Source organism: Thalassospira sp. HF15 (assembly GCF_011806525.1).
Taxonomy (GTDB): Bacteria; Pseudomonadota; Alphaproteobacteria; order Rhodospirillales; family Thalassospiraceae; genus Thalassospira.
Genome location: NZ_JAAVKI010000002.1, coordinates 288357 through 346027, shown reverse-complemented (window position 1 = coordinate 346027; position 57671 = coordinate 288357). Strand labels below are relative to the sequence as shown.

Here is a 57671-nt window from a genome sequence, read left to right as displayed (position 1 = left end):
GCAAGGGCAATGAAGTCGTGGTGGCCGGTGATGGTCAGGTCTCGTTGGGGCCGACCGTGATCAAGGGCAATGCACGCAAGGTACGCCGGATCGGCCAGAAGGGCGAGATCATGGTGGGCTTTGCCGGGGCAACCGCGGATGCCTTCACCCTTCTGGAACGGCTTGAAGCCAAGCTTGACCGTCATCCGGGCCAGACCATGCGCGCCTGCGTCGAACTGGCCAAGGACTGGCGGACGGACCGTTACCTGCGCAAGCTTGAAGCCATGATGGCAGTGGCGGATAAGGATGTGTCGCTGGTTCTGACCGGCCAGGGCGATGTTCTTGAACCCGACGATGGCATTATTGCCATTGGATCGGGGGGTAACTATGCGCTTGCTGCGGCGCGCGCCCTGCTTGATCAGGATCTTTCCGCCGAGGAAATCGCCCGCAAGGCCATGGAAATTGCCGGTGAGATTTGTGTCTATACCAACGGCAATGTTCTTTTGGAAAAGATTGATATCGAGGATGCCAAATAAGCAAGGCGCCAGAACTGGGCCTTGCCGCTGCATTCGTCGCAAAAAGATACGGAATAAATCATGACCCAACATTACAGCCCGCGCGAAATTGTTTCCGAACTGGACCGTCACATCATCGGTCAGAAGGATGCCAAGCGCGCGGTCGCCATTGCGCTGCGCAACCGTTGGCGCCGTCAGCAGCTTGACGAAACCATGCGCAATGAAGTGCTTCCGAAAAACATTCTGATGATCGGCCCGACCGGCGTCGGTAAAACCGAAATCGCGCGCCGCCTTGCCAAACTGGCCGAGGCACCCTTCATCAAGATCGAAGCGACCAAATTCACCGAAGTTGGTTATGTCGGGCGCGATGTCGAACAGATCGTGCGTGATCTGGTGGAAGTCTCGATTGATCTGACCCGCGAAAGCATGCGCAAGAAAGTCCGTGCCAAGGCCGAAATGCAGGCCGAGGAACGCATTCTTGATGGTCTGGTCGGCGAAAATGCGTCGTCGGAAACCCGCCAGAAGTTCCGCAAGATGCTGCGCGAGGGCGAGCTTCAGCAAAAAGAAATCGAAATCAACGTTCAGGAAAGCAGCACGGCGTCGATGCCGACCATCGATATTCCGGGCATGCCCGGTGCACAGATGGGCATGATGAACCTGAACGACATGTTCGGCAAAGCGTTTGGCAATAACACCAAACCCAAGCGCATGACCGTCGAGGAAGCCTTTGAGCGCCTGATCGATGAAGAAGGCGACAAGTTGCTTGATAATGACAAGGTCACCGCCGAGGCGATTGAAAATGTCGAACAGAACGGCATCGTGTTCCTTGACGAGATCGACAAGATCACCGCGCGCCAGGAACGCGGTGGTGATGTGTCACGCGAAGGTGTTCAGCGTGATCTTTTGCCGCTGATCGAAGGAACCAACGTCTCGACCAAGCATGGCACGGTCAAAACCGACCATATCCTGTTTATCTGCTCAGGTGCGTTCCACCTGGCCAAGCCATCCGACCTTCTGCCGGAATTGCAGGGTCGTCTGCCGATCCGCGTTGAGCTGAAGGCGCTGACCGAGGGTGACTTCCGTCGCATCCTGATGGAACCGGAAGCATCCCTGATCAAGCAGTATATCGCCCTGATGCAGACCGAGGACGTCACACTCGACTTCACCGATGATGCGGTCGATGAGATTGCCCGCATTTCGGCCAATGTAAACGAAACGGTCGAAAATATCGGGGCGCGTCGCCTGCATACGGTGCTGGAGAAGCTGCTGGATGACATCAGCTTCACCGCCACCGACCGCGGCGGCGAAACATTCAAGGTCGATGCCAATTACGTCCGCGAGCAGGTCGAAGACCTGGCCAAGGATACCGATCTTTCGAAGTTTATTCTGTAATCGAAACGTTCGATCAGACCATACAGAAAAAAGGCCAGCATTCATGTGCTGGCCTTTTTTACTTTTACTCTGAGCAGTCGTAACTTGGTCTATGATCAGGTCTTTGTACTGTATCGATTGGGGGAGTTGTCGTGTCCTACGACATTGTTTATCTGGCAGACAGACCTGACTGCGTTGATGCCTGTGCTGCATGGGCATATGGGCGTTGGGGCGTGCAAAAGCCTGATAGTAGTCTCGAAAGAGTCAGGGGCTACTTTGCGCAATGCTGTCAGAAGGACGATCTGCCGTTGACTCTGTTGGCAATCAACCAGGAGACGGGTTTGCCAATCGGCATGGCAAGCTTGTGGCCGCAGGATGGAACAGACTGGCCCGACAAGACGCCTTGGATTGCAGCGGTTTACACCTTGTACCGCTATCGCGGTCAAGGCGTCGCAAAAAGTTTGATTGATCGAATTCTCAAAGAAGCTAAACGTTTTGATATAAAAACGATTTATCTCAAAAGTGGATCAGCGGCGGGAATGTATCTGCGTCTCGGTTTCGAAGAAATTGATCGTCAACCTTCGCTGACAGCCGCCGAAGGGTTCAAAACCCTGTTTTGTAAGGCGCTTTGATCCGCTATGGCTGCTTTACGCTAGGCCGTATGTAGCTTCCGGACATTGCCGCCGGTCTTGGCGGGAAGATAGACCGTGAAGACCGAGCCAGTGCCCTGTTCACTTTCGATCTGCATCGTGCCGCGGTGTCGTTGGACAAGGTGTTTGACGATGGCAAGGCCAAGGCCGGTGCCACCAACCGCGCGCGATCGTGCGGTATCAACACGATAGAAACGTTCGGTCAGGCGCGGCAAATGTTCGCGTGCGATGCCGTCAGAATGATCGCGGATGGCAACGGCCATGATGCGGTCATGGCGGAAACGGGCCAGTGCACCCGGCGGGTTTTGGGCCAGACTGATCGAGACTTCGACATCGGTATTGGCATGACCGTATTTGATCGCGTTTTCGACCAGATTGACAAAGACCTGGGTCAGTTCCTTTTCCTCGCCAACCATTTCCGTGTCGTCCAGCGTGCTGGTGACACGGATGTTCATGCCTTTGTCCTTTGCCTTCATCGCAAGGCTTTCGGCGACCTTGCCAATGATCTTGCCGACATTGCAATCTTCGGACGGCGGGGTGTGTTCATTCAGCTCGATCCGCGCAAGTGACAACAGATCTTCGATCAGATGCTGCATGCGCTGGGCCTGATCGCGCATCACCGGCAGGAACTGATTAAGCGCGTCGGGATCGTCCTTGGCCGGGCCTTCAAGCGTTTCGATAAAGCCGAGCAGCACCGAAAGCGGTGTGCGGAGCTCGTGCCCGGCATCGGTTGCGAAATCTGCGCGCATTTGTTCGAGTTTGCGAAGCTCCGTCAGATCAGAAAATGTCAGGACATAGTTCCGATCCCCGGTGGCGGCCGGCAGGCGTGCGGTCAGCACGTCAAAATGACGGTGCGCATCGGATGCCAGCACGAATTCCGCATGCTTCATGGTCTGGCGTTCGTTGGCGACGTCATCAAACGCATCAAGCAGGATCGGGTCACGTATGAACCGGGTCAGGTCACGCCCGGTTTCAAGATTGTGAAACAGGCCCTTGGCCGCACGGTTAAACCCGGTCACAACCCGGTGCCGATTGACCATCACAACCGGATTTGGCAGGTGATCAAGGATTTCGGCATCCGTGCTGGTTTGCGCTTCGAGAAGGGCAATACGATCCCGGAAGGCCGCAGCAATCTGGGTATAGAGCGAGGAAAGCTCGGACGCGGCGGCAAAGGAAATATGTTGCGGCGGGGTGCCTTTATAGCGGTCGCGCAGATCGGTGGCGTAACGGGCCACCCGGCGCAAATCGCCAAAGTAGATGCGCAACATCGCTGCAACGCCAGCAAAGGACAGGAGTGCCGACAGGATCGCCGTGCCCACGCCAAGCTGTCCCATCGACGCAAGGACGATGAAGACAATGCTGACCGGAAAGGCAAGGGCCGAAGCCGTAAGTATCAATTGGCGGAAACCCAATTAACGCTCCTGTTTAAAATGCATGGGGCCGTTTATCACGCATGCGATCAAAAGTGGACCTAAAATGGTTATGGGCCAGTAAAGATCAAATAAAAGTTTGATGACAGTTTTCTAGGTGTTGAACCGATTGAAAATATCTGTCGGAAACATGCCAAACCAGCCGCCTGGCCAAGTCAGTCAGAAGTGCCATCCGGGGAACGGATCGGACTCCGACACGCGGCGGGCCAGTGTTTCAAAGGCCCGCCGGTCGAGATCATTTTGGTGCAATTGCTGTTCTGATCAGATGATTTCAGCACCCTCATCAAAGCTCAGACGTGGCTGCCGTTCGAAAAGCTTGCTGCCATCGCCGTAACCGATATTGAGCAGGAAGTTGCTTTTATAAGGTGTGTTGGCAAAGAATTCGGCATCAACCCTGGCATTGTCGAAGCCTGACATGGCACCGCTATCAAGGCCAAGCGCACGAAGGGCGAGGATGAAATAGCCTGCCTGCAGGGTGCCGTTGCGAAAGGCAGTGGTTTTGATGGCTTCTTCCTTGCCGGCAAACCATGACCGGGCATCGGTATGCGGGAACAGATGGGGCAATTTTTCATAAAATTCCATGTCATGGGCGATGATCGCGGTCACCGGGGCCGTCATGGTCTTTTCGACATTGCCCGGAGCCAGGCAAGGTTTCAGGCGTTCACGGGCATCATCGGTGGTGACGAAGGTGACGCGCATTGGTTCGCAATTGGCACTTGTCGGGGCCAGTACTGTCAGGTCCCACGCCTGTCTGAGCAGGGCCGGATCAACCGGTTTGTCCTGCCAGACATTATGGCTACGGCCGTTGCGGAAAAGAAGGTCAAGTCCGTCTGAATCAAGCATTGGGCCTCTTTAACTAAGGTGGTTGTCAAATGACCTAATATAGGGAGCGAAGACTTATGATGCGATGCACTATCGGCACGTCCCGCATATGAACTGTGGAAAAACAATCGGTTCACTGGTATTTTCGAAGTCAAAATGATCCCGTAAAGCGCAGTGCGTTGGACAGGACAGGGGTTCTCTACCGGGGGGTGACCCGAGGGCGCAAACGCGTTGCGCCCCGGCGTGGGTGGATCGCAAGATACTGGAAATGAACATGGCACTTGAGACCAAAGGGCAAAGCACGTTTTCTGCATTGATGCCCGCAAGAGCGTCAGGCACCTTGCAAGGCCTACTTATCGGCGTCTCTTTCGCGGTTGGACTTACTGTTGTCGCGACAGCGGGCTTTGCCCAGACAGCTTCGCAAGAAGCCACTGCAGAAGCCCCGGCAACTGAGGACGTGGTTCAGGAAACGCCAGCCGCCCCTGCGGCAACGGATGAAGCCGAGGCGACAGCAACCGAAGCGTCAACAACCGTAGCTCCGCAAATCACAGACGCAGAAGTGGTGGCGCCTGATGGGGATGCGACCTCGGCCGTGGTCTTTATGTATCATCGGTTTGGCGAGGGGGAATATCCTTCGACCAACATCACGATGGAACAGTTCACTGCCCATGTTAAAGAACTGACCAGCGGCTCTTACACCGTGATAGGTGTGCCCCAGATCGTTAGCGCCCTGTCAGAGAATAAAGGGCTGCCAGATCGCACGATTGGCATCACGATTGATGACGCTTATCGCTCTGTCTACGAGAAAGCCTGGCCGGTTTTCCGCGAACACAACCTGCCGTTTACGGTATTTGTCTCCACCGAACAGCTTGATTCGGGTTATGCCAATTACATGACCTGGGACATGGTACGTGAATTGTCTGAGGCTGATGTGACGATTGGCGGGCATAGCCAAAACCACGCCCATCTGCCGGATTTTGATATTGATCGCGTCAAGGCAGAGCTTGCCAATTCAGCCGCGCGTTTCAAGGAAGAACTCGGTTATGTGCCTGACATCTTTGCCTATCCTTACGGTGAAGCCAATGCAGAGGTGATCACGGCGGTCAAGGAAGCCGGGTATCGCGCGGCCTTTGGCCAGCAAAGCGGTGCGATGCATACCGCATCGGATTTCATGTATCTGCCGCGCTTTGCGCTCAACGAGCATTATGGTGCCATGGATCGCTTTGATCTGGCGGCCAATTCCCTGCCACTTGTGGTCAGTGACATTACACCGGCTGACTATACCCTGACCCGTAATCCGCCAGCATTCGGCTTTACCCTGGCAGAGCCGGCACCTTCGATGAATTGTTATCCGTCCGAAGGGACTCCGACCATGACACGGCTTGGCGACGAGCGGGTTGAAATCCGGCTGGACGCCCCGATTTCCAGTGGGCGCTGGCGGATCAATTGCACCGCCTTGGGGTCGGATTCACGTTGGCACTGGTTCGGGATGCTCTACACCGTCCCATAAAAACGGGCTTGGTTGCCGATACCCGACCAGTTCAATCCTGTTATTAAAATCCACATAGAATCAACGCCATGTCCGAATTTCGGGCATGGCGTTTTTCAAAGATTGATGCCGCCTTCATTGGGTTCTTGCGCCGGATTGGGGGACAATGTAGGTTAACCACACTTCTTAACCGTAATTAATTGGTAATCACAGTGCCGGGTGACTTAAATCGAAAAAGTGTCCTTCTGATCATCTCGGGCGGCATTGCCGCCTATAAGGTGTTGGAGGTGATCCGTCGGTTGCGCGATCACGGGATCAATATCCGTGCCATCCTGACCAAGGGTGGGGCTGAGTTTGTGACACCGCTTTCGGTTGCCGCACTGACGGAAAACAAGGTCTATCAGGATCTGTTTTCCCTGACCGATGAAGCCGAAATGGGCCATATTCGCCTGTCGCGCGAGGCTGATCTTGTGCTCGTCGCACCGGCAAGTGCCGATATTCTGGCCAAAATGGCCACCGGACAGGCCGGTGATCTGGCGACCACGGCCTTACTCGCCACCGACAAGCCGGTGATGATTGCGCCAGCGATGAATGTCGAAATGTGGAACCACCCGGCAACCCAGGCCAATATCACAACCCTTGAAAGCCGCGGTGTGTTGCGCGTTGGGCCGTCTTCAGGCGACCTTGCCTGTGGCGAATTTGGATCCGGTCGGTTGGCCGAACCGGCCGAAATCATTGCAAGTGTCGTGGATTTCCTTAGGCAGCAGGACGCGCCCAAGCCGCTTGCCGGTAAAAAGGCGGTGGTCACCAGCGGCCCGACATATGAGCCGATTGATCCGGTACGCTATATCGCCAACCGATCCTCTGGCAAACAGGGCCACGCAATCGCCGAGGCCCTGGCCGCGGCTGGTGCCGATGTGACGCTGGTGAGCGGGCCGGTGAGCTTGCCCGACCCTGCGGGGGTCAAGGTGGTGCGGATTGAAACCGCGCGTGAAATGCTGGGTGCTGTGCAGGCAGCCCTTCCTGCCGATATTGCGGTTTGTGCCGCTGCAGTGGCTGATTGGCGCACAGCCGATGAAGCCGGTCAGAAGCTCAAGAAAGATGGGTCGGGGGTGATCCCGGACCTGAAGCTTTCGGAAAATCCCGACATTCTGGCAACCATCAGCAAGGCTGGACCAACGCGACCGGGTCTTGTCATCGGTTTTGCGGCAGAGACTGAAAATGTCATCGACCATGCGCGGGCCAAGCGGGCGCGCAAGGGATGCGACTGGATACTCGCCAATGATGTGGCGCCTTCAACCGGTACCTTTGGAGGCGACGAAAACGAGATTTGCCTGATTTCAGGCGATGATGAAACCACCGATGAGCGTTGGGAACACCAAAGCAAAACCGGGGTTGCCCGCGCGTTAAGTGCACGGATCATCAAACATTTTTCCTGACGGGTTTGGCTTTGACCTTGGCCCGGATGGCAAACAGAAAGACAAGACCGGCAGATGATCCTGCCGGGAAAAGACAAGGATAGACGATGTCGCTTTTAAGCGTTGATTTGAAACAGCTTCCCCATGGGACAGATTTGCCGCTGCCGGAATATGCCACGGCACAGTCGGCCGCAGTCGACTTGCAGGCGGCGATTGACGGGAAACTGGTTCTGGAGCCGGGCAAACGTGCCATGGTCGAGACCGGCATTGCCATTGCCCTGCCCGCAGGTTTTGAAGCACAGGTCCGCCCGCGCTCGGGCCTTGCAGCCAAGAACGGGGTCACGGTGCTTAACAGCCCGGGCACGATTGATGCCGATTATCGCGGCGAGATCAAAGTCATCCTGATCAATCACGGTGACGTAAGTTTTGAAATTGAACGCGGCATGCGCATTGCCCAGCTGGTCGTCGCACCAGTGACGCAGGTGACTTGGAATGCCGTAGCGGATTTGGATGAAACGGTGCGCGGTGCGGGCGGTTTCGGTTCGACCGGAACAGCCAGCCCGGCCCGATAGGCTTGGGCAAAGCGTGCTGGCCGATCCGGTTTGACGTTGTCTGGTTTTGTCGTCTGGGGGGATGGCAGAACCGCAAGGGGAGTTGAGTGAAAAGATGCTGAAGCTTTCTAAGAAAATGCTGTTTGCGATCGAGGCGGTCGTGGACATTGCCTATAACGCGGCGGGCGAGCCGGTTCAGAGCCGCGATATCACCGCGCGTCAGGGCATTCCGAAACGCTATCTTGAACAGACGTTGCAGCAGTTGGTGCGTGCAGACATTCTGGTGGGTGTGCGCGGTCCGCGCGGTGGATATCGACTGGCGCGTGAACGTCGTCGCATCACCCTGGCCGATATTGTGTCGGTCATCCGGTCGATGGAAACATCCGATGACCCGATCGAGGATCCGGCAGGTTCCCCACTGGGCAAGGAAGTCGTGCGGCCCCTTTGGCGGGAATTGCAGGACGAAATGATGAAGCAGCTTGAAAAAATCACGGTCGAAGACCTGTGCAACCGTGCGCGTGACGCAGGCCTGCGCAGCGGGATCGAAGAGTCCCCGGATTTCATCATTTGATCTTATCGGGGTGCAGCGGTTTGGTGTATCTTCATTGCACAAGAAACTGCTGCTATTGACGGACAAACTACAAGTTTATGGAACGTTGATCGGCACAGAATATGTAAAAAATCTTTCTATCCGTTTGACCCGGATAAATAGCGAGATAAATACATATCAAAGATGTGCTTGATGGCAAAAATACAGAAACGTGCGAGGAAAACATGACTGAGTTTCGCGGCAAGATTTACGACAGCATTATCGACACGATCGGCGCGACCCCGCTGGTTCGCCTTTCGCGCCTAGCAGAGGCCGAAGGTGTCAAAGCCGATCTGATTGGCAAGCTTGAATTCTTTAACCCGCTGGCCTCGGTCAAGGACCGCATCGGTCTTGCGATGATCGAAAATGCCGAGAAATCCGGCAAGATCAAACCGGGCGCGACGCTGGTTGAGCCGACCTCGGGCAATACCGGTATTGCGCTGGCCTTTGTCGCGGCTGCCAAGGGCTACAAGCTGATCCTGACCATGCCTGAAAGCATGTCACTTGAACGTCGCAAGATGCTGATGCTTCTGGGTGCGCAGATCGATCTGACCCCGGCGGCCAAGGGCATGAAGGGTGCGGTTGCACGCGCCGAAGAACTGGTTTCGGAAATTGACGGCGCTGTCATGCTTCAACAGTTTGACAATCCGGCGAACCCGGAAATTCATCGCAACACCACGGCCGAGGAAATCATCAAAGATACCGCTGGCAAGGTGGATATCTTTGTCGCGGGTGTTGGGACAGGCGGCACGCTGACCGGTGTTGGTGAGGTGCTTAAAAAGCATAACCCGAACATCCAGATCGTTGCGGTCGAGCCCGAAGACAGTCCGGTCATTTCCGGTGGTGCGCCCGGCCCGCATAAAATTCAGGGCATTGGGGCCGGTTTCATTCCGGGCAACCTCAATACCGATGTCATTGATACGGTGATGACCATTGGCAACGAAACCGCCTTTGCCACCGCACGCAAACTGGCAAGCGTTGAAGGCCTGCCGACCGGTATTTCATCAGGTGCAGCGGTTGCAGCGGGCATCGAATTGGGTCAGAAGCCCGAAAATGAAGGCAAACGCATCGTTGTCATCATACCGAGCTTTGCTGAACGCTATCTTTCAACGCCGTTGTTCGAAGGACTGCAGTAAGCGTTACAGCCAACCGATTTTTGATCAAAGGCCTGGTTTCGACCGGGCCTTTTTTCATGCGATAGATCTGCCCGCCTCTGGATGTTGGCGACCATGGTCCCAATGTGAAAGGTTCTGAAAGGAACAGGTTATGGGACGCACACGACAATTTGGCCAACGGATCGCTGGTGCATTCGGGCTTTGCGCCATGATAACCGTGATCATTGTGTTTTGTTTCGATATCACAACGTCGCATGCCGATCATGGCAAACACAATCTGCGTGTTGTGGTGGCCGATGATGTTCTGGTGGATTACGATTTGTTTCTGGATGGCCGTGACCCGATTGATGTCGCGGCGTTTGATGGCAAACACAGTCGTCGTGATGTTGTCGAGGTTGTGTTGCTTCAGCAGGCCTTGCGCCGTGGCGGCTGGCTTGGCGAGATCACGCTTCTTCCGGGCGGCAATTACGCCCGGATGCTGCAATTGCTCGCCGATGGCGAAGCTGACCTTACCGGGTCGTCGACCTGGCGAACTGATATTGAAAACAGGGCTGCGAAGATCGCGCCGTCCAGGGCGGTGATCCAGCAGGGTCGGTTTGAGGCAGGGTTTTACATGCTTGCCGACAACCCCAAACGCCTTAAGGTCAAAAACCTTCGAGGGCTTCGGTTGTTGCGCGGCGTTTCCAATCGTCAATGGATTCCCGATTGGCAAACACTGGCCAAGATTCATCTTGCCGACTTGATTCATGTCCCGTCATGGGAGCTGATGGTTCAATTTGTTGCCGAAGACCGGGCAGATTTCCTGTTGGCACCGTTTCAGCCGGGGCCGGACATGGCGCTAGTTGTCAATGGGACAAGGATGTTGCCGATTCCGGAATATAAGATTGCCCTTGATAGTAGTCGTCATTTTGCCGTGACGCGCGTGACCCCCTACAGCAAGGATCTGGTGAACGCACTCGATCAGGGGCTTCGGGAACTTGAACGGATCGGGCGGATTGAACAGGCCTATCGCCAGTCGGGCTTTTTCCATCCCGCTGTTGCCGATTGGACCATGATCGGCTCAGACGGGTTCGAGCAATCACATCTGACGCCCGAAGGACTGGCCAGCGGGTTAGATATTTCCGCGCAAAACCAAATCTTTTCCTTGAGCGATGTCACCTGCAGGTTATATCCAGAAACAACTGCCCTCTGGTCCGGCCTGACAGGATGATTTGACCGCGTGAGTGATTTCGATTTCAGCGAAAATGAAGTGCAACGCTATGCCCGCCATATCGTCCTTAGGGAGGTTGGCGGCACGGGGCAGATGAAGCTCAAGCATGGTCGGGTTTTGATTGTTGGCGCTGGGGGGCTTGGATCGCCACTTGCGATATATCTTGCCGCTGCCGGTGTTGGGACAATTGGTATTGTCGATGCCGACACCGTGGAGCTTTCCAATCTTCAACGCCAGATTGCACACGGCATGAAGGATATAGGAACGCCCAAGGTCGAAAGTGCCAAGGCCACCATGGCCGACATGAACCCCGAAGTTACCGTGCATGCCCACAATACCCGGCTTGATGCGTCAAACGTCATGGATCTGATTGCCGATTATGACGTGATTGCCGACGGATCGGATAATTTCGATACGCGCTTTTTGCTCAATGATGCCTGTTATCTGGCGGGCAAGACGCTGGTTTCCGGTGCCGCCCTGCGCTTTGACGGGCAGGTATCGACCTTCAAGGCCCATCTTGGCGAACCGCATCCCTGCTATCGTTGCATCTATCATGCTCCGCCGCCCGAAGATGCCATTCCGTCTTGCGCCCAAGGGGGCGTCCTGGGATCGGTTGTTGGCATGGTCGGCGGCATTCAGGCGACAGAGGTGCTCAAAGAGCTGATGGGCATTGGCGATGGCCTTTCGGGGCAACTTTTGATTATCGATGCCCTGTCGGCCTCGTTCCGCAAGATCAAGGTGCCGCGCGATCCGGGCTGCCCGACCTGTTCAGAAAACGCCACAATCAAGGACCTTTCAATCCATGAGCACTGAAAATGAAAGCCCGAAGAAACTCTCCCTCGTGGTGTTTTCCGGATCCTATGAAAAGGTTCATTACGCACTCGTAATGGCATCGGCCGCGCTTGCGTCTGGCCGTGACGTGACGCTTTTCTTCACCATGGATGCCAGCCGCGCACTGTTTGCGCCGTCGGGCTGGCGTCATCTGCGCACCGAAGTTGACGGCGCAACCGCGACGTCGATTGATCTCAGTTATTCGACGCGCGGCATCGGGACATTTGAAGAACTGCTTTCGGCCTGCGCCAGTTTGGACGCCAAATTCATGGTCTGCGAGATGGGCCTGCGTGCCCTTGGTCTGGAAAACGAGGCCAAGCGCGAAGAATTGTCGATTGAGACCGGTGGTGTTGTCACGTTCCTCAATGATGCCAAGCAAACTGGTGAGATGCTGTTTATCTGAGTCTTGCCGTTCTGGTGCGCCCTAGCTTGCCAGAAGCTTGATGCCCAAGCTGGCGAGACAGATTCCAACGCCACGTTCGATCCATGATTTGATCGCAGAAATGCGCGCCTGCACCGATGGCAGGGTCAGGGCCGTTGCGACAAGCGCAAACCAGATCATGTGGCAGGCTGCGATATAGACACCATACCCGACTTCCTGCGCGATCGGAGTGTTTGGTGAAATCACCTGACTGAACAACGATACGATAAACAACATGGTTTTCGGATTCAGCGCATTGCAGGCAAAACCGATCCAAAACGCCGATCCGCTGCCGCTGCTCCGACTGTTCTGGCTTTGATCCGGCCCCGGTGTGGTTGCGGGTAAAATGGCATCAGTGTCTTTGTTGCTCAATGCCTTGTGCTTGCCAAGCAGGAGGCGGATGTCGGGCCAAAGGGCCGATAACCCCAGCCAGATCAAATAGGCCGCGCCAAGATAGCGTAAACTGGTCAGTACCCAGACATTGCTGGCAAAGACGACACCAAGCCCGATCAGGGTATAGGCCAGATGGACGGAAACGCCACTGCCAATGCCGATGGCGCAAAAAACACCTGCGCGCCTGCCGCGCGTCAGGGCAATACGTGTCACCATGGCAAAGTCCGGGCCGGGGCTGATCACGGCAAGAATCGTGATGATGCCAACCGCAATGATTTCCATCGATAAGATATCGCCCGCGAATTCCGGCATGGTGTGATCCTTTGTGGATGATGAATTCATTTGATGTGTGAGTAATTTCAGTATCAAACTGTTCACATCGTCGGAAAATCGAAAAATACTGGTATATATTGTGAGTAATATTCACAGAAAACGCAGCCTGCCACCCTTGGCGGCCCTGCCCGCCTTTGAGGCCGCAGCCCGCCACCAGAGCTTTTCGCGTGCGGCGGATGAGTTGCATCTGACGCATGGGGCAATTAGCCGCGCGGTTGGGCAAATCGAAGAACGCCTGGGCGTTCAGCTTTTTGTGCGCCGTAACCGTCGTGTCTGGCTTACAGCCGCCGGTGAGCGGTTATTGAAGTCCACAACGGGTGCGCTTGACGGACTTGATCAGGCGATTGAGGATATTCATCGTCATGACAAGGCATCCCCGATACTGACCGTGTCGTGCGAGCCCAGCCTTGCGATGCGCTGGTTGATGCCGCGTCTTGGCGATTTCCGCGAGGCCAACCCGGATCTGAATATTGATCTGAGGCTTGCGGGCGGACCCGTGGATTTGCTGGCGGATGGCTGTGATGTTGCCATTCGTCGTGCGGATTACGGCATTTCCGATCATTACATCACAACCCATCTTTGGGCGGAATATGCCGGACCGGTTTGTGATCCGGAATGCTGGGAAACCATTCTTTCAAAGGATTTATCCAACGCCCGTTGGCTGCATACACGCACACGCCCCGATGCCTGGGATGACTGGAAACGCGCCAGTGGCAGCGATGCAACTCCGGCAAGCGAACAGTATTTCGATCATTTCTTTTTCGCGCTGCAGGCGGCGGTCAACCGGCTTGGTACGGCGATCGGCCCCTTGCCTCTTGTGACCGATGATCTGACATCCGGGCGATTGATTGCGCCCCATGGCATGGCTGCGACGGGCTATGATTATGTTCTGATCACGCTTGATCCGCCCAAGCGTGACCCCCGGATTGCGTTGTTCTTTGAATGGCTGATGAACAAGGCATCCGACATGGAGCTAGGGTCTGAACCCAATTGAATGCCTGAAATGGTCGCGAGGCATTTGTGCGGATATCAGGAGCTTTACCGCAGAAAGGCTCGCTGCCTTTCAAGGTGAAGCGACGCAATAGGCCGTGCAAATGCCTCCGATCCCGGGGGACATCAGAATAATCCGCGACCTGCGTCGTCAATCACCTTGCCCGGGGATCACCCCGCGCTGCGGCGATTTCCTAGCATCTCTTGATTGTTCTAATACCATTTCAAGCATTCAATTGGGTTCAGACCCCTATCATAACAACACCCGCCTGATTTTGATCGATGAACTGCTTGGGAATGCATCACATCGGAACATTGAGTGTGTGCGAAGCGTTTGGGGAAGGTTTGAATAGCAAGGGTTTATCGCATGCTGACCGACCTTCCCTATTTCGCCGCGGCGGAAAAATATTTCGATATTGGCGTCATCGATATGATCGCGCGCCTGTGCGCGGCAACTGTCATTGGCATGCTGATCGGGTTGAACCGCGATGTGAATGGCAAGCCGACCGGCATGCGGACACTGGCCCTTGTGTCACTTGGTGCGGCGGTGGTGTCGGTCGTAGCGGTGCATTTCCAGGATCTGATTGATCATCCCGATGCGTTGTCGCGCGTGGTTCAGGGGATTTTGCAGGGTGTTCTGACCGGGATTGGTTTCATCGGTGCCGGTGTCATTTTACGCGAACCAAAGAACATGTCGGTTACGGGGCTGACCACTGCTGCAACCGTCTGGATGACGGCAGCGCTTGGCATCGCCTGCGCGCTTGCGGCCTGGCATATCGTGATTATTGCCACCGTTCTGACCTTTATTATCCTGGTTGCGCTGAAACCGGTCGAGCTGATGCTGGTGCGCTGGGTCGCCAATGAAGAGGCCGAGAAGGACGCCAAGGACAGCTAGAAGGATAGCCGGTGCAGGCCGACTAAGCCGGTCCGTACCTAGAAATCCTCGCCCTCGCGGAAGGCGGCAAGGTCATCAATGCGGTGATACGGCAGAAGGGTCTGGAGGTTTTCGGGCGGCGTGCCGTTCATCAGGTCATGCAGATGGCGGGCAAGAACTTCGCCGACATGGCGTTGCGGCTGGTAGTAATAGGCAAGCTTTTGCCGAGACAGCATACGGAACGGCATGCCGCCAAACCCGACAACACCAATCCCGTCGCGGATGGTGTCCATGCCAAGCTCCATCAATGCTTCAAGCGCGCCAATCATTGTCATCTGACTTGCGCAGACAACAGCCGTGACGTCGCGCTCAGAACTAAAAAGCTTTGTTATTGATTCGCGTGCGGCCCGAACCGAGATGTCCGACGGCATCCAGATCAGACTGTCCGGATCACGTCCGGCATCAATCATGGCCCGTCTTGCCCCCTGCTTGCGATATCCGAAAAAGGTCAGGGCTTCGGGCGGATCAATCATGCCGATCTTGCGATGGCCATCATCCAGAAGCCGTTTTACAGCATCATAGGCGGCCTGTTCGTCATCGTGATCGACAAAGGCGTGCGGTGTCAGAAGTTCGGTACGGCCAAAGCTGACAAACGGAAAGTCATGTTGCAGGCAGTATTTCGCGCGGCTGTCCTGCAAGGTTGTGCGCGAAAACACCACAGCATCTGCCAGACGCTGGGTATGGACCTTGCGCACCGGATCAAGCGGATCTTCGCCGCGGGTCTGGGCCAGCACCAGCAGGGAATAATTATCGGCTTCAAGCCCCTGTGTCAGGCTTTCGACCTGGGCCAGGAAGCCCGGATCGCCATAATCGCCGACTTCGGGGGAATACAGAATGGAACAGACCTGCATGGTTTTGCCGGTTCGAAGCATGACGCCACGGGCATCTGGCTGATAACCGATTTCTGCTGCGGCTGCCTTTACCCGCGCAACGGTATCGGGTTTGACTTCCGGCCCGTCTTTCAGCGCACGCGAGACTGTCGTGATCGACAATCCAAGCCGATCGGCAATCGTGCGCAAATTGGGGCGAGCAGCAGACATATACAGGTCCGTTCCATTCAAATTTCGGACAATCTAAGCGCCCGGTTGGCCTATGGCAATGCGTTCTGTGAAATCACCTTGCGCATGAAATCATAGGATGCCTTGGGGGTGCGCTTCTGGGTGGTGTAGTCAACATGCACCAGACCGAAACGCTTTTCATAGCCATACGCCCACTCGAAATTATCAAGCAGTGACCACGGCATGTAACCCTGAATATTGGCACCTTCGGAGGACGCGCGAAGCAACGCTTCAAGATATTCGGTGTAATAGGCGATGCGGTCCTGATCATCGATTTGGCCGTTTGCCTGCGGAATATCGGTGAAGGCACCACCGTTTTCGGTGATGAAAACTGGTGGATTGCCATAATCATCCTGCAGGATTTTCATCGTGCGATAGAAGCAATCCCCGTCAATCGCCCAGCCCATTTCGGTGCGGCGGAAATAATTGGGCGGCTGGGCATGCTTGAAGGGCCATGCTTCACCTTCGGCAGCCTGAATATAACTTGGGAAATACTGGTTCAATCCCTGGAAATCGACCTTGGTTTTGATGGCTTCAAGGTCACCATCCTGAATATGGGGCGCCATACGGTCCATAATCAGGTCGGGATACCGGCCATAATACACCGGATCAAGAAATACGCCGTTCCATTTGGCTTCGAACAGATCAATCAGATGCGCATCCTGTTCGCGACGATGCGGAAGCGTATAGCCCTTGTGCATCGGCAAGACAAAGCCGACAGGCGCATCGGGATAATGGTTCTTGATCACCTCGGTTGCGCGTGCATGGCACAGGTTCAGGTGATGGGCGGCGCGCATTGCGGCGCGCGGATCGGTAATCCCCGGCGCATGGCGGCCTTCTTCGTGGCCAATCCACGCCACGACATTGGGCTCGTTAAAGGTGACCCATGATTTCACCCGGTCACCCAGACGGGTTACCAGAAGCTCGGTATAGTCACCAAACCAGTCGACGATGTCGCGGTTGGTCCAGCCACCGCGATCCTGAAGAGCCTGCGGCAAATCCCAGTGATAAAGGCACAGCCAGGGTTCAAGGCCACGTTCAAGCATGCCGTTGATCAGGCGGCTGTAAAAATCCAAACCGGCTTCATTCACCTTGCCGGTGCCGTCTGGGATCACGCGCGGCCACATCACGGAAAACCGGTAATGTTTCGCGCCCAGTCCCTTGATCAGATCAAGGTCTTCCTCCCAGCGATGATAATGGTCGCAGGCGACACTGCCGTCATCGCCATTGGCAACCCGGCCCGGCGTTGCGCAATATGTGTCCCAGATGCTGGCACCGCGCCCGTCATCTTTTGCGCCACCTTCGATCTGATAACTCGATGTTGAGACACCCCAGCGGAAACCGTCAGGAAATGATTTGGTCATGTTCGCTTCCTTGCCCTAGCCTTGGATGTCTTTGTTGAATGCATCCAAAATCGTAACGTTTCGGAAAATACAGGAAAGTACATTCCGTATTCTTGTATGCGCCCATTATGGTAAGGTTTTGGTGATTGACAAGGGTGAATAAAGCGCTTATCAAAAAAATCGTAACGTTACGATTTTCCGACCGTGCACATTAATAAGAAGTCGGGCGTGAACGTGTCCTTTAGGGAGGAACATCCGTTATGATGAAATTTTCAAAATTTGCCGCATGTGCGGCGTTTCTGAGCGTCGGTATATCCGCCGGTGCACTTCATGCCCAGACTGCAGAAGTCCTGCATTGGTGGACTTCGGGAAGTGAACAGGCAGCCCTTGGCGAAATCCGCAAGGCGTTCGAGGCCAAAGGCGGAACCTGGGTCGATACCCCGATTGCCGGTGGTGGCAATGCGCGTGCAGCGGCGGTTAACCGCATGCTGGGCGGCGATCCGGCAGCTGTTTTCCAGTTTTCCATTGGTCAGCAACTGCGCGAATTGGCCGATCAGGGGCTTTTGGCCAATGTTGGCGAGGTCGCAACGGCTGAAAACTGGGATGAAAAGCTGCCGCCGTTGATTGTCAAAGCGGCGAAATATGACGGCAATTATATTGCCGCACCGATCAACATCCATGGCGAGAACTGGATGTTCTATAACACGTCTGTGCTTGAAGAAGCTGGCGTTGAGGTCCCGGAAACCTGGGACGACTTTATTGCTGCGGCAGAAAAGCTTAAGGCCGCTGGCGTGACCCCGATTGGTCTTGGTGGTCAGCCCTGGCAGGAACGCATCATGTTCAACAGCGTCCTGTTGGGTGTTGCGGGTCGTGAGTTTTATGCCGAGCTTTACAGCACGCTTGATGATGACCTTCTGAAATCAGATACGATGCGCAAGGTGTTTGAAACCTTTGCCGCGTTGAAGCCATTTGTCGACGAGGCAAGCCCGGGACGGAACTGGAACGAAGCAACAAACATGGTTGCCAAGGGTGATGCCGCCTTCCAGTTCATGGGCGATTGGGCCAAAGGTGAAATTATTGCTGCGGGGATCGAGCCCGGTACGACTGTCGGCTGTGCCTTCGCACCGGCAATTGATAAAGCCTATATCATGACCGTGGATGCCTTTGCGTTCTCGGCCATGGATGGCGAGGATGCGACTCCGGCACAGGCGCTGATGGCGCAGGTGATGCTTGAACCCGATGTGCAGATTGCCTTTAACAAGAAAAAGGGATCGATTCCGGCCCGTCTTGATGTTCCTGCGGACAGCTTTGACGTCTGTGCGCAAACCGCAATCAAAACCCTTCAGGACAAGAAAACGCACCTTGTCAGCACTGGCTTGTTCGGTGTGCCAAGTGCGGTGTCGGGTGCGATTGATGACAGCATCTCCAATTTCTGGAACAGTGCAGATATGAGCCCGGAAGAGGGTCAGGAGCAATTCCAGCAGGCAATTTCCTACGCAAAATAACGACTTTGCGAAACTTGGGACATTGTGAAAAAGCGCCGCTGATGCCACGAACGTGGGTGCAGCGGCGCCTTTACAAATAGGCGAGAATGTCATGGCCGAACCGGCACCGGACGTGTTGCAGCGTTCCGACGATCAAAAAATCCCAATCAAGTCTGGAAAAAAGCGTTGGCGGCCCCAATGGAGTGCTGGTGTGGCGCTGATCCCGGCAATGACAATCACGATTGTCTGCTTTTACGGGTTTATCATTTGGACGTTCATCATCTCTCTGACCCGTTCCCGGCTTTTACCTGTCTATAAATTCACCGGTTTTGATCAGTATGTCCGCCTGTTTGCCAATGAACGCTGGTGGACGGCGATGCAGAATCTGGCGATTCACGGGTTCTTGTTTATCGGCGGCTGTGTTGTTTTTGGCTATTTGCTGGCAATCCTGATTGATCGCGGGGTCAAGGCAGAGGGAATGTTTCGAACCCTCTTTATGCTGCCGCTTTCGATGTCGTTCATTGTCACCGGTGTTATTTGGCAATGGGTGATGAACCCGGGACTTGGCCTGCAAGAAGCCGTGCGTGCCCTTGGCTGGGCCAGTTTCGAATTTAACTGGATCGTGCGGCCTGACAGATCGATTTACACGCTGGCAATTGCCGGAATCTGGCAGCAGGTCGGGCTTTGCATGGCGTTGTTTTTGGCCGGTCTTCGCAATATTGATCCCAATATCTGGAAGGCATCGCGCGTCGATGGCATTCCGGTATGGCGGGTTTATCTGCATATCATCACGCCGATGATGCGCACTGTTTTCTTCACGGTCTTTATTCTGATGAGTGCGATTGTGATGAAGGCGTTTGATCTTGTTGTCGCGCTGACCGGTGGCGGGCCGGGCTTTTCATCGGATTTGCCGGCACGTTTTGTGGTTGATCATATCCTGAACCGTCAGGAACTTGGTCTGGGGGCGGCTGGTGCGTTTGTCTTGCTGTGCACCGTGATTGCCGTGATTTCCCCGTATATCTATTTCGAGCTCAAAAAAGAGCGCGGCGGGCGGGGGCATTGATCATGCGATACAATCGATGGGCCCTTTACGGATTGCTATGCCTGGCAGCCATCATGATCATGGCCCCGGTTTTCATCATGATTTCAACATCACTGAAATCAATGGATGAAATCAGGAATGGCAGCATCTTTACCCTGCCAGCCGACCCGAGCTTTGCGGCCTGGAGCAAAGCCTGGCTTGGCGACTGCACCCAGACACTTGGCAAGAAATGCGGCGGGTTATCATCTTCGTTCATGACCTCGGTCCAGATTGTCATCCCGGCCCTTATCCTGTCTGTCGGGCTGGGTGCGGTGACGGGATATTCGCTGGCGGTATGGAAAATGAAGGGGGCGAATGTGATGTTTGCAGCCCTTCTGGTCGGGATGTTCATTCCACCGCAGGTCACGCTTTATCCGCTGATCATCATGATCCGCGAACTGGGGATCTTCGGGTCCATTCCGGGGCTTATTTTGGTGCATGTCATCTGGGGTGTTGCCTTTACCACGATGATGTTCCGCAACTTTTTCAAAACCGTTCCGCAGGATCTGTTGAAAGCGGCCCGCATTGACGGGGCCGGGTTCTGGGCATTGTTCTGGCATGTGATGTTGCCATTGTCGCTGCCGATCCTTGGTGTCGCGATGATTTTGCAGTTCACCTACATCTGGAACGACTTCCTGTTGGGCCTGACCTTTGGCGGGCGTTCGGGCCAGCCGATGACGGTGGCACTGAATAACCTTGTCGGCTCTCAGTTCGGCGAGAAGGAATACAATGTTGATATGGCTGCAACCATGCTGACGGCCTTGCCCACGCTTGCGGTTTATCTGCTTTCCGGGCGGCTGTTTGTACGCGGCATTGCCGCAGGTGCAGTGAAAGGATAACGGGAATGAATGGCGTCGAACTTCGCGATGTGACCAAGGCCTATGCCGGGATCACGGTGATGGAAAACATCAATCTGGAAATTTCTGACGGAGATTTCCTGGTGCTGTTGGGGCCATCGGGGTGCGGCAAATCGACATTGCTGAACATGATTGCCGGACTTGAACCCGTGACCGGTGGATCCATTGATATCAATGGCCGCGATGTTACCGCACTTGAACCGGACGAACGCGATATCGCGATGGTGTTTCAGTCCTATGCGCTGTATCCGACGATGTCGGTGCGCAAGAATATCGGCTTTGGCCTTAAGATGGCGGGAATGCCAAAGCCCGATATTGAAGAACGTGTGAAAGAAGTTGCCGAACTTCTGCAGATCACGCCGCTTCTCGATCGCAAGCCATCCCAGCTTTCTGGCGGGCAACAGCAACGCGTTGCGATTGGGCGCGCTCTTGTGCGCGAGCCGGCGGTTTTCCTGTTTGATGAACCGCTATCGAACCTTGATGCCAAGCTGCGTGCAGATATGCGGATCGAGCTTAAACGTCTGCACGAGCGTCTGGGTCGAACGATTGTCTATGTCACCCACGATCAGATCGAGGCGATGACACTGGCAACCAAGGTTGTCGTGCTTGATCGGGGCAGCGTCCAGCAGGCCGATACCCCGGAAAATGTGTATCGCCGCCCGGCAAACCGCTTTGTCGCCAGTTTTGTCGGTGCACCGACAATGAATTTCGTTGATGGAACACTGGTGCGCGAAGGCGATCAGATGTTTTTCGATACTGGCAAAGGCAAATTGCCACTGGTTGATGTGCCTGCCCAGGCAAATGAAATGGTTGGGCGTCCGATGACACTCGGCGCGCGGCCGGAACATTTGATGTTTGATGATGCCGGGATTTCGGCGCGCGTCGTGCTGGCAGAGCCGACAGGCCCCGATCAGTATGTCCGTCTTGCCGTTGCCGGTGCGGAAATGACGGCGCGAAGCGGCCCGGAACAGGCATTCAAGCCGGGGGCCGATATCGGGATCGTGATTGATGGTGCGCGGATGTCGCTTTTTGATTTGGAAAACGGACAGGCACTTTTGGAAGGCTGAGTTTGGTCATTTGCCTTCCTGCGAATTGAAAAATGGCGGGGCCGTAATGTCCCGCCATTTTGTTTACTTGATCATCATTGGTTCGGGCAGCGAGCTATCGGAAAACAGCGGATAACGTGCGCGTGCATTGGGTAATTGATAGTGCCACCATTCGTGATCGTAATATTCAAACCCGGCACTGACCATGATGCCAAGCAGCAGGAAACGGTTGGCTTCTGCCTGTTTGGAGATCAAATCAGACCCGTGATAGGACCGGATATGCATTTCATCAAACCCTGCCCCCATATCCAGTTCCTTGCCGTTTTGATCAATCAGGGTTAGATCAATGGCCACACCACGACCATGTGGCGATCCGAAATCCGGGTTGGCGACGAAATCGGGGTTGGGCGAATGGTTCCAAAGGGCACGTTGTGCTTCTTGCGGACGAAACGCATCAAGAATGCGCAATTTCACCCCCTGACGGCGCGCCATGGCAGAGGCCTTTTTCAGGCATTTGGCAGCATCGGCATGAAGGTAGCAGGCAGGTCGTGAATAAATCGGTGCCCCGGTGAAATTGCGATCCGTGGCATAGACGATATCAATTTCGACATCATATTCTTGTGGCGTAATTTCGACCAGCGCCATCGCCGGAGGCCCCCTGTTCTTGTCGTTCACCGATTACATAAAGAAAATGCTGACTGGACAGTCGCGCACATCAGATGGCGCCGACCATAGCGCATCAGAAGCCGCAAAGACAAAGACGGAAAAGTCCGGACCGACGATTTTGGCGATTGATACCGCCTCAACGTCGCTGTCGACGGCCGTTCTGATTGATGGTGCGGTCAAGGGTGAACTATATGAGGATATGGAACGGGGTCAGGCCGAACATCTGATGGGGTTCATCGCCAAAAGTCTCGAAATCGCAAAAGTCGATTTTTCTGACATTGACGGGATTGCCGTAACCGTTGGTCCTGGTGCCTTTACCGGCATGCGGATTGGTCTTTCAACCGCGCGCGCCCTTGGTCTGGCGCGCAAGATCCCGGTGGTTGGTGTCAGTTCGCTTGAAGCCGTTGCCTATGGCGTGTCCGAGCGTGACCAGCAGGGACGCAATATCCTTGTTGCCCTTGATAGCAAACGAAACGAGATCTTTGCCCAGGCCTTTGATGGCAAAAAGCGCCCGCTCAGCACCGCTGAATGTGTCGCACCGCGTCAGGCGCTTATGATGGCGCCGCCCGGTGATACGTTGCTTGCCGGTGATGCCACACCGCGTCTTTTGACGGCGGCGGCCCATGCGCCCGATGCGTTTTATGATTGCACGGCACCGGGCCTTCCGCGGGCGGGCAATGTGGCAAGAATTGCGGCGGAGCGCTGGGAAAGCGGCGAGAATCTTGCCCCGGTGCCACTTTACTTGCGGGCACCCGATGCACGTCGCATTGAAGATCAGGGACCGCAGAAACGGAAATGACACCACCTGATCCCACTGATGTCGGAGACATGGCCGACGGTTCGGACCCGGAAATTGTGCTGGTGCCGCTGACGGCGGCCTTCGCGCCGTTGGCAAGTGCGCTGCATGCACAAGGGTTTGACGATGCGTGGGATGCAGATGCGATCATCCGGCTGCTTGATGTGCTTGGTGCATTTGGCATTCTGGCCTATCGACCTGGCGACACGTCGAAAAATGCCAAGGACCAGCCGCTTGGCTTTGTTCTGATGCAGGCTGTGATGGACGAGGCGGAAATCAATACGATTACGGTCGCCCCCGATGCACGGCGCATGGGGGTGGGGCGTGCATTGCTTGATGCCGTCAAGGAGCGCCTTGAGGCGGCCGGTGTTACCCGTATCTTGTTGGAAGTGGCGGTCGATAATGACGGCGCGATCGCGCTTTATCGTCAGAACGGCTTTTCCGAGATCGGGCGTCGCAAGCGATACTATTCCCGGCCTGATGGCCTTAAAGTTGATGCACTCGTTCTTGAACGTTTGATCTAGGCTTGGGACCGAGAAGATTTTCCCGATGCGAAGTGCCCGCCTGAGCCATCAAAGAAAGTTTGGTTTCCCAACATGGTCTTAGGCAATTTGGAGCAATTTTAATCCATTATATCCACATAAATAGTGTGGTTTTGAGCGCCAACCTGTTGTAGTGTAAGCCTGCATTGGAACTTCTAGTTTCACGATCCCTTGCGGATTGTAAGCCGGTAGATTCCCGGTGTATCAGCGATTTCGACCAGTTCGATGACTTCATCGCCCATCTCGGTTACGGAGCGCGGAACGTTTTTTAACGGTTCACCGTTGCTAAGTGTAACTTCAAGAACCTGGCCCGGTGTCATGGTTTCAAGTTTGAGACGGGTGCGCACAAACGTCATCGGGCAGACGTCCGTGGTGATGTCTATTTTCTGGTCCGGGGTTGCGGTGGCCATGCGGTCTCCTGCCTTGATGCGTGACTTTGAAGTAGCGTCCTTCATCGCGGGTGGCAAGTGGGCACGAGAATGCCGATATGATTGTGATCGCAGGTGGTTAATACCAGCGATTTACAGGAAGCGGATTTTATCGCGAATTCAACCTTGCGATATGTGGCGGATTTTTCAATATTGAGCCACAAGAGATCGACGCCAGAGACACGTCTCGGCTGGGGACAGGTGGAACCGGAAACGGAAACGAGAAACAAGACAATGCTTGCAGAATCAACTATCGAGCAGAAATGCATCGACGCGGGCCTGAAAATGACGGGCCAACGCCGGGTGATTGCCCGTGTGCTCTCTGAGTCCGAAGACCACCCGGACGTCGAACTGGTTTATCGTCGGGCCACTGACATTGATCCAAAGATTTCGATTGCGACCGTGTATCGCACTGTCCGCCTGTTCGAAGAGGCAGATATCCTTGAAAAACACGATTTCGGCGACGGTCGCGCGCGTTACGAGGAACTGACCGAAGAGCATCATGATCACCTGATCGACATGCGCTCAGGCGACGTGATCGAGTTTTCGAACGAAAAAATCGAAAAGCTTCAGGAAGAGATCGCCATCGAACTGGGCTATCGCCTGGTCGGCCATCGACTTGAGCTTTATGGTGTTCCTTTGAAAGACGGCAAGTAAATCTGCCGCTCAGGGGTGCATTGGACTTCCGGTTATCAAGGCCACTTGCTGTAACAGGCAAGTGGCCTTCATAATTTTGTTACCTGTTCTTCACAAAGCCTTCACTCGCTCTTCACCCAATTCTTGCGCAAAATCCGTGCAGTTGAACGAAAGGGTGTTGTCATGCGTGACGAAAAAGGGCTTCAACGGCTTGAGGTTCGCCTTGCCGAGAATCAGGACGAAATTCTCGCCAGTCAGAAGCTTCGCTATAAAGTGTTCTATGAAGAGCGCGGCGCCAAACCAAGCGACGAAATGGCTGCCGAAAAGCGCGACTTTGATCACTATGATCCCCTGTGCGACCATCTTCTTGTTCTGGATCACAGCCGCGGAAGCGGGGCCGACGGGGTTGTTGGCACCTATCGCCTGCTGCGCCAGTCGGTTGCCAACGAACATGGCGGCTTTTACAGCGCGGATGAATACCACATCGAAAGCATGCTTAATGCGGTAAAGGAAACCGGCGAAATCATGGAACTTGGCCGTTCCTGTGTTGAGGCCGAATACCGCACCATGCCGACCTTGCAGCTCTTGTGGCAGGGGATCGCGGCCTATGTTTTCAAATACGACATCAAACTGATGTTTGGCTGTGCATCGTTCCACGGTACCGATCCGGATGCCTTCAAGGATGTTCTGACCTATCTGCATCACAATCACCTTGCCCCCGAAGACATGCGCCCGCGCGCGATTGAAGATCGATACGAGCCGATGATGCGTGCCGAGATCAATGGCATTGACCAGCGTCAGGCGCTGCGCGATCTGCCGCCACTGATCAAGGGCTATCTGCGTCTGGGTGGCTTTGTCGGCGATGGGGCGGTGATTGATCATCAGTTCAACACCACGGATATCTGCATCGTGTTGCCGACTGAAAAGGTGACGGATCGCTATTACAAGCATTACGAACGCACCGCGAGGGTATCGTGAACTGCTATGTGTGTGCTGCCATTCGCCTGACGGCCTATGCGCTTCTGACACTGGTTTTGTTGCCGGTGCAGATCGTCGCAATTGCCGGCCGGTTGAAGCTGGCTGAAGAATTGCCGCGTTTCTATCACGCCCTTTGCCTGCGCATCCTGCATATCGAAGTTCGGGTTTCGGGCGTTGATATGATGGACGGGCCGGGCGTTATCGTTGCCAACCACGCGTCCTATCTTGATATCCCGGTTCTGGGCGCACTGACCCGTGGCAGCTTTATCGCCAAGACCGAAGTTGCCAACTGGCCGGTTGTCGGTTTGCTTGCCAAACTTTCCCGCACGACCTTTATCGAACGCCGTGCGGCCCGATCGCGCGAACAGAACGATCAACTGAGCGCACGTCTGGGCAATGGTGACAAGCTGATCCTGTTCCCGGAAGGGACAAGCAACGATGGCAACCGTGTGTTGCCGTTCAAATCAACTTTGTTTGCCGCGGCTGAGCGGGTGATGCCGGATGGATCGCCGGTCAAATTCCAGCCGATTTCGATTGCCGCCACCCGTCTTGACGGGGCGCCGATTGGCCGTGATTTGCGGGCGTTTTATTCCTGGTACGGGGATATGGACTTGGTGCCGCATTTGTGGCAGTTTCTCGCGCTTGGTAAGGTGACGGTCGAGATTGTTGTCCATTCACCCGTGACGCTGGCAGATGCAGCCGGATCACGCAAGGAACTTGCCCGGATGTGTGAAGCCCGCGTTGCCCAGGGACATCAGGCAGCTTTGCGTGGCCTGCATCAGGGTGTGCCGGTTCAGTTGATTGACAGCGATCTGTCGGGCGAGCTGATTGGTTTTTCGCCGCTTGCGATCATTTCGGAAGATTTTCGCCTGTTTGGTCCGGATCGACAGTTCGGCTCCTGATCGTTTTGCCGTATAATATACCGGTTGATGTGAAATTCGGTTTCATCTGACCGGGATTTCAGATAACGAGATGTCCGACGGGTTCCGTTCACCGATTGTCCGGAACCCAAGCGCGGTGTGAGCGATCACACCGCTTTTCGGCGTTTTGAGAGAGCGAAACGGATCTGGCGTGACAGAAGCGAAGAAACTTTTTGTAAAAACCTATGGCTGTCAGATGAATGTCTATGACAGTCAGCGCATGCAGGATGTTCTGGCGCCGCTGGGCTACCAGTCGGTCGACAGTGCCGAGGGGGCCGATATGGTCATCCTCAATACCTGCCACATTCGCGAAAAGGCTGCCGAAAAAGTATTTTCGGATCTGGGGCGCGTGCGTAAGCACAAGGAAGCCAAAGAAGCCAATGGCGGCGACAAGATGATTGTCGCGGTGGCGGGTTGTGTTGCGCAGGCCGAAGGTGCTGAACTGATGAAGCGCGAACCCATGGTTGACATGGTGTTTGGTCCGCAGACCTATCATCGACTGCCGGAAATGGTCGCGCGTGCCAATCGAGCGGTTGGCCGCAATCGCATCGTTGATACAGACTTCCCGGCTGAGGAAAAGTTTGATCATCTGCCGCAGCAGGTTTCCAAGCAGGGCTATTCCGCGTTTCTTGCCATTCAGGAAGGCTGTGACAAGTTCTGCACGTTCTGCGTGGTGCCCTATACCCGCGGTGCTGAATATTCGCGGCCCGGTGCCGATGTTATCCGCGAAGCCAAGCAGCTTGTCGCGCAAGGCACACGTGAACTGACCCTTTTGGGGCAGAATGTGAATGCCTATCACGGCGAAGCACCCAATGGTGGTGAATGGACGCTTGGTCGGTTGTTGCGTGAGCTGGCCGAAATCGACGGGTTGGATCGCATTCGCTACACCACGTCGCATCCGCGCGATGTTGATGAGGATCTGATTTCCGCCCATCGCGATCTCAAGAAACTGATGCCGTTCCTGCATTTGCCGGTTCAGGCCGGCGGTGACCGCGTTTTGCAGGCGATGAACCGCAAACACACCAACGCGGATTATCGTGATATCGCCAACCGGCTGAAGGATGCCTGCCCGGACCTTGCCCTGTCTTCGGACTTTATCGTCGGTTTCCCCGGCGAATCTGACAAGGATTTCGAAGACACGATGGAAATCGTGCGCGACATCACCTTCATTCAGGCGTTTAGCTTCAAATACAGTCCGCGCCCGGGCACTCCGGCATCGGCGATGGAACTGCAGGTACCTGAAAAAGTCAAAACCGAACGGATCATGCGTTTGCAGGCGCTGCTGGCCGAACAGCAACTGGTGTTTAACCAGAATAGTGTCGGCAAGGAGATGGATGTTCTTTTGGAACGTCATGGCAAGTATGAAGGCCAGCTTGTCGGCAAAAGCCCCTATATGCAGCCGGTTCATGTCAGCGGTTTGCCCGAATCAGCGCTTGGACAGATCTTGCGCTTGAAAATAACCGAAGCGCTGCCTAATTCCCTTGGCGGCGAACTGGTCGACGCCACCCGAAACGACCAGAATTCTGAAAGGAACGTTGCGTGAGCGGCACCCCCACAAAAAGCAAGACCAACACCAAAACCAAACACGCCCCAAAGGATTCCGATCAGATCGAGTTTCAGGACAACGCGCTTGCTCAGGTTTTGTATGGCCCGCAGGCCGAAAACCTGACGCGTCTGTCTGAGCGCACCGGTGTTCAGGTTTCCAGCCGCGGACTTGTGGTGATGCTGGCCGGTGATCCGGCCAAGGTCGCACAGGCCAAAAAGGTTCTGGCCCAGCTGTATGCGCGTCTGCGTGACAAGGAAATAGATCATGTCGATGTCGAAACGGTGGATGGTGCGGTGCGCCTTTCCGAACCGGACGATGCTGATCCCTGGAGTGGCCAGACCAAGGATATGTTTGGCGGTTCGCGCCTGACCATTCAAACCAAGAAACGCCGTATTTCCCCGCGTTCCAAGCGCCAGAAGGATTATGTCGAAGCGATCCTTGATAATGAGCTGATTTTTGGTATCGGTCCGGCTGGTACCGGCAAGACCTATCTTGCGGTCGCCATGGCGGTGCAGGCGTTTATTCTGGGTCAGGTTGATCGCATTATCCTGTCGCGTCCGGCGGTCGAAGCCGGTGAACGCCTTGGTTTCTTGCCCGGTGATCTGAAAGACAAGGTCGACCCCTATCTGCGTCCGCTTTATGACGCATTGCATGACACGCTTCCGGGTGATGTCGTGATCAAGCGCATGGAAAGCGGCGAGATTGAAGTCGCCCCGCTGGCCTTTATGCGTGGTCGAACCCTGTCGCATGCTTTTGTCATTCTGGATGAAGCACAGAACACCACCCCGATGCAGATGAAAATGTTCCTGACCCGTCTGGGTGAAGGTTCGCGCATGGTGGTGACGGGTGACATGACCCAGATCGATTTGCCGGATGGCACCAAGTCGGGTTTGCGTGATGCGCTTGAAACCATTGGCGATGTCAAAGGGGTTGCCACCGTCAAGTTTGATCAGCGCGACGTGGTGCGCCATCACCTTGTGACCAAGATTGTCCAGGCCTATGACGCGGCGGATGCCCTGCGTGATCGCCTTAAAAAAGGTTATCGCGGTGGCAAGGACAGCACTGGCAAGGACGCAGGCGATGACGGCACCGCTTGATCTGGACCTTGAAGTCGAAGCAGGTGACTGGCAACGCGACGAGATCGCGGCCATCGAAGCGGCAGTGATAGCGGCCCTTGACGGCGCGCTTTCTGACGGAGCCCTTTGGGATGAAAATGCGGTGCCGACTGATGGGACCGAAGACGAAGGCGACGGGGCGTCGCTTTTGTCGGTTGCGCCGGTGATTGAAATTGGTGTGCGGCTATCCGATGATGCTTCGGTTCGGATATTGAACCGTGATTATCGGGAAAAAGATAAACCGACCAATGTGTTGTCCTTTGCTGCTCTTGAAAGTGCTGAGGATGCCGAGGCCTTTATGATGGCACCTGATATGCCGTTGATGCTGGGTGATATCGTCATTGCGCGTGAAACATGCGCCCGCGAAGCCATAGAACAGCAAAAGACTTTGAAAAATCATCTGGTTCATCTTGCAGTTCATGGCACGCTGCATCTTGTCGGTTACGATCATATGGTTGATGATGAAGCCGAAGAGATGGAAGACCTTGAACGCCAAATTCTTGCCGGACTTGGGATTGATGATCCCTATGCGCCGATTGAAGATGAGCCTAATTAGATAACGGTTTGTTTGAATTAAAGGATGTCGAAACCGACCCATGAACGACTCTAGTCAACGCGACGACGACCACGAGAGTATGCGCCCTCGCACAGGCGAGGATACACTTCAGGAAGCTGATGATAGCGGCTCCTTATGGGATAATGTGGCCTCTGCTCTGGGGCTTAAGCGTGGCAAGTCACGCAATGGCGAAGCTTCGCTGAGTGATACGCTCGAAGAACTCGCCGAGCGAACCGAAGAAGATGACGAGCCGGTCTCGCTGCACGAACGTTCCCTTTTTGAAAACATTATTGCCCTTCGCGACATGACGGCAGAGGACGTCATGATTCCGCGCGCCGATATTGTCGCTGTTCCCAAGGATATCGAGTTGCAGGAACTGGTCGATGTGATGGTCAAGAAGGCCCATTCGCGTTTGCCGGTTTATGGCGACACCCTCGATGATATTGCTGGCATGGTTCATATCAAGGATGTGCTGGGCTGTGTTGCTGCCGGTCGGGAATTCAGCCTGCAGTCATTGCTGCGCCGGGTATTGTTCGTATCACCGGCCATTCGCGTTCTGGATCTGTTGTCGGAAATGCGATTGTCGCGCACGCACATGGCGCTGGTGGTTGATGAGTTCGGCGGGATCGATGGTCTGATCACCATCGAGGATCTGGTCGAGGAAATCGTTGGCGAGATTGATGACGAACATGACATCGACCAGACACCCAAACTGATCCGTCTTTCGGACGGGTGCTATATTGCTGACGCCCGGTTTGAGGTCGAAGACCTTGAAGAAAAGCTGTCCTTTGGCTTGCTGGACGAAGATGAGGATGAAGACATCGATACGCTTGGTGGTCTTGTCTTCTCGCTGGCCGGGCGTGTTCCCGCCCGTGGCGAGTTGATCGAACATCCCAGCGGTATTCAGTTCGAAGTCCTTGATGCAGACCCACGGCGCATTCGCCGCTTGCGCATCCACATGATGCGCCGCGACGATCAAACCCCTGCCGAAGGTACGGAAACGCAGGAAAAAGCGGATGATTGAAGCCACGGCGCGCCGACTGGCCGGTCTTTCGGGCTGGCGCAGGCGTTTTGTCTGGTTGTTATCCGGGGCGGTGGCGGTTCTTGCTCTGCCGCCCTTCTTTATCATCCCTGTTTTGCCGGTTTGCTTTGCAGTTCTTCTGTGGAGTCTTGAGGGCGTTCGTTGCAACAAGGGGGCGCTTTCTGCCGGCTGGTGGTTTGGCACCGGCCATTTCGCCGCAGGCTTTTACTGGGTGAGCCATGCCTTTCTGGTCCAGCCGGAAATTTATGGCTGGATGATCCCGTTTGCCCTTTTGGGGCTTGGTGGTGGCCTTGCAATTTTCCCCATGTTGGCCGTCTGGGCAAGCTGGCGTCTGGGTGATGGTCTTGTCAGCCGGGCCGTGTTGCTCGCGGTGTTCTGGTCCGTGGTGGAATATCTGCGTGGTCATGTGTTGACCGGCTTTCCCTGGAACCTTTTGGGTCATATCTGGGCGATTGATGCGGCACCGATGCAGTTTGCCTCGGTGGTGGGGATTTATGGCCTGTCCTTTTTTACGGCCCTGTTTGCAACCTTGCCTGCGGCCTTTGTTGTCGGGAAGCATGGCAAGTTGGCAGCAATTGGCGGTGTGATGATTGCGGTCGCATTGTGGGGTGGGGGTGCGGTGCGCCTGATGATGGTCGGGCCGGATACATCGAATGTCGCACTATCAGATTTGCCCGCAGATGTGCCGATCTTGCAGATTGTGCAACCCAATATTGCCCAGCGTGAAAAATGGCGCCCGGAACTGCAAAACCAGCACTTTTCGTTGCTGCTTGATATGTCGAGAAGGCCCGAAAACCTGCGTCCTGATCAAAAGCGCATCGTGATATGGCCGGAAACGGCTGCGACCTTTTTTGTCGAAACCCAGACACAAGCCCGCATGGAAATGGCCGAAATTCTTGGGCCAAATGATATCCTGATTACCGGTGCACCACGAACCTATCCGCGCGATACCGATGAATACAAGGTCTGGAACGCCATTCAGGTGATTGATGCCAGCGGCGATGTTGTCGCAAGCTTTGACAAGTTTCATCTGGTGCCATTCGGGGAATATGTGCCGTTCCGTTCAATCCTGCCCTTCCCCAAGCTGACCGAAGGGCGGACCGATTTTTCTTCCGGACCTGGGCCTCAGACGCTGTCAGTTAACGGCATGCCAAGCTTTTCGCCGCTTATTTGTTATGAAGTGATCTTTCCCGGCGCGGTAATTGATGGCGCCGATCAGCCCGACTGGTTGTTAAATGTTACCAATGACGGGTGGTTTGGCGACAGTGCAGGCCCATATCAACATATGGCAGCAGCCCGTTTTAGAACTCTTGAGGAAGGTCGTCCGTTGGTCAGGGCAGCCTATACAGGGGTATCGGCGGTGTTCGATGCTTATGGGCGCGTGGCTTCAGACCTACCCTTGGGGGAGAGGGCTATCCTTGTGTACCCCCTTTTGAGTGATAAAAACCATACAACAGTATATTATTTGTGGCGTGACTTGCTATTTTACGGTATTGTTTCCTTCTTTGCCGTTCTCGCTATGGGATATAAACGCATACCGAAATCCCTCTAGGCGGCTGGAAAATTTGCCAAACCGTCCGGAAATTGTCCCACAAAATCACGGATGGATAGGTCGGAGTGAAAGAAGGAACAACCTTAAATGTCGCCTAAGGATGAAAACACGATGGTAAAGAACACACGCGGTCGGGGTCGTGGCCGGACTGCAAGTGGGGCCCCAAATCCTGTCGATATTCACGTTGGTGCTCGTGTTCGCCTGCGCAGGACACTTCTTGGCATGAGCCAGGAAAAACTTGGCGAAGCAATTGGCCTGACGTTCCAGCAAGTACAGAAATACGAACGTGGTGCCAACCGTGTTGGTGCATCGCGTCTGTACGATCTGTCCCGCGTCCTTGATGTGCCCGTATCATTTTTCTTCGATGACATGCCTGACGAGATTTCATCGAAATCGGTGCATGAACGTCGTGAAATGTCTGAAAGCCCGGACCCGTTTGACAACGACCCGATGAACCGTCGTGAAACGCTCGAACTGGTGCGTGCCTATTACCGGATTACCGATCCGAACCAGCGCAAGAAAATCTTTGAACTCGTCAAATCGATGGGTGCATTGCAGGCTGCTGATTCCGATCAGAAGTAACCAGTTTGGCCGGAATATTTCGGCTCAGGACGTGATTCGCCTTAGGTGAATCACGTCTTTGTCTTTTCTGCGCAACCGGCCCTGAAGCAAACTATTTCGGGTTACGGTTTTGCGGCAATGATGCTTGACCTTCATAGAACGATCAGGCACAAGCGACAGGACAGTTCGCACAAGAACTGATCAATGTGGACGGATTTGGACCGCTTGCCACCACACAAAAAAAGGCTAAGTGGGCGCTATCGATACAGTCCTTGTATCGGGAGCCCTCCGGTCCAGTTTTGGAAACCCATTACCGGAGAAGGTCTTATATGTCTCTTTCCGATTATCTATTTACCAGTGAATCTGTTTCGGAAGGTCATCCGGACAAAGTCTGTGACCGCATTTCCGATTCCATCGTTGATGCTTTTCTTGCTGCGGATGAAGATTCGCGCGTTGCCGTCGAAACCCTTGCCACCACCAACCGTGTGGTCCTGGCAGGCGAAGTACGTGGCCCTGAAAGCGTGACCAAAGACGTCATGATCGAAAAAGCCCGCCAGGCTATTCGTGACATCGGTTATGAGCAGGAAGGCTTCCACTGGAAGACGGCCGAAATCGAGTGCCACGTGCATGAACAGTCTGTAGACATCGCACAGGGTGTCGATTCTGCTGGTGAAAAAGACCTTGGCGCAGGTGACCAGGGCATCATGTTTGGTTACGCGTGTAACGAAACCGATGAACTGATGCCGGCACCGATCCAGTTTTCACATCGTATTTTGCGCGCTATGGCTGCTGACCGCCACTCCGGCAAGGTTCCGCAGTTCGGCCCGGATGCCAAAAGCCAGGTGACGCTCCGCTACGCGGCTGGCAAACCGGTTGCAGCGACCTCGGTCGTTGTGTCGACCCAGCATGCTGATGGTTTGTCGCAGCGCGATGTTCACGAGCTGGTCATGCCCTATATCGAAGCAGCCCTTCCGCAAGGTTGGATGCCGCCGGCTGATGAAATCTACATCAACCCGACGGGGCGTTTCGTGATTGGTGGTCCTGATGGTGATGCCGGCCTTACGGGTCGTAAGATCATCGTTGACACCTATGGTGGTGCGGCCCCGCATGGTGGTGGCGCGTTTTCGGGCAAAGATCCGACCAAGGTTGACCGTTCGGCTGCATATGCGGCGCGCTATCTTGCGAAGAACGTTGTTGCGGCCGGCCTTGCCGAAAAATGCACCATTCAGCTTGCCTATGCGATTGGCGTGTCCAAGCCGCTCGCGCTTTACGTTAACAACCATGAAACTGGCAATGTTGACGAACTGAAGCTCGGCGATGTTTTGCGTCAGCTGATGGATCTCAGCCCGCGTGGTATTCGTGAGCATCTTTCACTTTGCCGTCCGATCTACACGCCGTCTTCTGCTTATGGCCACTTTGGCCGTCAGCCGACTGACGATGGTGGCTTCTCTTGGGAACGCACTGATCTGGTCGGTGACCTGAAATCGGCATTCGGTGCCTGATTGGCGAAAAGTGCGCTAAAAAGTGCGATTTGCCAAAATTGCATGACGTGATATGAGGCGGGCGGCCCGGAAAACTCGGGCCGCCCGTTTTGATTTTCAAACGACCCGACCCGTAATTCCGACCCTGATCGACAGAAACGACCATGCGCAACAAAGACCGCCCGATTCCGACCGCTGATCGACCGAATTTCTATGGCCGTCGCGGCAGCCGTCCGCTCAAGGAGTCTCGCAAGGCCCTTGTGGATGCGATGCTGCCTGAAATCGGTATCACCTATCCGGATCAGGATGGGGTCGATCCCAACAGCTATTTCGGCGCAAAGCCCGACCAGCTTTGGCTTGAGATCGGCTTTGGTGGCGGAGAGCATCTGGCCGGTCAGGCAGAAGCAAAGCCTGAAGTCGGGATCATCGGAGCCGAACCGTTTATGGACGGGGTTGGTAGCCTGCTGCGCCATCTTGATGAGAGAAATCTGAGCAATGTGCGTGTGATTGCCGATGATTCGCGCCCGCTGCTCTATAAGCTCGTCGATGCCTGTTTTGATCGGGCCTTTTTGCTGTTTCCCGATCCGTGGCCAAAGAAACGTCACGCGGAACGCCGCTTTATCGGACCCAAGAACCTGGCATTGCTTGCCCGCCTTCTGAAAGATGGCGCGGAGTTCCGGGTTGCCAGCGATGATATGCAGTATATTTCCTGGACCTTGCAGCATATGCACAACCATCCCGATTTTGAATGGTTGGCCGACGGCCCGGAAGACTGGCGCACGCCGCCAAGCGATTGGGTAAAAACCCGGTATGAGCAAAAGGCGCTGCGTCAGGGCAAGAAGTGCACTTATCTGCGATTCCACCGCAAGCCGCGCCAGTCGTAAGGCTCTTTTGGGAAGGCAGGTCATGTCCCTGTGTCGGGAGTCGCTTGGTCTGATGACCTTTTTCGCCCGGATCAGACAGGATCAGGGCTGTGCTGCGATTCCAGCATATCGCAGGTGCGTCGACTTTATTGTTTGATGAAGATATGGTGTGAGAGCAGCTCATTGGGGTTTGGCAAAGAACTGTGCTGAAAACGCAATCGTGTGCGGTGTGTCACAGAAGCGGAAAACCAAGGCACTGCAGGCGTTTGCCGGTTTGGCGGCAAGCGTCCCGGTTTCGTCGGATTTGTTTCCTGCTCATGGCAGAAGACTGGTGATGGTACCCCGTTTGCGGATACGCGCGGAATCCTTGGGTTGAATGCCGTTGTGTGCCGGTATCCTCACTTGATTTCTGCGCAAACCGGCTGTATAAAGCCGCCAAGCTTTTTGTAAATTCTGACAAAGAGTGGGCCTTGCGCCCGCTCTTTTGTGCTTTTTGGGGTATGGCATCGCTTTATGGCTGAGCTGATTGGACAACAGTTGAAAGACCCGTTGATGGCGAAAATCGCTGAGATTATCGAGCCGTCAATCAACGCGCTGGGCTTTGAACTGGTTCGGGTTTCGATGACAGGTCAGGATCACAATATCCTGCAGATCATGGCGGATCGTCCGGATGCCAAAGGCAGCATCAATGTTGAAGATTGCGCCGAGATCAGCCGTACCGTTTCCGCCCTTATGGATGTCGAGGATCCGATTTCGGGTGCCTATCACCTTGAAGTCAGTTCCCCGGGTATCGACCGCCCGCTGACCCGTGCCACGCATTTTGACGCGTGGAAGGGATTCGAGGCAAAGGTCGAACTGGTGATGGCTGTTAATGGCCGTCGCCGTTTCAGCGGTCTGCTGGATGGGATTGAAGATAATGCGGTCGCCCTGATTGTGGATGGCGAACGTGTCTTGTTGCCGTTGGCCGATATCGCAAAAGCGAAATTGGTGCTGACAGATGAATTGATCGCGCACGTCACCGGTGATCGCCGGACTGACGATAACGCAGAATAGAGGTTGGATATGGAAGCAACTTCGGGAATGCCGCGGCCGGAACTTTTGCAGGTCGCAGATGCCGTTGCCCGTGAAAAGGGCATTGATCGTGACGAGGTTCTCGGTGCTATGGAACAGGCCATCCAGAAGGCTGGCCGTTCCAGATATGGCCATGAACACGACATTCGTGCCCATATCGACCGTAAAACCGGCGAGATCAAACTCGCCCGTTACATCGAAGTCACCGATGAAATCGAAAACGATTTCACCCAGATGTCGCTCGAACAGGCACGTATCCGTGACGAGAACATCAATCTTGGTGAATTCCTGGTTGATCCGCTGCCGCCGATTGATTTTGGCCGTATCGCTGCCCAGACCGCAAAGCAGGTCATCGTGCAGAAAGTGCGCGATGCAGAGCGCGAACGCCAGTTCGAGGAATACAAGGACCGCGCGGACGAAGTCATCAACGGTGTCGTCAAACGTGTCGAGTTTGGCAACGTTCTTGTTGATATCGGTCGTGCCGAAGCCATTCTGCGCCGTGAAGAACTGATCCCGCGCGAAACCGTTCGTCAGGGTGACCGGGTGCGTGCCCTGATCCTTGATGTGCGTCGTGAACAGCGTGGCCCGCAGATCTTCCTGTCGCGTACCCACCCGACCTTCATGGCAAAACTGTTTGCCCAGGAAGTTCCGGAAATTTACGACGGCATCATCGAAATCAAGTCCGTTGCCCGTGATCCGGGTTCGCGCGCGAAAATCTCGGTTCTGTCTTCGGACAACTCGATTGACCCGGTTGGCGCCTGCGTCGGTATGCGCGGTTCGCGTGTTCAGGCCGTTGTTGCCGAACTTCAGGGTGAAAAAATCGACATCATTCAGTGGTCGGAAGATCCGGCGACCTTTGTTGTGAATGCTCTGGCCCCGGCCGAAGTCACCAAGGTTGTTATTGATGAAGAAACCAACCGTATCGAAGTCGTCGTTCCGGACGATCAGCTGAGCCTTGCCATTGGCCGCCGTGGTCAGAACGTACGTCTGGCTTCCCAGCTGACTGGTTGGGATATCGACATTCTGACCGAGGAAGACGAAAGCGAACGTCGTCAGGAAGAAGCACGCAAGCGTGCGGAAATGTTCATCAAGGCCCTTGATGTTGACGAAGTTATCGCCCATCTCCTCGTGGCCGAAGGCTTCACCTCGATCGAGGAAGTCGGTTATGTACCGCTGGCAGAACTGGCCGAGATCGAAGGTTTCGAAGAGGAAATCGCCGAAGAACTGCGCAACCGCGCACGTACCTTCCTTTCCGAAGAGGCAGAGCGTCTTCAGAAGCGTCGTGAAGAGCTCAAGGTTGCCGATGATCTGGTAGAATTCCCGGGTCTGTCGCTGGCTGTTGTTGTTCGCCTTGGCGAAAACGATGTCAAAAACCTTGAAGACTTTGCTGATCTCGCCAGTGACGAGCTGATCGAATATGTCGGGGATGCTGATACCATGACCATGGATCAGGCCAACGACATGATCATGGAAGCCCGTCGCAAGCTTGGCTGGTTCGATGGTCTTGAAGAAGAGACCGAAGAAACTGCTGAAGGCGAAGAGGCTTAAGCCTGATCGGAGGATGCCATGTCGCATCGTAAAGGCGGCAAGGTAGCCGAGGTTCCGGAACGCCGGTGCATTGTCACCGGCGAAGTCCGGAACAAGGAAGATCTTCTCAGGGTTGTAATCGGGCCGGATGGTTCGGTTGTTCCCGACCTTGAGGAACGGCTGCCGGGACGGGGATTATGGTTGTGCCCGTCGCGGGATGTGATAAATACCGCCTGTGCAAAGAACGCCTTTGCCCGGGCGGCCCGGCAAAAAGTCGTGGTCGACACCGCACTTGCAGACCGGATCGAAGAATTGCTGACGCGCAAATGTATCGATCTGTTGTCGCTGGCGCGACGTGCCGGACAGGCTGTTGCAGGATTTGAAAAGGCCCGTGCCCAGATTGCCGAGGGCGCAGCCTTGATATTGGCGGCACGCGATGGTGCCGCAGACGGAAAATCCAAGATCGAGGCCAAGGCCCGGGATCTGCCGATTTATTCCGTTCTGGATGCTGCTGAAATCGGCGCGGCTTTTGGTCGCGAAAAAGCAGTACATGTGGCCGTTGCGCCAGGAGGCCTTGCCAAGCGGTTGGGTCTTTCGTGCAAGCGGCTTGAAGGATTTCGCGCTGTCTGAAATCAGACCAGCGCCAGACGGACAGGACAGGATCGGCAGATGTGCCCGATCCCGCAGGAAATGAGGAAGTTGGACGGATTATGAGTGATCGCGAACAGGAGAAGAAACCGCTGAGCCTCAACAGATCGAAGCTTGAATTGAGCAAGACGATCGAGGCCGGGCAGGTTCGCCAGAACTTCTCGCATGGACGGTCAAAATCTGTGACCGTCGAAGTGCGCAAGAAGCGTACATTCGAAAAGAACGAATCCGGTCGCTTCCGTGAAGTGAAGAAGGATCTCGTTGAAGAGCAGGCACCGGCAGCAGAAAAGTCGGAGCCGGAAGTCAAGAAAGAGCCGGTTGAAGAGCCGAAATCGCGTCAGACCGTTGATGATCACGGTAACCTGACCGATAGCGAACGTGCTGCCCGTATGGCTGCTTTGAAGGCTGCTGAAGAGCGCCGCAAGCAGGAAGAAGCGGACGCCGAAGTTCGTGCGCGTGAAGAAGCTGCACGCAAGGCTGAGGAAGACGCCCGCAAGGCAGAAGAGGCAAAATCCAAGGCGGCTGAAGAAGCCAAACAGGATGAAGCACCGGCTGCGTCCAAAGGCGACTCCCCGTCTGTAGAAGAGGTCGAACAGCAGCTTGCAGCGTCGACCGCCAAGGGCAAGACCTCCAAGCCGAAACCGGCTGGAAAACCGAAGGCAGAAGAAAACGTCATGCAGGGTGAACCGGCAGAGCCGCTGGTCCCCGAGGAACGTCGTCGTGCTGCCCCGGCTGACGCCAAGTCCAAAAGCCGCAAGGAAATTGACGAGGAAAACGCTCGTGTGGCCGCGCGCAAGCGCGCCGAAGAAGAGGCCGGCCGTGCAGCGCGCGGCAAGGGCGACGATGGCCGTCGTCGTGGCAAGCTTTCGATCAATAATGCAATGAGCGGTGACGAAGGTGGTCGCCGTCGTTCCATGGCATCGATCAAGCGCCAGCAGGCCAAAGCAAAAGCGCGCGCCCAAGGCCCGCAGAAACCAAAGGAAAAAGTCGTGCGTGATGTGGTTATCCCGGACGTTATTACTGTCCAGGAACTCGCCAACCGTATGGCTGAACGTGCGGCAGACGTTATCAAGACCCTGATGAGCATGGGCGTTATGGCGACCATCAACCAGAGCCTTGATCCTGACACCGCACAGCTTGTGGTCGAAGAATTTGGTCACAATATGCGCCGTGTTTCCGACGCCGACGTTGAAGAAGCACTGGTCAGTGCCGATGACAATGAAGCACAGCTGGTTGGTCGTCCGCCGGTTGTGACCGTCATGGGCCACGTTGACCATGGTAAAACCTCGTTGCTTGATGCCCTGCGTTCTACCGACGTGGCTGGCGGCGAAGCTGGTGGTATTACCCAGCATATCGGTGCCTATCAGGTCACCATGGCAACAGGTTCGAAAATCACCTTTATCGATACCCCGGGCCACGCCGCATTTACCGAAATGCGTTCGCGCGGTGCACAGGTTACCGATATCGTGGTTCTGGTTGTTGCAGCCGATGACTCGGTCATGCCGCAAACCATCGAGGCAATCAACCACGCCAAGGCTGCCGACGTTCCGATGATCATTGCGATCAACAAGATCGACAAGCCGGGCGCGAATGCCAACAAGGTGAAAACCGAACTGCTTCAGCATGAAGTTGTGGTCGAAGAGATGGGCGGTGACGTTCAGGCGGTTGAAGTTTCCGCCAAACAGCGTCTCGGCCTGACCGAACTGGAAGAAGCCATCCTGCTGCAGTCCGAGGTGCTTGATCTTAAAGCCAACCCGGAACGTGTTGCTGATGGTGTTGTTGTCGAAGCCCGCATGGAAAAAGGCCGCGGTCCGGTCGCAACCGTTCTGGTTCAGCGCGGCACGCTGCGCACTGGTGATATTTTTGTCACCGGCCCGGAATGGGGTCGTGTCCGTGCCCTGATCGATGATCACGGCAACCGCGTTGCCGAAGCCATCCCGGGTATGCCGGTCGAGGTGACTGGTTTGAACGGTGTTCCGTCTGCCGGTGATGACTTCGTGGTTGTTGAAAACGAAGCCAAGGCGCGAGAAGTTTCCGACTTCCGTCAGCGCCGTATTCGTGAAACCCAGGCAGCTGCGATGAAGAAATCCGCGCTCGAGAACATGTTCTCGCAGAGCGGTGAAGTCAAAGAACTCCCGATCGTCATCAAGGGCGACGTGCAGGGTTCTGTCGAAGCCCTTATCGGCACCTTGCAGAAGCTTGGTAACGAGGAAGTCTCGGTCCGCGTTCTGCATAGTGGCGTGGGTGGTATCAATGAATCCGACGTGACGCTGGCGCGGGCATCGAATGCCCTGATCATCGGCTTTAACGTGCGTGCCAACCAGCAGGCCCGTGAACAGTCGCGCCGTGACAACGTTGATATTCGTTACTATTCGATCATCTACGATGTTGCTGATGACATCAAAAAGATGCTGTCGGGTATGCTTTCCCCGGAAGTTCGCGAGAAATTCCTGGGTTACGCAGAAATCCGCGACATCTTCACCATCTCTGGCAACAAGATTGCCGGTTGCATGGTCACCGAGGGTATCGTCAAACGGGGTGCCGGTGTACGCCTGCTGCGCGACGACGTCGTTATTCACTCTGGCGAACTTTCGACGCTCCGTCGCTTCAAGGACGAAGTCAAGGAAGTCCGCGAGGGGTATGAGTGCGGTATGTCGTTTGCCAAATACAACGATATCCAGGCTGGTGATGTCATCGAGTGCTTCGAGAACGAGGAAATTGCCGTCGAACTGTAAGACGGTGAGGAACTGAAATGGCGAAGCAACCGGCGAAAGCACCAAGTCAGCGACAGCTCCGTGTGGCGGAAGAAATCCGTCATGCGCTGTCGCAGGCATTGGAGCGCGGAGACATTTACGATCCGGAACTGACCCGGCGCCCGGTAACCATCACGGGTGTCAATCTTTCCCCGGATATGCGCAATGCAATGGTATCCTTCACCCCGCTTGGCGGCGGGGAAGCGGAAACGTCGATGAAGGCGTTGATGCGTCAGAAAGGACACCTGCGCAATCATGTGGCCCACACGGTTCATATGAAATACGTGCCTGCATTGCGATTTGTCGAAGACAAGAGTTTTGATGTCGCTGACCATATGGGTGCCCTCCTTCGCGACCCGCATGTCGCGCAGGATCTTGTGGATGACCGGTCGGGTGACCCGGAAGATGAGGACGACTGATGGCGCGTCGCCGTCGCGGTAAAAGCATTAATGGCTGGCTGGCGGTCGACAAGCCCCTGGAGATCACGTCATCGACTGTGGTCAATCAGGTGCGTCGTTTGCTGGATGCCAACAAGGCCGGACATGGCGGGACGCTTGACCCGCTGGCGTCTGGTGTTCTGCCGATTGCCTTTGGCGAAGCAACCAAAACGGTTGCCTATGTCATGGATGGCAGCAAGAGTTATCGCGTAACGTTGAAATTCGGCGAAGCGCGCAGTACGGATGATGCCGAAGGCGAGGTGATTGAAACCTCTGAGCATCGTCCGACTGAAGACGATATAAAGGCCGTGCTGGGTGAATTCATCGGTGAAATCCAGCAAGTGCCGCCAAAGTTTTCGGCGATCAAGGTCAATGGCAAGCGTGCCTATGATCTTGCGCGCCGCGATGAAGATGTGGTGTTGCAGCCACGTCCGATTCTGATCAAGGATCTTCGACTGGTCGACATGCCAGATCGCGATCACGCCGTGCTCGACGTTGTGTCGGGCAAAGGTGCGTATATGCGATCTTTGGCGCGCGATATCGCGCTGCGCCTTGGCACTGTCGGCTATATCGCCGCGCTGCGCCGGACATCGGCGGGGCCATTTTCGGAAGGGAACGCCATTCCCCTGCAGGATCTGCTGGATATGGACCCCGAAGAGGTGATGAAGAAACTGCTTCCGGTTGAGACCGCGCTGGACGACATCCCGGCGCTGGCCCTGACCGAAGTCGAGGCGCAACGCCTTTCCTCTGGCCAGCCTGTCGGGCTTTTGCCGGTGGCAAAGCGCAATGCCCTTGAAAACCCAGTCGTGCAGGACGAAATCGTCTGTGCCATGCTCGATGACCGCGCGGTAGCGTTGGCTGAGATCAATGGTGGCGAAATTCGACCTGTGCGTGTTTTTAATCTCTAAAGGCGAAAGGATGCCTGATGTCGATTACTGCTGAACGCAAAGCTGAGCTGATCAAGGAATACGCTCAGAAAGACGGTGACACCGGTTCCCCCGAAGTCCAGGTTGCTATCCTGACCGAACGGATCAAGAACCTTACCGAGCACATGAAAGAACATAACCACGACTTCCATAGCCGTCGTGGTCTTCTGATGATGGTCGGTCAGCGTCGCCGCCTGCTGAAGTACCTGCAGCGCAAAGACCAGTCGCGTTACGAGAGCGTTATCGAACGCCTCGGTATTCGCCGCTGATATCGAACTGCGGCGGAGGGTGACCTCCGCCGTCGTTTTTTTTATTGTTCCGGTGGATCGGAACACGAGAAGCAGGGTCGGATGGGCCGACCCAATGCTTACGCCGGACCCATTACTCATGACGCTGTCATGCAAGCCTCATGAGTAATGTGTTCGGAACTCGTGTACACTTTCGGGTCCGCCAGAGGTTTGTAAGAGGAAGAGAAAATAATGTTTAATGTCGTCCGTAAGGAAATGCAGTGGGGCAATGCCAAGCTGGTTCTCGAAACCGGTAAAATTGCCCGCCAGGCAGATGGTGCCGTCAAGGTCACCTACGGTGAAACCGTTGTCCTGTGTACTGCTGTTGGCGCCAAACAGCCGCGCCCGGATGTCGACTTTTTCCCGCTGACGGTTAACTACCAGGAAAAAGCATTTGCCGCTGGCAAAATCCCGGGTGGTTTCTTCAAGCGCGAAGGCCGTCCGTCTGAAAAAGAAACCCTTGTTTCACGTCTGATCGACCGTCCGATCCGCCCGCTGTTCCATCCGCAATACCGCAATGACACCCAGATCGTTTGTACCGTTCTGTCGCACGACATGGAAAACGATCCGGACGTGGTTGCGATGATTGGTACCTCGGCGGCGCTGACCATTTCCGGTCTGCCGTTCCTTGGCCCGATCGGTGCAGCGCGCGTTGGTTACAAAGATGGTGAATACCTGCTGAACCCGTCGACCGAAGCGGTCAAGGAAAGCGACCTTGATCTTGTTGTTGCCGGTACCCGCGACGGCGTGATGATGGTTGAATCCGAAGCTTCCGAACTCTCCGAAGACATCATGCTCGGTGCAGTTAAATTCGGTCACGACCAGTTCCAGGGCGTTCTCGACCTGATCATTGATCTGGCTGAAGAAGCTGCCAAAGAGCCGCGTGAAGTTGCCGGTCTTCCGGATGGCTATGATGCGCTGGTCGAAAAAATCGCTGGTCTTGGCACCGACGCGCTGACCGCTGCTTATGCACATGTTGTCAAGCAGGAGCGTTCGGCTGCTGTTTCGGCTGCGAAAGCTGAAATCGTTGAAAAACTTGGTGATGAAGTTCCCGATGAACTCAAAGGCAAGGTTTCCTCGATCATCAAGGATCTGGAAAAAGACATCGTTCGCGGTGCGATCCTGAAAACCGGCAAGCGTATTGATGGCCGTACCGGCGCTGACGTTCGTCCGATCATGGGCGAAGTCTCGGTTCTGCCGCGTTCGCACGGTTCCTCGATCTTTACCCGCGGTGAAACCCAGGCGCTGGCAGTTGTTACCCTTGGTACCGGCCAGGACGAGCAGATCGTCGATGCGCTTGACGGTGAATACCGTGAAAGCTTCATGCTGCATTACAACTTCCCGCCTTACTCGGTTGGTGAAGCTGGCCGCATGGGCTCGCCGGGACGTCGTGAAATCGGTCACGGTAAACTGGCATGGCGCGCTCTGCATCCGTTGATGCCGGGCAAGGATGCCTTCCCGTACACCACCCGTATTGTTTCGGAAGTGACCGAATCGAACGGTTCGTCCTCGATGGCAACCGTTTGCGCAAGCTCGCTTGCTATGATGGATGCCGGTGTTCCGCTGGCACGCCCGGTTGCGGGTATCGCCATGGGCCTGATCAAGGAAGCCGACGACTTTGCGGTTCTGTCTGACATCATGGGTGACGAAGATCACCTTGGTGACATGGACTTCAAGGTTGCTGGTACCGAAAACGGCATCACCTCGCTGCAGATGGACATCAAGATCACCTCGGTGACCGCAGACATCATGCAGATTGCCCTGAAACAGGCACGTGATGGCCGCCTGCATATCCTTGGCGAAATGTCCAAGGCGCTGCCGGAAGCACGTGGTGAAGTTTCGGGCAACGCACCGACCATCACCCAGTTCTCGATCCCGAAAGACAAAATTCGTGATGTCATCGGTTCGGGCGGCAAGGTCATTCGCGAAATCTGCGAAGAAACCGGTGCAAAAGTCGATATCGAAGATGATGGTTCGATCACCGTCGCACATACCGACGGTGCCAAAGGCAAGCAGGCTGTGGATTGGATCAAATCCATCGTTGCAGAACCTGAATTGAATCATATCTATGACGGTAAGGTCGTTAAGGCTGTCGATTTCGGCGCATTCGTAAACTTCTTCGGTGCGCGTGACGGTCTTGTTCACATTTCCGAACTGGCACCTGAGCGTGTCAAACAGGTTTCGGACATCGTGAAAGAAGGCGACCAGGTTAAGGTCAAGGTCATCGGTTTCGATGATCGCGGCAAAATCAAGCTGTCGATGAAACGTGTTGACCAGGAAACCGGTGCTGACCTCGAAGCAGGCGACGCCGAATAAGCAAACGGGATGCCGGACGACGATAAAAACGCGACGTCGTCCGGCACTCTGCGCGATACTTCGGTATCGCGGGCAAATGCCGAATGGGAGAGACGAATTTGAAAGCCCTTAAACCGCTCGTCATGTCGGGTAAAGAAGTCTTGCCAGTGATCGAAGGTGGCAAAGGCGTTGCTGTATCGACGGGTAAAAGTTCCGGCGCATGGGCTGCTGCCGGTGGTATCGGGACTTTTTCCGCTGTGAATGCTGATTCTTATGACGAGAACGGCAATCTTGTCCCGATTGAATATGCTGGAAAAACCCGCAGTGACCGTCACCAGGAACTGGTAGCCTATGGCATCCGGGGCGGGATCGCGCAGGCGCAAATTGCGCACGAAATGCGGGGTGGCGAAGGCCGGCTGCATATGAATGTTTTGTGGGAAATGGGCGGTGCCGAACCCATTCTCCATGGTGTTCTCGAAGGTGCCAAAGGTCTTATTCACGGGGTAACCTGTGGTGCTGGCATGCCTTACAAGATTGCGCAGATCTCAGCGCAGTATGGCGTCCACTATTATCCGATCGTGTCATCGGCGCGTGCATTTCGTGCCCTGTGGCTTCGGTCCTATAAAAAGATCCCGGAATGGCTGGGCGGCGTGGTCTATGAAGATCCATGGCGTGCCGGCGGTCATAATGGCCTGTCAAATTCCGAAGATCCGCTGGTACCAGAAGATCCGTTCCCGCGCGTGGCCGCCTTGCGTGAATTCATGAATTCCGTTGGCCTGAATGATGTTCCGATCATTATGGCCGGTGGTGTTTGGTTCTTGCGCGATTTCGAAGACTGGATCGACAATCCCGAAGTGGCCCCGGTGGCCTTCCAGTTTGGTACGCGACCGCTTCTGACCCAGGAAAGCGAGATTTCCGATGCGTGGAAATCCCGTCTGACCAACCTGCAGAACGGTGATGTTTCGCTGCACAAGTTCAGCCCGACTGGCTTCTATAGCTCGGCTGTGCGCAACGATTTCCTTGAAGACCTGCATCAGCGCTCTGACCGTCAGGTACGCTATTCGCGTACCGCCGAGGCGGATCTGCATGTCGGGATTCCGCTGGGCCGTCGCGGTCGTCCGATCTATGTGCGTGAAGATGATGCCGACAAGGTCCGTGGCTGGCTTGATGCCGGTTACACAGAAGGCATGCCGACCCCGGATGATACCATGGTGTTTGTCACCCCGGAAAGTGCACTGACCATCAAAAAAGATCAGATTGATTGCATGGGCTGCCTGTCGCAATGCCAGTTCTCCAACTGGGAACAGCATGAAGGCACCACCGGTAAACGTGCCGATCCGCGGTCCTTCTGTATTCAGAAGACGCTGCAGAACATCGCACATGGTGCAGATGTCGAACATGAGCTGATGTTTGCCGGTCACAATGCCTACAAGTTTGGTGAAGATCCGTTCTATGCCAACGGCAATATTCCGACAGTCAAGGAACTGGTCGACCGTATCATGACGGGCGACTGATCCTGATCTTATCGCAAATAAAAAAGGGCCGGTTTTTACCGGCCCTTTTTGTTTGTATTTAGCTTTATTGTACCGCGCGATTATAGTTGATCAAAATCAAAGAACAACGCGTTCGGGTTCTTTAGTCTGTTCCAAGAATTCAACAGGGCCATTGTGATTTTGGCCTGCTTACGACAAAGGGGCAAAACTATGGGACATACATCGCGTCCATATACCAACGCGCTTAACCGGCTCAAGGATGCCAATCTGCGGCCGACGCGCCAGCGTCTGGCACTGGCACGGTTGCTGTTTGATGATGGTCATCGCCATGTCACGGCAGAACAGCTGCATTCCGAAGCCATGAGCAACAATATCAAGGTATCGCTGGCAACGGTTTACAACACCCTGCACCAGTTCACTGATGCGCGCCTTCTCAATGAAATCGTGATTGATTCGGGTCGATCCTATTTCGATACCAACACCGAACCGCATTATCATTTCTATTGCGAAGAAGACGGCATGCTGTCCGACATTCCGGCAGGTGACGTCAAGATCGCCAACATTCCGAACATGCCAAGCGGCACGGAACTGGCATCGGTCGATCTGGTCTTCCGTCTGCGTCGCAATCAGGCGGCACAGAACGCAGCCTGATCATACTGGCCGGTTGCTGGCGTAACTTTGCGCAGGTGACAGGCAGATGAAATCTGACGTCTGATCAGTGCAATTGCCCCTGCTCTGCTTGACGACGGTGGATTTCACAACAAATAAAGGGCGGCAGAACCAAGTGGTTCTGCCGCCTTATTTTTTGCGACTTTTGCCCATACAAGCACGCTGTAGAGGGCGAACAATAACAAGGATCAGCGCACATGGCGCTCAAGGGAACACGTACCGAGGAAAATCTGCGCGCGGCCTTCGCCGCCGAGGCACAGACCAATCGTCGTTATCTTTACTTTGCCCAGCAGGCCGACATTGAAGGCCACACCGAGGCAGCTGAACTTTTTCGAACTGCGGCCGAAGCAGAAACCGGCCATGCGTTTGGCCATCTGGAATTTCTTGAAGCGGTCGGTGACCCGCTGACTGGCAGGGAACTGGGGACGACGCGTCTTAATCTGCAAGCTGCCATCGCGCACGAAAAGCAAGAGGCCGAAACGGCCTATCCCGAAATGGCCCGCATCGCCCGTGAAGAGGGACTTGAAGATGTTGCAGCGTGGTTTGAAAGCCTTGCGCGCGTCGAGGCCGCCCACGCAGAGCGGATCGGGCATCTTCTTGCCCGGATGGGCAGCGATACGGATCGTTCGTAACAGTCGTCTGATCGCCAAAACGTGAATTGTGATCGGGGTCAGAATTTCTGACTGTGAAGCGATCAAACCCCAAGAAGATGTCAGGAATACCGAAATGTATGTTGTCTCGCTGAGCTACAAGGTCCCGCTGGAGCAGGTTGATGCCCATATCGAAGGCCATATCGCATGGTTAAAGCAGGCCTACGCCAAGGGCATGTTCCTGGCATCCGGGCGCAAGATTCCGCGCGATGGCGGTGTTATCTTGGCCAAGGGGGATCGGGCTGCGCTTGAAGATGAACTGACCCGCGATCCGTTCCATCAGCATGATCTGGCCGATTACCACATCACCGAGTTTGATCCGGTGATGGTTGCAGATGGGCTTGAGGCACTTAAGGTCTAGGCGCGTATGTTGCTAGTTGCGCTCTGATCCTCAGCCTTCGATCAATTCCGGATTGGATGAATTGTCTTTAAGCGCCACACCAGAAAGGCCCATCTTGCGCGATTCGATCATCAGATAGGCGATCTTTTTCGCAGCCTTTTCTGGGGTTAGCCCTGCGGGCCGGATGTTTGATACGCAGTTACGATCCGCGTTTGACCGCCCGCGCTTTGGCCCCCACGTCAGATAGCAGCCCAGTGAGTCCGCACTCGACAATCCCGGGCGTTCGCCGATCAGCATGACGGTCAGTTTGGCACCCAATTCTGCACCGATTTCATCGCCCAGTCCGACGCGTGACTGGGTCGCCAACGTGATCGGCGCCACCGACCAGCTTTCGCCAAGGTGATCAAGGATCAGCTTCAGGGTCTTGGCCGCATGGTCGTGGGTGGCACGGGCCGACAGGCCATCGGCCAGAATGAAGGCAACGTCATAACACCCGGCATGCTTGCCAAGGGTGGTCACGGAGTCTGCGTCCAGCAACCGGCCAAGGTCGGGCCGTTGCAGATAGGTCGGGCGATCTGATGCGGCAGAATGGACATCAAGGATGGGTTGATCCACCCCATCAAGCCCGGCGCGCACGGTGCCGGGTTCAAAGGCCATATGGACCGAATCTCGTGCCCGGGCATGGGCCATCTGGAATTCCAGCAGCCGTTCAGTCGGCAATCCGTCACCCACCCGGCCAAGGCCGATACGGGCATCGGTATGCGCGCGCAGTGTGTTCCACGGATCAAGGCCGCTTGGGATTTTCTTGTTGGTCAGATTGCTCATCACGCCGCCCCCGACCAAGCCAGAAGGTTCTGGGCCGCCTGCCCGTCAAGCTGCGGGCGTGTGCGACCGTTCTGATCGAGGATTTCCATCTTGCGCAGCCATGCGGCAAATTCCGGTGCTGGTTGCAGACCCAGCACGGAGCGCAGATACATCGCATCATGGAAACTGGTACTTTGGTAATTGAGCATGATGTCATCGGCCCCGGGCACGCCGATGACAAAGTTGCACCTTGCAACACCCAGAAGGGTTAGCAGGTTGTCCATGTCATCCTGATCGGCCTCGGCATGGTTGGTGTAGCAAACATCACATCCCATCGGCACGCCAAGCAACTTGCCACAGAAATGGTCCTCCAGACCGGCCCGTGTGATCTGTTTGCCATCGAACAGATATTCCGGGCCGATAAAGCCGACCACCGTATTGACCAGAAGTGGCGAGTATTTGCGTGCCACCGCATAGGCGCGGGTCTCAACCGTTTGCTGATCAATGCCTTCGTGGGCATCGGCCGAAAGCGCCGCCCCCTGTCCGGTTTCGAAATACATGACATTGTTGCCGACCGTGCCGCGCTTAAGACCCTTGGCGGCGTCTTCGGCCTCGGCCAGCATCGCTTGGGTGATGCCAAAGCTTTCATTGGCCTTTTGCGTACCGGCAATCGATTGGAACACCAGATCAACCGGCGCATCGCGCGCCATCACATCAATCGCCGTCGTGACATGGGCAAGCACACATGACTGGGTCGGGATATCGATCCGTTCGCGGACCTCGTCGATCAGTTTAAGAAGCTCGATCATGGCTTCGGGGCTGTCGGTGGCCGGGTTGATGCCAATTACCGCATCCCCGCTGCCATGCATCAGCCCATCAAGGATCGATGCCGCCACACCGGCAGGATCATCGGTTGGATGGTTGGGTTGCAGGCGGACGGCAAGATGGCCGGGCAGGCCGATGGTATTGCGAAAGGCCGTGACCACGTGGCATTTCTTGGCAACCGCAATCAGGTCCTGATTGCGCATCAGTTTTGATACGGCGGCGACCATTTCCGGCGTCAGGCCGGGTGCCAGATGCTTAAGCGCCTCGGGCGTGGCGTCATCGGTCAGAAGCCAGTTGCGGAAATCACCGACGGTCATCGAGGAAACCGGTTCAAAGGCATCGGCATCATGATCATCGATGATCATGCGGGTGACGTCGTCATCCTCATAGGGAACCAGTGCCTCGCTCAGAAACCGCTTAAGCGGCACCTCAGCCAGTGCAAAGCGCGCAGCCACCCGTTCTTCATCGGAACTTGCTGCAAGCCCGGCCAGCAGATCACCAGCCCGCAGCGGGCTTGCCTTTGCCAACAGGGTTTTCAGGTCGGGAAAGGTAAAGCGTTCAAAACTGAATGGCGCGCCGTTCTGCAAGTTCTGCCTCCTGAAGCATGAAAGACATCGCCCAGGATTTTTGTCCCTGTCCATAAAGGAAAACAGCGCCAAACATGACGCTGTTGCGATGCATGATCATCATTTGCCCATGGAAGCAGAAAATGCCTCAAATGCAAAGTTTTTAATCACAAGTAAAGGCGCGCCTTTTCATTGTGCAGCCAGTGCGACCTCCGTCAGGGTCTTGCGGCCAATGGCCGTATTGTGCCGACTGTTGGTTTCATCGCTGGGGCCACTCAGGACGATATGCGGATGACCAAGTGAATTCAGTTCCACATGGCCATCGACCTGATAGACATCACGCAGTAGATCGCTGTCGATGACATCCGAACACGGGCCAAAAGCCACCATTCTGCCATCGCGAATGGCCATAGCCTGGTCGCAATATTGCAGGGCATGGTTCAGATCGTGAATGGCGATCAGAACGATGATGTTCTGCCCCTTGGCGATATCGCGCATAAAGGACAGGACTTCCATCTGGCGATGCAGATCAAGTGCCGAGGTCGGTTCGTCCATCAGAAGGATTTTGGGATCGCGCACCAGCGTCTGGGCAATCGCAACCAGTTGGCGTTGTCCGCCGCTGAGCTCGCCCAGATTACGACCGGCCAGTTCTGAAATCCGCAAGGCGGCCAGAATGTCGTCAATGCGCGCCAGTTCATCCCCACGCACGCGCAGGCTTGATCCCTGCTTGGCAGACAGAATGATCGACTCATAAACCGACAGAACCGCCGTCGAACCGGTATCCTGGGGCATATAGCAGATCGTGTTGCGTTCCTTGCGGTGCGACCCGAGGTCTACAACACCATCACCCTGCGCAAGTCCGGCAACCCGGCGAAACAGGCTTGATTTGCCAGCGGCGTTCGGGCCAATGACCGCGGTTACGGTGCCCGGCTGGATGGTCGGGGTGGTCACACCTGAAACCACCTGCACCTTGCCATAGCGGGTTCCGATATCTTCAAGACGCAGCGTTACCATGATTTCCTCCGACTTGCGAAGATCAGCGAGAAGAAGAAGGGCACACCGACAAGGGCGGTAATCACCCCAATCGGCAGGATCGCCCCCGGGATCAGCAGTTTCGACAATACCGAGGTTGCTGACAGGATAAGGGCACCACACAGGATTGATGCCGGCAGGAAGAAGCGTTGATCTTCACCGACCAGCATGCGGGCAATATGCGGCCCGACCAGCCCGATAAAGCCGATGGTGCCGACAAACGAGACCGGAATGGCGGCCAAAAGACTGACAATCAGCATGGTCCGCAAACGAAGGCCCTGTACATTGACCCCGAAACTTTCGGCCTTGGCATCGCCCAGACGCAGCGCGGTTAATGCCCAAGCCTGTCGGACAAACAGCGGAATGGCGATCACAACCGCAAGTGCGGTGACCGCAACCTTGGTCCAGGTTGCCTTAACAAGGCTTCCCATGGTCCAGAAAACGACCGCGGCCAGTGCCTGTTCACTTGCCAGATACTGCAGCAATGCAAGAAGCGCGTTGAAGGTAAAGACCAGTGCAATGCCCAGAAGCACGATGGTTTCAACCGTCACGCCGCGCATCCGGCTGAAGAAATGAATGATCAGGGCCGTGCCCATCGCCATGATGAAGGCATTAAGCGGAATGATGAAATCCACGAAAGCCGGCAGCAAGGCAACACCAAGCACCAGCGCCAGTGCCGCGCCAAACCCGGCCGCTGCCGAAATGCCTAGCGTAAACGGGCTGGCCAGCGGGTTGGCAAGGATGGTTTGCATCTGCGCACCAGCCGTCGACAGGGCCGCCCCCACGGTAAGCGCCATCAGTGCGACGGGCATGCGGATATCCCAGATCACCACGCGCAACTGATCGGTCGCCGACGAAGGATCAAGCAAGGTCGCAATCACATCTGACAACGGATAGTTCGCAGGTCCTGTGGCCAGATCGATGGCAAACGAAATGAACAATGCCCCGCTCATTGCGAGCAGGAGCAAAAAACGACGCAGGGAGCGTGCCTTGTAATGCACGCTCCCGGTCTCAATGCTGATCTGATTGGTCGTCATCAGTTCGTAACAGCGTCACTGCTTGAGATGAAATAGCCTGGCTTGTAATCAAGCGGCAGGAAGCGATCATGAAGCTCTTTGAAGGTTGCCTCCGGATCGATATCTGCAAATAGGTCCGGGTGGAACCATTTCGCCATCTGTTCGATCACGACAAACTGATACGGGCTGTTATAGAACTGGTGCCAGACCACATGAATGTTGCCGTTTTTGGTGGCGTTAATACCCGTGAAGGCAGGGCGATCCATGAGACCGTCGAGCTTGCGTTTGGCCTCGACCATATCAGCACCCGGTCCAACCGGTACCCAACCCATGCCAGGTGCATAGGCTTCCCAATCGCCACCGGTACCAACGAATTGGTCGGGGTTCGATGCAATCACCTGTTCAGGATTGATGGTGCCAAATGTGCCCGGAATGATTGATGCGGCAATGTTTACGCCGCCGGCCATCTCGACCATTTTGCCGAAGTTTTCATTACCAAACGACATGCAGCATTCCTCGGAATAGCCTGCTGCGCGCTCGATAAAGACCTTCGGTTGTTCCGGGTTCGCTTCGCTGAGGCGTTTTTCAACCTCATTGATATGGTCGGCACGGAACTTGATGAATTCCGCCGCGCGATCTTCCTTGTCCGTCAATTTTCCAAGGATTTTCATGCTTGTTTCGGTGTTTTTGATCGGCGCTTCGCGGAAGTCGATATAGACCAGCGGAATGCCAACAGCGGCGAGTTTTTCGTCAAATCCGCCTTCTTCGGTCGCACCCTTGGCTTCAAGGTTCATAATGACGACGTCCGGATTCAGCGAAATGGCCTGTTCGATGTTAAAGGTGCCGTCTTTAATACCGCCAAAGGTCGGAATATCGTCAATGCGCGGATACTTTGCGGCATAAAGGCCGTAACCCTGCGGATCAGCTTTTTTGAGATCATCTCGCCAGCCAACGACGCGTTTGAACGGATCTTCGCTGTCAAGCGTCGCCAGACCATAGACGAGGCGGCCTTCGCCCAGAATAACGTGTTCAACTGGCACTTCGACTGTGACTTCACGTCCCGTAACGTCGGTTATCGTGACAGAGTCTGCTGCCTGCGCGGTCCCTGCGACCAGCATTGTCAAAGCAGCAAATGCACCCAAAAATTTCATTCCCGTTCCCTCAGATTAGGATTGCCTGAGGAGCGATTTATCAGTTATTGAGAATGAAAATCAATATGTTTCGCAATGAAAATGCAAATCATTCGTTTTTGGAAGATGTGCAAATTCCGTTGTGATGTTAAAAAATCACCAGAAAACCGCCGTTTTGCCGAGAGAGCATCAAACCATGAATCAGGCCAGCAACTACAACCTGCGCGAAGAGATCAAGGAATACTGGTCGATGCGTGCTGCCACCTTTGATGAACAGCCCGGCCATGAAATCTTTTCAGAGACTGAACGCAGCGCGTGGCATGCGCTGTTTGAACGTCATTTTGGCAAGGGCAATGGGCGCAAGGCGCTTGATCTGGCAAGTGGCACCGGCGTGATCAGCCACCTGATGCATGATCTTGGATTTGACGTAACCGGCATGGACTGGTCCGAGGTCATGCTTGAAAAGGCGCGCGCCAAATCAAAGAAACGCGAATCCAACATCCGGTTTTTGTTAGGCGATGCCGAGCGTACCCTCGAGGACGATGACAGCTATGACGTGATCGTCACGCGCCATTTGGTCTGGACGCTGGTTGATCCGGCGGCTGCCTTTGCGGAATGGTTCCGGGTGCTCAAACCCGGTGGAAAGCTTCTGGTGGTCGATGGTGATTTCGTCTCCCCGACCTGGGCGACGAAATTCAACAAGGCGATGACAGGTTTCCTTGAAACCTTGGGTTTACGCAAACCGGTCGCGCCGGTTGCGCATATGCAGACCCACCATGACATTCTGGCGCGCGTGCATTTTTCAAACGGGGCACGGGCCGAAGACGTCAAAGCCATGCTGGCAAAAACCGGGTTTGATCCGATTGCGGTGGATTTCGATCTGAAACAGATTCACAGCGCTCAGAAAAAACATATCAGCTTCGCCAAGGGGCTCGAGCGCGGGGCACAGCACCGCTATGCCATCTGCGCGCAAAAAACGTTGCAAGCATAGACTGGTCACACCGATTGTGTTTTAGCGAACCGGTTCGGTCAGGACTTCGGTCTTGACCGAATTGGCCAAAAAACAAGCTTCATGGGCGCGATGATGCAGTTCATCCTCAAGCGACACGTCGGGTCCGTCGCCGCCATAGGTGACTTTGGGCCGCAGCGTCACTTTGGTGATCATGGTCTTGCCATCCACGGTTTTCATTTCTCCGATGGCGGCATCAGAATAATGATCAATCAGCAGGCCGGCGTCAGATGCGAAATGCAGGAAAAACAGCATGTGGCAGCTTGAAAGGGCGGCGACAAAAGCTTCTTCCGGATCGACATTTTCCTCAAGCGAATAGGGCAATGGCACAATATGCGGTGATGACGATGCCGCGACTTCGGCGCCGCCATCAAAACGCCAGACATGCCCGCGGCAATAGCGGCGATCGGTGAAAATTTCGGTTTCCTTGCGGGTCCAGATGACTTCTGCGCCAAAGCTGCTCATGGTGGGGCTTTCAGGTTTTCAGGGTTGATCAATCGGGATCAGTGTTCCGGCGGTGACGCCGATATGGTTGCCAAGAATGTCGCAGGCGGCTTTAACATCACCCGCAACCAGCGCATCCAGAATCTGGTTGTGTTCGCCGTAAAATGCAGTTCGGGGGATTGATCCCTTGGGTTGCAAGGCATAAGCCCGCTTGGCCTCGCCGCGCAGGCTTTCAATCATCGCCAGCAAACGTGCGTTGCCCGAAGCACCATACAGGATCGTGTGAAAATCGCGGTCGAGCTCGGCCAGAATCTCCGGGTCTTCTTCCTCAAAAAGGTCTTCGTTGATTCTGCGTGCCTTGCGCAAGGCACTTGGCGACAGGTTCGGCGCTGAAAGCTGCAATGCCGTGACTTCCAGCGAAATACGAATCTGACAAAGTTCGCGTACGTCATTGGCGCGAAGGCCAGTGACCGCAAGGCTCCTGTCCGGGCGCTTTTCAAGCAATCCAGATTCGCGCAGGCGTTCAAGGGCATGACGAATAGGCTGGCGGCTGACGCCAAACCTGGCTGCAAGCTCTTCCTGTTTAAGGACAGTGCCGGGTTGCAATACACCGGCCTCAATCTCGTCCCGAAGGGATTGGGTAATTATGTTTGGATCCATGGATCCAAACTACGTAAGAGCCCGATCCATGTCAAGCACAGTCAGGCTTGCGATCCTTCTTGCTGATGCGGTTTGGCAGGCATAAACTGCCAAGGTGACATAATACGCTGACAATTGCTGCAAAGGGGGCTTCCGATGCGCCCACGCCCAATCAGTTTTCAAGCAATTACCCGCCAAGACCGCCATCAGGTGATGGAGCTGGTGCAAAAAGCCATCAGCGCGGCCCACGGCTGGGTCGAAGACAGCCAATTCTATTCAAATAAAATGACCACCATCCGCTTTGTGATCAGTGCCGGAAAATGTTCCGAGTTTCGCCAGACATTGACGGAAAGTGGCTTAATGGTCGAAATGCCAAATGGGTTTGAACCAGCTGATAGCGATGACCCTGACGCCGAATTGGCTGGCACCATTCAGTTGACCTTCATCCATGACCAGCCCGATTTGCGGCAAACTATCCCTGCCGTGCCTGGCTAGCTGACGTGCTGGGTCTATTCGGCCGGGATGGATTTTGCGTCTGCCTCTTGCCGGTTACAGTGGCTTTGCACAAACTCGATTATCCGGTCATGTGCCCCGTCAATGTCTTCGTTGACGATACCGTGGCGGTCGGACTTCAGCATCTGGACATCTATCTCGGTGGCATTTGTTGCCAAACGCCGGATCATGGTCGCACTGGCCGGATCGACAACCTTGTCGTGATCGCCCTGCAGGATTAGGGTCGGGCAATCGAGGTCGGGCAGGCGTCGTTGCATCTCGGCGACGGTTTGGCGCAGCTGATGCAGGCCACCAATCGGGATGTTGCGATAATTGATGTCGGGATGTTCCGACTCGTTGGGTCTGAAACTGAGCAGTTCCTGTGCCGAGGGCATCCATCCCATCAGTTTGTTCGCCCCATATAGCAGTGGCACGAACATCAGGTTGCGATTGCGGAATTTAAGCGGCGTGCCCGCAAGGACAAGGGCGCGCAGTTTCTCTGGTTTATCAGCAGCCTGAATCGCCGACAGGGCCCCGCCGGTTGAAAACCCGACAATGATCACCTGATCGCAAAACGGACTGAGAATTTCATAGCCCCGTCGCACAGACGCCAGCCAGTCAGTCCATTTGCGCTTTTGCAGTTCGTGGGGTGATGTGCCGTGCCCGGCAAGTCGGACCCCCATTACCGCATGACCCATGGCAGCAAACTTTTCGCCCAGTTCACGCAATTCTGCCGGTGATGCCAAAAAGCCATGTACCAGCAACACACCGCAGGCAAAGTGCGTCTGCCCATTGGGCAGCAACAGATAGGGGCGGCTGTCGGCGGTGGCGGTTTCCTGGCTGTTGATCGCATCATATTTTGGCTTCTGGAACTTGGTGTGGTTCCACTGCCAGGCCAGAATTTCATCATCAAAGCGGCGATGGGCGATGTCGGTTGGGCTTAGATGATCAACCTCGATCCGCGCACGTTCAAGCGCCTGCCAAGCGGCATGGATCGGGGCCATTTCGTTGGCATAGACCATGATC

59 protein-coding genes (2 of these 59 cut by a window edge) are annotated in these 57671 nt (G+C 55.2%); 44 read left to right on the top strand and 15 right to left on the bottom strand.

Translation table 11 applies throughout. The features are described 5' to 3' along the window. The 3 genes from hslV to HED22_RS05100 all read left to right on the top strand — a co-directional run. Positions 1 to 515 carry the 3' portion of an ATP-dependent protease subunit HslV gene (gene hslV, locus HED22_RS05110; protein ID WP_167719809.1) on the top strand. Its footprint begins 46 nt before the window's first position, so only the last 515 of its 561 coding nucleotides appear in the window; the start codon falls outside the window, past its left edge; it ends in the stop codon at positions 513 to 515. A 60-nt stretch (positions 516 to 575) separates the two neighbouring features. Next, positions 576 to 1886 carry an ATP-dependent protease ATPase subunit HslU gene (gene hslU, locus HED22_RS05105; protein WP_167719807.1) on the top strand — a complete coding sequence of 437 codons (1311 nt, stop codon included), beginning with the start codon at positions 576 to 578 and terminating at the stop codon, positions 1884 to 1886. Between the two features lie 131 nt (positions 1887 to 2017). Then, a complete protein-coding gene (locus HED22_RS05100) occupies positions 2018 to 2497 on the top strand; it encodes a GNAT family N-acetyltransferase (protein ID WP_167719805.1) in 480 nt (159 codons plus the stop codon). Between the two features lie 20 nt (positions 2498 to 2517). Here HED22_RS05100 and HED22_RS05095 read toward each other — a convergent pair whose 3' ends face one another. Beyond that, on the bottom strand, positions 2518 to 3927 hold the full coding sequence (locus HED22_RS05095) for an ATP-binding protein (RefSeq protein ID WP_167719803.1): 1410 nt from the start codon (positions 3925 to 3927) through the stop codon (positions 2518 to 2520). A gap of 279 nt (positions 3928 to 4206) precedes the next feature. Then, complete coding sequence (locus HED22_RS05090; RefSeq protein ID WP_167719800.1) at positions 4207 to 4788, bottom strand: malonic semialdehyde reductase; 582 nt, start codon at positions 4786 to 4788, stop codon at positions 4207 to 4209. A 253-nt stretch (positions 4789 to 5041) separates the two neighbouring features. Here HED22_RS05090 and HED22_RS05085 point away from each other — a divergent pair, with 253 nt between their 5' ends. The 8 genes from HED22_RS05085 (at position 5042) to HED22_RS05050 (ending at position 12373) form a co-directional block, all read left to right on the top strand. Beyond that, a complete protein-coding gene (locus HED22_RS05085; RefSeq protein WP_167719798.1) occupies positions 5042 to 6277 on the top strand; it encodes a polysaccharide deacetylase family protein in 1236 nt (411 codons plus the stop codon). Positions 6278 to 6468: 191 nt separating this feature from the next. After that, the gene (gene coaBC, locus HED22_RS05080) at positions 6469 to 7695 is read left to right on the top strand and encodes a bifunctional phosphopantothenoylcysteine decarboxylase/phosphopantothenate--cysteine ligase CoaBC (protein ID WP_167719796.1); all 1227 of its coding nucleotides are present in this window, start codon (positions 6469 to 6471) and stop codon (positions 7693 to 7695) included. 86 nt (positions 7696 to 7781) lie between these two features. Beyond that, positions 7782 to 8246 carry a dUTP diphosphatase gene (gene dut / locus HED22_RS05075; RefSeq protein ID WP_167719794.1) on the top strand — a complete coding sequence of 155 codons (465 nt, stop codon included), beginning with the start codon at positions 7782 to 7784 and terminating at the stop codon, positions 8244 to 8246. A 94-nt stretch (positions 8247 to 8340) separates the two neighbouring features. Then, positions 8341 to 8796 (top strand): Rrf2 family transcriptional regulator, encoded by a 456-nt coding sequence (locus tag HED22_RS05070; protein ID WP_008888834.1) that lies wholly within the window; start codon positions 8341 to 8343, stop codon positions 8794 to 8796. A 203-nt stretch (positions 8797 to 8999) separates the two neighbouring features. Next, positions 9000 to 9950 carry a cysteine synthase A gene (gene cysK / locus HED22_RS05065; protein WP_167719792.1) on the top strand — a complete coding sequence of 317 codons (951 nt, stop codon included), beginning with the start codon at positions 9000 to 9002 and terminating at the stop codon, positions 9948 to 9950. Between the two features lie 130 nt (positions 9951 to 10080). Next, entirely contained in the window at positions 10081 to 11139 is a 1059-nt protein-coding gene (locus HED22_RS05060; protein WP_167719790.1) for a hypothetical protein, read from the top strand. A gap of 9 nt (positions 11140 to 11148) precedes the next feature. After that, positions 11149 to 11952, top strand: a complete 804-nt coding sequence (locus tag HED22_RS05055) for a molybdopterin-synthase adenylyltransferase MoeB (protein WP_167719788.1) — start codon at positions 11149 to 11151, stop codon at positions 11950 to 11952. After that, positions 11942 to 12373, top strand: a complete 432-nt coding sequence (locus HED22_RS05050) for a DsrE/DsrF/DrsH-like family protein (RefSeq protein ID WP_167719786.1) — start codon at positions 11942 to 11944, stop codon at positions 12371 to 12373. Before HED22_RS05055 ends, HED22_RS05050 begins: the two co-directional genes overlap by 11 nt. Before the next feature lie 21 nt (positions 12374 to 12394). Here HED22_RS05050 and HED22_RS05045 read toward each other — a convergent pair whose 3' ends face one another. Then, positions 12395 to 13096, bottom strand: coding sequence for a LysE family translocator (locus HED22_RS05045; RefSeq protein ID WP_167719784.1), 702 nt, complete (start codon positions 13094 to 13096; stop codon positions 12395 to 12397). Between the two features lie 100 nt (positions 13097 to 13196). Between HED22_RS05045 and HED22_RS05040 the strand changes: the two genes are divergently transcribed. Together HED22_RS05040 and HED22_RS05035 are read left to right on the top strand one after the other, a co-directional pair. After that, the gene (locus HED22_RS05040; protein WP_167719782.1) at positions 13197 to 14111 is read left to right on the top strand and encodes a LysR substrate-binding domain-containing protein; all 915 of its coding nucleotides are present in this window, start codon (positions 13197 to 13199) and stop codon (positions 14109 to 14111) included. 363 nt (positions 14112 to 14474) lie between these two features. After that, on the top strand, positions 14475 to 15002 hold the full coding sequence (locus HED22_RS05035) for an MgtC/SapB family protein (protein ID WP_175581118.1): 528 nt from the start codon (positions 14475 to 14477) through the stop codon (positions 15000 to 15002). A 38-nt stretch (positions 15003 to 15040) separates the two neighbouring features. Here the strand turns inward: HED22_RS05035 and HED22_RS05030 are convergent, their stop codons facing one another. Continuing rightward, positions 15041 to 16081, bottom strand: a complete 1041-nt coding sequence (locus HED22_RS05030) for a LacI family DNA-binding transcriptional regulator (protein ID WP_167719779.1) — start codon at positions 16079 to 16081, stop codon at positions 15041 to 15043. A 50-nt stretch (positions 16082 to 16131) separates the two neighbouring features. Beyond that, positions 16132 to 17463 carry a GH1 family beta-glucosidase gene (locus HED22_RS05025; RefSeq protein ID WP_167719777.1) on the bottom strand — a complete coding sequence of 444 codons (1332 nt, stop codon included), beginning with the start codon at positions 17461 to 17463 and terminating at the stop codon, positions 16132 to 16134. Positions 17464 to 17705: 242 nt separating this feature from the next. On the opposite strand from HED22_RS05025, the gene HED22_RS05020 reads away from it, so the two are divergent. From HED22_RS05020 to HED22_RS05005, 4 genes are all read left to right on the top strand, one after another. Next, entirely contained in the window at positions 17706 to 18947 is a 1242-nt protein-coding gene (locus HED22_RS05020; RefSeq protein WP_254869785.1) for an ABC transporter substrate-binding protein, read from the top strand. A gap of 91 nt (positions 18948 to 19038) precedes the next feature. Then, a complete protein-coding gene (locus HED22_RS05015; RefSeq protein WP_167719773.1) occupies positions 19039 to 19989 on the top strand; it encodes a carbohydrate ABC transporter permease in 951 nt (316 codons plus the stop codon). A 2-nt stretch (positions 19990 to 19991) separates the two neighbouring features. Continuing rightward, the gene (locus HED22_RS05010) at positions 19992 to 20846 is read left to right on the top strand and encodes a carbohydrate ABC transporter permease (RefSeq protein ID WP_167719771.1); all 855 of its coding nucleotides are present in this window, start codon (positions 19992 to 19994) and stop codon (positions 20844 to 20846) included. A 5-nt stretch (positions 20847 to 20851) separates the two neighbouring features. Continuing rightward, positions 20852 to 21931 carry an ABC transporter ATP-binding protein gene (locus HED22_RS05005; protein WP_167719770.1) on the top strand — a complete coding sequence of 360 codons (1080 nt, stop codon included), beginning with the start codon at positions 20852 to 20854 and terminating at the stop codon, positions 21929 to 21931. Positions 21932 to 21994: 63 nt separating this feature from the next. Here the strand turns inward: HED22_RS05005 and ddpX are convergent, their stop codons facing one another. Next, positions 21995 to 22555, bottom strand: a complete 561-nt coding sequence (ddpX, locus tag HED22_RS05000) for a D-alanyl-D-alanine dipeptidase (protein ID WP_167719768.1) — start codon at positions 22553 to 22555, stop codon at positions 21995 to 21997. A gap of 19 nt (positions 22556 to 22574) precedes the next feature. On the opposite strand from ddpX, the gene tsaB reads away from it, so the two are divergent. After that, entirely contained in the window at positions 22575 to 23375 is an 801-nt protein-coding gene (tsaB, locus tag HED22_RS04995) for a tRNA (adenosine(37)-N6)-threonylcarbamoyltransferase complex dimerization subunit type 1 TsaB (protein ID WP_167719766.1), read from the top strand. Beyond that, positions 23372 to 23896: a ribosomal protein S18-alanine N-acetyltransferase gene (rimI, locus tag HED22_RS04990; RefSeq protein WP_167719764.1), complete on the top strand. Its 525-nt coding sequence runs from the start codon at positions 23372 to 23374 to the stop codon at positions 23894 to 23896. The genes tsaB and rimI overlap by 4 nt, the downstream gene beginning before the upstream one ends. Positions 23897 to 24075: 179 nt before the next feature. Here rimI and HED22_RS04985 read toward each other — a convergent pair whose 3' ends face one another. After that, positions 24076 to 24324 carry a sulfurtransferase TusA family protein gene (locus HED22_RS04985; RefSeq protein ID WP_167719762.1) on the bottom strand — a complete coding sequence of 83 codons (249 nt, stop codon included), beginning with the start codon at positions 24322 to 24324 and terminating at the stop codon, positions 24076 to 24078. A 252-nt stretch (positions 24325 to 24576) separates the two neighbouring features. Between HED22_RS04985 and HED22_RS04980 the strand changes: the two genes are divergently transcribed. The 23 genes from HED22_RS04980 (at position 24577) to HED22_RS04870 (ending at position 48709) form a co-directional block, all read left to right on the top strand. Continuing rightward, a complete protein-coding gene (locus tag HED22_RS04980; RefSeq protein WP_167719760.1) occupies positions 24577 to 24999 on the top strand; it encodes a Fur family transcriptional regulator in 423 nt (140 codons plus the stop codon). A gap of 162 nt (positions 25000 to 25161) precedes the next feature. After that, complete coding sequence (locus HED22_RS04975) at positions 25162 to 25956, top strand: GNAT family N-acetyltransferase (protein WP_167719758.1); 795 nt, start codon at positions 25162 to 25164, stop codon at positions 25954 to 25956. Beyond that, positions 25953 to 26858 carry a lysophospholipid acyltransferase family protein gene (locus tag HED22_RS04970; RefSeq protein ID WP_167719756.1) on the top strand — a complete coding sequence of 302 codons (906 nt, stop codon included), beginning with the start codon at positions 25953 to 25955 and terminating at the stop codon, positions 26856 to 26858. Before HED22_RS04975 ends, HED22_RS04970 begins: the two co-directional genes overlap by 4 nt. Before the next feature lie 169 nt (positions 26859 to 27027). Beyond that, the gene (gene miaB, locus HED22_RS04965; protein ID WP_167719754.1) at positions 27028 to 28419 is read left to right on the top strand and encodes a tRNA (N6-isopentenyl adenosine(37)-C2)-methylthiotransferase MiaB; all 1392 of its coding nucleotides are present in this window, start codon (positions 27028 to 27030) and stop codon (positions 28417 to 28419) included. Further along, entirely contained in the window at positions 28416 to 29519 is a 1104-nt protein-coding gene (locus HED22_RS04960; protein ID WP_167719751.1) for a PhoH family protein, read from the top strand. Before miaB ends, HED22_RS04960 begins: the two co-directional genes overlap by 4 nt. Continuing rightward, a complete protein-coding gene (ybeY, locus tag HED22_RS04955; RefSeq protein WP_167719749.1) occupies positions 29503 to 30093 on the top strand; it encodes an rRNA maturation RNase YbeY in 591 nt (196 codons plus the stop codon). Before HED22_RS04960 ends, ybeY begins: the two co-directional genes overlap by 17 nt. Positions 30094 to 30172: 79 nt before the next feature. Then, entirely contained in the window at positions 30173 to 31117 is a 945-nt protein-coding gene (locus HED22_RS04950) for a hemolysin family protein (protein WP_167720391.1), read from the top strand. After that, on the top strand, positions 31110 to 32687 hold the full coding sequence (lnt, locus tag HED22_RS04945) for an apolipoprotein N-acyltransferase (protein WP_167719747.1): 1578 nt from the start codon (positions 31110 to 31112) through the stop codon (positions 32685 to 32687). The genes HED22_RS04950 and lnt overlap by 8 nt, the downstream gene beginning before the upstream one ends. A 111-nt stretch (positions 32688 to 32798) precedes the next feature. Beyond that, complete coding sequence (locus tag HED22_RS04940) at positions 32799 to 33269, top strand: helix-turn-helix domain-containing protein (protein WP_167719745.1); 471 nt, start codon at positions 32799 to 32801, stop codon at positions 33267 to 33269. A 308-nt stretch (positions 33270 to 33577) separates the two neighbouring features. Further along, a complete protein-coding gene (gene metK, locus HED22_RS04935) occupies positions 33578 to 34750 on the top strand; it encodes a methionine adenosyltransferase (protein WP_167719743.1) in 1173 nt (390 codons plus the stop codon). A gap of 143 nt (positions 34751 to 34893) precedes the next feature. Further along, positions 34894 to 35613, top strand: coding sequence for a tRNA (guanosine(46)-N(7))-methyltransferase TrmB (locus tag HED22_RS04930; RefSeq protein WP_167719741.1), 720 nt, complete (start codon positions 34894 to 34896; stop codon positions 35611 to 35613). Between the two features lie 492 nt (positions 35614 to 36105). After that, complete coding sequence (gene rimP, locus HED22_RS04925) at positions 36106 to 36645, top strand: ribosome maturation factor RimP (RefSeq protein ID WP_254869781.1); 540 nt, start codon at positions 36106 to 36108, stop codon at positions 36643 to 36645. Between the two features lie 9 nt (positions 36646 to 36654). After that, positions 36655 to 38211 (top strand): transcription termination factor NusA, encoded by a 1557-nt coding sequence (nusA, locus tag HED22_RS04920; protein ID WP_062957139.1) that lies wholly within the window; start codon positions 36655 to 36657, stop codon positions 38209 to 38211. A gap of 18 nt (positions 38212 to 38229) precedes the next feature. Then, a complete protein-coding gene (locus HED22_RS04915; RefSeq protein WP_167719739.1) occupies positions 38230 to 38820 on the top strand; it encodes an RNA-binding protein in 591 nt (196 codons plus the stop codon). Positions 38821 to 38900: 80 nt separating this feature from the next. Further along, on the top strand, positions 38901 to 41573 hold the full coding sequence (infB, locus tag HED22_RS04910) for a translation initiation factor IF-2 (protein ID WP_167719737.1): 2673 nt from the start codon (positions 38901 to 38903) through the stop codon (positions 41571 to 41573). Positions 41574 to 41590: 17 nt separating this feature from the next. Further along, positions 41591 to 42010 carry a 30S ribosome-binding factor RbfA gene (gene rbfA / locus HED22_RS04905; protein ID WP_167719735.1) on the top strand — a complete coding sequence of 140 codons (420 nt, stop codon included), beginning with the start codon at positions 41591 to 41593 and terminating at the stop codon, positions 42008 to 42010. Then, complete coding sequence (gene truB / locus HED22_RS04900; protein ID WP_167719733.1) at positions 42010 to 42936, top strand: tRNA pseudouridine(55) synthase TruB; 927 nt, start codon at positions 42010 to 42012, stop codon at positions 42934 to 42936. Before rbfA ends, truB begins: the two co-directional genes overlap by 1 nt. A gap of 17 nt (positions 42937 to 42953) precedes the next feature. After that, positions 42954 to 43223, top strand: a complete 270-nt coding sequence (gene rpsO / locus HED22_RS04895; protein WP_062957144.1) for a 30S ribosomal protein S15 — start codon at positions 42954 to 42956, stop codon at positions 43221 to 43223. 210 nt (positions 43224 to 43433) lie between these two features. Then, positions 43434 to 45557, top strand: coding sequence for a polyribonucleotide nucleotidyltransferase (pnp, locus tag HED22_RS04890; RefSeq protein ID WP_167719731.1), 2124 nt, complete (start codon positions 43434 to 43436; stop codon positions 45555 to 45557). 98 nt (positions 45558 to 45655) lie between these two features. Continuing rightward, complete coding sequence (locus tag HED22_RS04885) at positions 45656 to 47050, top strand: nitronate monooxygenase family protein (protein ID WP_167720387.1); 1395 nt, start codon at positions 45656 to 45658, stop codon at positions 47048 to 47050. Positions 47051 to 47239: 189 nt separating this feature from the next. Then, entirely contained in the window at positions 47240 to 47680 is a 441-nt protein-coding gene (gene irrA / locus HED22_RS04880; protein WP_167719729.1) for an iron response transcriptional regulator IrrA, read from the top strand. A gap of 215 nt (positions 47681 to 47895) precedes the next feature. Beyond that, positions 47896 to 48330 (top strand): rubrerythrin family protein, encoded by a 435-nt coding sequence (locus tag HED22_RS04875; RefSeq protein ID WP_167719727.1) that lies wholly within the window; start codon positions 47896 to 47898, stop codon positions 48328 to 48330. 94 nt (positions 48331 to 48424) lie between these two features. Beyond that, a complete protein-coding gene (locus HED22_RS04870) occupies positions 48425 to 48709 on the top strand; it encodes a YciI family protein (protein ID WP_167719725.1) in 285 nt (94 codons plus the stop codon). A gap of 30 nt (positions 48710 to 48739) precedes the next feature. On the opposite strand, the gene eutC is transcribed toward HED22_RS04870, so the two are convergent. The 5 genes from eutC to HED22_RS04845 all read right to left on the bottom strand — a co-directional run bounded on the left by eutC (position 48740) and on the right by HED22_RS04845 (position 54082). Then, positions 48740 to 49513, bottom strand: a complete 774-nt coding sequence (gene eutC, locus HED22_RS04865) for an ethanolamine ammonia-lyase subunit EutC (RefSeq protein ID WP_167719723.1) — start codon at positions 49511 to 49513, stop codon at positions 48740 to 48742. After that, complete coding sequence (locus HED22_RS04860) at positions 49513 to 50904, bottom strand: ethanolamine ammonia-lyase subunit EutB (protein ID WP_167719721.1); 1392 nt, start codon at positions 50902 to 50904, stop codon at positions 49513 to 49515. Before HED22_RS04860 ends, eutC begins: the two co-directional genes overlap by 1 nt. Positions 50905 to 51072: 168 nt before the next feature. After that, positions 51073 to 51897: an ABC transporter ATP-binding protein gene (locus HED22_RS04855; protein WP_167719719.1), complete on the bottom strand. Its 825-nt coding sequence runs from the start codon at positions 51895 to 51897 to the stop codon at positions 51073 to 51075. Further along, entirely contained in the window at positions 51891 to 52952 is a 1062-nt protein-coding gene (locus HED22_RS04850) for an iron ABC transporter permease (protein WP_167719717.1), read from the bottom strand. Before HED22_RS04850 ends, HED22_RS04855 begins: the two co-directional genes overlap by 7 nt. Next, positions 52952 to 54082, bottom strand: a complete 1131-nt coding sequence (locus HED22_RS04845) for an ABC transporter substrate-binding protein (RefSeq protein WP_167719715.1) — start codon at positions 54080 to 54082, stop codon at positions 52952 to 52954. Before HED22_RS04845 ends, HED22_RS04850 begins: the two co-directional genes overlap by 1 nt. 175 nt (positions 54083 to 54257) lie before the next feature. Between HED22_RS04845 and HED22_RS04840 the strand changes: the two genes are divergently transcribed. Further along, positions 54258 to 55052, top strand: a complete 795-nt coding sequence (locus tag HED22_RS04840) for a class I SAM-dependent methyltransferase (protein WP_167719712.1) — start codon at positions 54258 to 54260, stop codon at positions 55050 to 55052. 21 nt (positions 55053 to 55073) lie between these two features. On the opposite strand, the gene HED22_RS04835 is transcribed toward HED22_RS04840, so the two are convergent. Next, complete coding sequence (locus HED22_RS04835) at positions 55074 to 55535, bottom strand: OsmC family protein (RefSeq protein WP_167719710.1); 462 nt, start codon at positions 55533 to 55535, stop codon at positions 55074 to 55076. Between the two features lie 18 nt (positions 55536 to 55553). After that, the gene (locus tag HED22_RS04830) at positions 55554 to 56174 is read right to left on the bottom strand and encodes a GntR family transcriptional regulator (protein WP_167719708.1); all 621 of its coding nucleotides are present in this window, start codon (positions 56172 to 56174) and stop codon (positions 55554 to 55556) included. A gap of 135 nt (positions 56175 to 56309) precedes the next feature. On the opposite strand from HED22_RS04830, the gene HED22_RS04825 reads away from it, so the two are divergent. Beyond that, positions 56310 to 56648 (top strand): hypothetical protein, encoded by a 339-nt coding sequence (locus HED22_RS04825; protein WP_167719706.1) that lies wholly within the window; start codon positions 56310 to 56312, stop codon positions 56646 to 56648. A gap of 14 nt (positions 56649 to 56662) precedes the next feature. On the opposite strand, the gene HED22_RS04820 is transcribed toward HED22_RS04825, so the two are convergent. Further along, on the bottom strand, positions 56663 to 57671 hold the 3' end of the coding sequence (locus tag HED22_RS04820) for an alpha/beta fold hydrolase (RefSeq protein ID WP_167719704.1). It continues 1343 nt past the right edge of the window; 1009 of the gene's 2352 nt are visible here — the last part of the coding sequence; the start codon falls outside the window, past its right edge; it ends in the stop codon at positions 56663 to 56665.

Coding starts and splice junctions, on each gene's coding strand:
- hslU (WP_167719807.1), top strand. CDS start 576: ATGACCCAACATTACAGCCCGCGCGAAATTGTTTCCGAACTGGACCGT.
- HED22_RS05090 (WP_167719800.1), bottom strand. CDS start 4,788: ATGCTTGATTCAGACGGACTTGACCTTCTTTTCCGCAACGGCCGTAGC.
- HED22_RS05085 (WP_167719798.1), top strand. CDS start 5,042: ATGGCACTTGAGACCAAAGGGCAAAGCACGTTTTCTGCATTGATGCCC.
- dut (WP_167719794.1), top strand. CDS start 7,782: ATGTCGCTTTTAAGCGTTGATTTGAAACAGCTTCCCCATGGGACAGAT.
- HED22_RS05070 (WP_008888834.1), top strand. CDS start 8,341: ATGCTGAAGCTTTCTAAGAAAATGCTGTTTGCGATCGAGGCGGTCGTG.
- cysK (WP_167719792.1), top strand. CDS start 9,000: ATGACTGAGTTTCGCGGCAAGATTTACGACAGCATTATCGACACGATC.
- HED22_RS05060 (WP_167719790.1), top strand. CDS start 10,081: ATGGGACGCACACGACAATTTGGCCAACGGATCGCTGGTGCATTCGGG.
- HED22_RS05050 (WP_167719786.1), top strand. CDS start 11,942: ATGAGCACTGAAAATGAAAGCCCGAAGAAACTCTCCCTCGTGGTGTTT.
- HED22_RS05045 (WP_167719784.1), bottom strand. CDS start 13,096: ATGCCGGAATTCGCGGGCGATATCTTATCGATGGAAATCATTGCGGTT.
- HED22_RS05035 (WP_175581118.1), top strand. CDS start 14,475: ATGCTGACCGACCTTCCCTATTTCGCCGCGGCGGAAAAATATTTCGAT.
- HED22_RS05030 (WP_167719779.1), bottom strand. CDS start 16,081: ATGTCTGCTGCTCGCCCCAATTTGCGCACGATTGCCGATCGGCTTGGA.
- HED22_RS05025 (WP_167719777.1), bottom strand. CDS start 17,463: ATGACCAAATCATTTCCTGACGGTTTCCGCTGGGGTGTCTCAACATCG.
- HED22_RS05020 (WP_254869785.1), top strand. CDS start 17,706: ATGAAATTTTCAAAATTTGCCGCATGTGCGGCGTTTCTGAGCGTCGGT.
- HED22_RS05015 (WP_167719773.1), top strand. CDS start 19,039: ATGGCCGAACCGGCACCGGACGTGTTGCAGCGTTCCGACGATCAAAAA.
- HED22_RS05010 (WP_167719771.1), top strand. CDS start 19,992: ATGCGATACAATCGATGGGCCCTTTACGGATTGCTATGCCTGGCAGCC.
- HED22_RS05005 (WP_167719770.1), top strand. CDS start 20,852: ATGAATGGCGTCGAACTTCGCGATGTGACCAAGGCCTATGCCGGGATC.
- ddpX (WP_167719768.1), bottom strand. CDS start 22,555: ATGGCGCTGGTCGAAATTACGCCACAAGAATATGATGTCGAAATTGAT.
- rimI (WP_167719764.1), top strand. CDS start 23,372: ATGACACCACCTGATCCCACTGATGTCGGAGACATGGCCGACGGTTCG.
- HED22_RS04985 (WP_167719762.1), bottom strand. CDS start 24,324: ATGGCCACCGCAACCCCGGACCAGAAAATAGACATCACCACGGACGTC.
- HED22_RS04980 (WP_167719760.1), top strand. CDS start 24,577: ATGCTTGCAGAATCAACTATCGAGCAGAAATGCATCGACGCGGGCCTG.
- HED22_RS04975 (WP_167719758.1), top strand. CDS start 25,162: ATGCGTGACGAAAAAGGGCTTCAACGGCTTGAGGTTCGCCTTGCCGAG.
- ybeY (WP_167719749.1), top strand. CDS start 29,503: ATGACGGCACCGCTTGATCTGGACCTTGAAGTCGAAGCAGGTGACTGG.
- HED22_RS04950 (WP_167720391.1), top strand. CDS start 30,173: ATGCGCCCTCGCACAGGCGAGGATACACTTCAGGAAGCTGATGATAGC.
- lnt (WP_167719747.1), top strand. CDS start 31,110: ATGATTGAAGCCACGGCGCGCCGACTGGCCGGTCTTTCGGGCTGGCGC.
- HED22_RS04940 (WP_167719745.1), top strand. CDS start 32,799: ATGGTAAAGAACACACGCGGTCGGGGTCGTGGCCGGACTGCAAGTGGG.
- metK (WP_167719743.1), top strand. CDS start 33,578: ATGTCTCTTTCCGATTATCTATTTACCAGTGAATCTGTTTCGGAAGGT.
- HED22_RS04930 (WP_167719741.1), top strand. CDS start 34,894: ATGCGCAACAAAGACCGCCCGATTCCGACCGCTGATCGACCGAATTTC.
- rimP (WP_254869781.1), top strand. CDS start 36,106: ATGGCTGAGCTGATTGGACAACAGTTGAAAGACCCGTTGATGGCGAAA.
- nusA (WP_062957139.1), top strand. CDS start 36,655: ATGGAAGCAACTTCGGGAATGCCGCGGCCGGAACTTTTGCAGGTCGCA.
- HED22_RS04915 (WP_167719739.1), top strand. CDS start 38,230: ATGTCGCATCGTAAAGGCGGCAAGGTAGCCGAGGTTCCGGAACGCCGG.
- infB (WP_167719737.1), top strand. CDS start 38,901: ATGAGTGATCGCGAACAGGAGAAGAAACCGCTGAGCCTCAACAGATCG.
- rbfA (WP_167719735.1), top strand. CDS start 41,591: ATGGCGAAGCAACCGGCGAAAGCACCAAGTCAGCGACAGCTCCGTGTG.
- truB (WP_167719733.1), top strand. CDS start 42,010: ATGGCGCGTCGCCGTCGCGGTAAAAGCATTAATGGCTGGCTGGCGGTC.
- rpsO (WP_062957144.1), top strand. CDS start 42,954: ATGTCGATTACTGCTGAACGCAAAGCTGAGCTGATCAAGGAATACGCT.
- pnp (WP_167719731.1), top strand. CDS start 43,434: ATGTTTAATGTCGTCCGTAAGGAAATGCAGTGGGGCAATGCCAAGCTG.
- irrA (WP_167719729.1), top strand. CDS start 47,240: ATGGGACATACATCGCGTCCATATACCAACGCGCTTAACCGGCTCAAG.
- HED22_RS04875 (WP_167719727.1), top strand. CDS start 47,896: ATGGCGCTCAAGGGAACACGTACCGAGGAAAATCTGCGCGCGGCCTTC.
- HED22_RS04870 (WP_167719725.1), top strand. CDS start 48,425: ATGTATGTTGTCTCGCTGAGCTACAAGGTCCCGCTGGAGCAGGTTGAT.
- eutC (WP_167719723.1), bottom strand. CDS start 49,513: ATGAGCAATCTGACCAACAAGAAAATCCCAAGCGGCCTTGATCCGTGG.
- HED22_RS04855 (WP_167719719.1), bottom strand. CDS start 51,897: ATGGTAACGCTGCGTCTTGAAGATATCGGAACCCGCTATGGCAAGGTG.
- HED22_RS04850 (WP_167719717.1), bottom strand. CDS start 52,952: ATGACGACCAATCAGATCAGCATTGAGACCGGGAGCGTGCATTACAAG.
- HED22_RS04845 (WP_167719715.1), bottom strand. CDS start 54,082: ATGAAATTTTTGGGTGCATTTGCTGCTTTGACAATGCTGGTCGCAGGG.
- HED22_RS04840 (WP_167719712.1), top strand. CDS start 54,258: ATGAATCAGGCCAGCAACTACAACCTGCGCGAAGAGATCAAGGAATAC.
- HED22_RS04835 (WP_167719710.1), bottom strand. CDS start 55,535: ATGAGCAGCTTTGGCGCAGAAGTCATCTGGACCCGCAAGGAAACCGAA.
- HED22_RS04830 (WP_167719708.1), bottom strand. CDS start 56,174: ATGGATCCAAACATAATTACCCAATCCCTTCGGGACGAGATTGAGGCC.
- HED22_RS04825 (WP_167719706.1), top strand. CDS start 56,310: ATGCGCCCACGCCCAATCAGTTTTCAAGCAATTACCCGCCAAGACCGC.